55 protein-coding genes, 5 tRNA genes, 3 other RNA genes and 1 riboswitch (2 of these 64 only partly in view) are annotated in these 56,391 nt (G+C 56.9%); of the genes, 20 read left to right on the top strand and 43 right to left on the bottom strand.

The genetic code is table 11. The features are described from left to right. Together QZQ97_RS11330 and QZQ97_RS11335 are read left to right on the top strand one after the other, a co-directional pair. Window positions 1–844: the 3' portion of an ABC transporter permease gene (locus QZQ97_RS11330; RefSeq protein ID WP_442995190.1), read on the top strand. The gene continues 311 nt to the left of window position 1, outside the view; 844 of the gene's 1,155 nt are visible here — the last part of the coding sequence; its start codon lies beyond the left edge, outside the window; it ends in the stop codon at window positions 842–844. 11 nt (window positions 845–855) lie between these two features. Next, a complete protein-coding gene (locus tag QZQ97_RS11335) occupies window positions 856–1,962 on the top strand; it encodes an ABC transporter permease (RefSeq protein ID WP_311993922.1) in 1,107 nt (368 codons plus the stop codon). 167 nt (window positions 1,963–2,129) lie between these two features. Here QZQ97_RS11335 and QZQ97_RS11340 read toward each other — a convergent pair whose 3' ends face one another. The 6 genes from QZQ97_RS11340 to moaA form a co-directional block, all read right to left on the bottom strand. Then, window positions 2,130–2,840: a Bax inhibitor-1/YccA family protein gene (locus QZQ97_RS11340; protein ID WP_033637508.1), complete on the bottom strand. Its 711-nt coding sequence runs from the start codon at window positions 2,838–2,840 to the stop codon at window positions 2,130–2,132. 254 nt (window positions 2,841–3,094) lie between these two features. Further along, window positions 3,095–3,562 (bottom strand): molybdopterin synthase catalytic subunit MoaE, encoded by a 468-nt coding sequence (moaE, locus tag QZQ97_RS11345; protein ID WP_311993525.1) that lies wholly within the window; start codon window positions 3,560–3,562, stop codon window positions 3,095–3,097. A 2-nt stretch (window positions 3,563–3,564) separates the two neighbouring features. Beyond that, complete coding sequence (gene moaD, locus QZQ97_RS11350; RefSeq protein WP_311993526.1) at window positions 3,565–3,810, bottom strand: molybdopterin synthase sulfur carrier subunit; 246 nt, start codon at window positions 3,808–3,810, stop codon at window positions 3,565–3,567. Continuing rightward, window positions 3,807–4,286, bottom strand: coding sequence for a cyclic pyranopterin monophosphate synthase MoaC (gene moaC / locus QZQ97_RS11355; RefSeq protein WP_013811962.1), 480 nt, complete (start codon window positions 4,284–4,286; stop codon window positions 3,807–3,809). The genes moaD and moaC overlap by 4 nt, the downstream gene beginning before the upstream one ends. Before the next feature lie 5 nt (window positions 4,287–4,291). Next, complete coding sequence (gene moaB / locus QZQ97_RS11360; protein WP_311993527.1) at window positions 4,292–4,804, bottom strand: molybdenum cofactor biosynthesis protein B; 513 nt, start codon at window positions 4,802–4,804, stop codon at window positions 4,292–4,294. Window positions 4,805–4,919: 115 nt separating this feature from the next. Next, entirely contained in the window at window positions 4,920–5,906 is a 987-nt protein-coding gene (moaA, locus tag QZQ97_RS11365) for a GTP 3',8-cyclase MoaA (protein ID WP_311993528.1), read from the bottom strand. Further along, window positions 5,893–6,036: riboswitch (molybdenum cofactor riboswitch) on the bottom strand. (Overlaps the previous gene by 14 nt.) A 385-nt stretch (window positions 6,037–6,421) precedes the next feature. On the opposite strand from moaA, the gene yvcK reads away from it, so the two are divergent. Continuing rightward, entirely contained in the window at window positions 6,422–7,339 is a 918-nt protein-coding gene (gene yvcK, locus QZQ97_RS11370) for a uridine diphosphate-N-acetylglucosamine-binding protein YvcK (RefSeq protein ID WP_311993529.1), read from the top strand. A 1-nt stretch (window position 7,340) separates the two neighbouring features. Here the strand turns inward: yvcK and QZQ97_RS11375 are convergent, their stop codons facing one another. Next, on the bottom strand, window positions 7,341–7,598 hold the full coding sequence (locus QZQ97_RS11375) for a VF530 family DNA-binding protein (protein WP_126527654.1): 258 nt from the start codon (window positions 7,596–7,598) through the stop codon (window positions 7,341–7,343). A gap of 159 nt (window positions 7,599–7,757) precedes the next feature. Further along, window positions 7,758–9,770 (bottom strand): excinuclease ABC subunit UvrB, encoded by a 2,013-nt coding sequence (uvrB, locus tag QZQ97_RS11380; protein WP_311993530.1) that lies wholly within the window; start codon window positions 9,768–9,770, stop codon window positions 7,758–7,760. Between the two features lie 1,295 nt (window positions 9,771–11,065). Between uvrB and QZQ97_RS11385 the strand changes: the two genes are divergently transcribed. Beyond that, on the top strand, window positions 11,066–11,776 hold the full coding sequence (locus tag QZQ97_RS11385; RefSeq protein WP_119803970.1) for an ATP-binding cassette domain-containing protein: 711 nt from the start codon (window positions 11,066–11,068) through the stop codon (window positions 11,774–11,776). A gap of 38 nt (window positions 11,777–11,814) precedes the next feature. Here QZQ97_RS11385 and bioD read toward each other — a convergent pair whose 3' ends face one another. The 4 genes from bioD to bioB are packed head-to-tail and all read right to left on the bottom strand — an operon-like array spanning window position 11,815 to window position 15,421. Next, complete coding sequence (gene bioD, locus QZQ97_RS11390) at window positions 11,815–12,489, bottom strand: dethiobiotin synthase (RefSeq protein WP_311993531.1); 675 nt, start codon at window positions 12,487–12,489, stop codon at window positions 11,815–11,817. Next, the gene (gene bioC / locus QZQ97_RS11395) at window positions 12,482–13,249 is read right to left on the bottom strand and encodes a malonyl-ACP O-methyltransferase BioC (protein ID WP_311993532.1); all 768 of its coding nucleotides are present in this window, start codon (window positions 13,247–13,249) and stop codon (window positions 12,482–12,484) included. The genes bioD and bioC overlap by 8 nt, the downstream gene beginning before the upstream one ends. Continuing rightward, window positions 13,233–14,384, bottom strand: coding sequence for an 8-amino-7-oxononanoate synthase (gene bioF, locus QZQ97_RS11400; RefSeq protein WP_311993533.1), 1,152 nt, complete (start codon window positions 14,382–14,384; stop codon window positions 13,233–13,235). The genes bioC and bioF overlap by 17 nt, the downstream gene beginning before the upstream one ends. Next, entirely contained in the window at window positions 14,384–15,421 is a 1,038-nt protein-coding gene (gene bioB / locus QZQ97_RS11405; protein WP_062869967.1) for a biotin synthase BioB, read from the bottom strand. Before bioB ends, bioF begins: the two co-directional genes overlap by 1 nt. Before the next feature lie 90 nt (window positions 15,422–15,511). On the opposite strand from bioB, the gene bioA reads away from it, so the two are divergent. After that, window positions 15,512–16,786, top strand: a complete 1,275-nt coding sequence (gene bioA / locus QZQ97_RS11410) for an adenosylmethionine--8-amino-7-oxononanoate transaminase (protein ID WP_311993534.1) — start codon at window positions 15,512–15,514, stop codon at window positions 16,784–16,786. Window positions 16,787–16,790: 4 nt separating this feature from the next. Here bioA and QZQ97_RS11415 read toward each other — a convergent pair whose 3' ends face one another. Beyond that, window positions 16,791–17,192: a YkvA family protein gene (locus QZQ97_RS11415; protein ID WP_004941868.1), complete on the bottom strand. Its 402-nt coding sequence runs from the start codon at window positions 17,190–17,192 to the stop codon at window positions 16,791–16,793. Window positions 17,193–17,357: 165 nt separating this feature from the next. Here QZQ97_RS11415 and QZQ97_RS11420 point away from each other — a divergent pair, with 165 nt between their 5' ends. Continuing rightward, window positions 17,358–17,840 carry a kinase inhibitor gene (locus QZQ97_RS11420; RefSeq protein ID WP_311993535.1) on the top strand — a complete coding sequence of 161 codons (483 nt, stop codon included), beginning with the start codon at window positions 17,358–17,360 and terminating at the stop codon, window positions 17,838–17,840. Between the two features lie 231 nt (window positions 17,841–18,071). Here the strand turns inward: QZQ97_RS11420 and pgl are convergent, their stop codons facing one another. After that, the gene (gene pgl / locus QZQ97_RS11425) at window positions 18,072–19,067 is read right to left on the bottom strand and encodes a 6-phosphogluconolactonase (RefSeq protein WP_311993536.1); all 996 of its coding nucleotides are present in this window, start codon (window positions 19,065–19,067) and stop codon (window positions 18,072–18,074) included. Between the two features lie 180 nt (window positions 19,068–19,247). On the opposite strand from pgl, the gene QZQ97_RS11430 reads away from it, so the two are divergent. Then, entirely contained in the window at window positions 19,248–20,072 is an 825-nt protein-coding gene (locus QZQ97_RS11430) for a pyridoxal phosphatase (protein WP_311993537.1), read from the top strand. A 32-nt stretch (window positions 20,073–20,104) separates the two neighbouring features. Here QZQ97_RS11430 and modC read toward each other — a convergent pair whose 3' ends face one another. The 4 genes from modC to QZQ97_RS11450 form a co-directional block, all read right to left on the bottom strand. Further along, window positions 20,105–21,172: a molybdenum ABC transporter ATP-binding protein ModC gene (gene modC / locus QZQ97_RS11435; RefSeq protein WP_311993538.1), complete on the bottom strand. Its 1,068-nt coding sequence runs from the start codon at window positions 21,170–21,172 to the stop codon at window positions 20,105–20,107. Further along, complete coding sequence (gene modB, locus QZQ97_RS11440; protein WP_311993539.1) at window positions 21,173–21,862, bottom strand: molybdate ABC transporter permease subunit; 690 nt, start codon at window positions 21,860–21,862, stop codon at window positions 21,173–21,175. It abuts the gene before it with no gap. Beyond that, the gene (modA, locus tag QZQ97_RS11445; protein ID WP_311993540.1) at window positions 21,859–22,632 is read right to left on the bottom strand and encodes a molybdate ABC transporter substrate-binding protein; all 774 of its coding nucleotides are present in this window, start codon (window positions 22,630–22,632) and stop codon (window positions 21,859–21,861) included. Before modA ends, modB begins: the two co-directional genes overlap by 4 nt. A gap of 163 nt (window positions 22,633–22,795) precedes the next feature. Beyond that, complete coding sequence (locus QZQ97_RS11450; RefSeq protein ID WP_004941845.1) at window positions 22,796–22,945, bottom strand: AcrZ family multidrug efflux pump-associated protein; 150 nt, start codon at window positions 22,943–22,945, stop codon at window positions 22,796–22,798. 190 nt (window positions 22,946–23,135) lie between these two features. On the opposite strand from QZQ97_RS11450, the gene modE reads away from it, so the two are divergent. The 9 genes from modE (at window position 23,136) to gpmA (ending at window position 32,192) form a co-directional block, all read left to right on the top strand. Next, complete coding sequence (gene modE, locus QZQ97_RS11455) at window positions 23,136–23,927, top strand: molybdenum-dependent transcriptional regulator (RefSeq protein WP_311993541.1); 792 nt, start codon at window positions 23,136–23,138, stop codon at window positions 23,925–23,927. Between the two features lie 90 nt (window positions 23,928–24,017). Then, a complete protein-coding gene (modF, locus tag QZQ97_RS11460) occupies window positions 24,018–25,490 on the top strand; it encodes a molybdate ABC transporter ATP-binding protein ModF (protein ID WP_311993542.1) in 1,473 nt (490 codons plus the stop codon). 129 nt (window positions 25,491–25,619) lie between these two features. Beyond that, window positions 25,620–26,192 carry a cysteine hydrolase family protein gene (locus QZQ97_RS11465; RefSeq protein ID WP_311993543.1) on the top strand — a complete coding sequence of 191 codons (573 nt, stop codon included), beginning with the start codon at window positions 25,620–25,622 and terminating at the stop codon, window positions 26,190–26,192. Between the two features lie 154 nt (window positions 26,193–26,346). Next, the gene (locus QZQ97_RS11470) at window positions 26,347–27,165 is read left to right on the top strand and encodes a CPBP family intramembrane glutamic endopeptidase (protein ID WP_311993544.1); all 819 of its coding nucleotides are present in this window, start codon (window positions 26,347–26,349) and stop codon (window positions 27,163–27,165) included. 286 nt (window positions 27,166–27,451) lie between these two features. Then, window positions 27,452–28,501, top strand: a complete 1,050-nt coding sequence (galT, locus tag QZQ97_RS11475; protein ID WP_311993545.1) for a galactose-1-phosphate uridylyltransferase — start codon at window positions 27,452–27,454, stop codon at window positions 28,499–28,501. After that, complete coding sequence (gene galK, locus QZQ97_RS11480) at window positions 28,501–29,652, top strand: galactokinase (protein ID WP_311993923.1); 1,152 nt, start codon at window positions 28,501–28,503, stop codon at window positions 29,650–29,652. The genes galT and galK overlap by 1 nt, the downstream gene beginning before the upstream one ends. Next, entirely contained in the window at window positions 29,646–30,689 is a 1,044-nt protein-coding gene (galM, locus tag QZQ97_RS11485; protein WP_311993546.1) for a galactose-1-epimerase, read from the top strand. Before galK ends, galM begins: the two co-directional genes overlap by 7 nt. Before the next feature lie 197 nt (window positions 30,690–30,886). Then, a complete protein-coding gene (locus QZQ97_RS11490; protein WP_311993547.1) occupies window positions 30,887–31,225 on the top strand; it encodes a PsiF family protein in 339 nt (112 codons plus the stop codon). Window positions 31,226–31,439: 214 nt separating this feature from the next. Then, window positions 31,440–32,192, top strand: a complete 753-nt coding sequence (gpmA, locus tag QZQ97_RS11495) for a 2,3-diphosphoglycerate-dependent phosphoglycerate mutase (RefSeq protein WP_004941818.1) — start codon at window positions 31,440–31,442, stop codon at window positions 32,190–32,192. A gap of 198 nt (window positions 32,193–32,390) precedes the next feature. On the opposite strand, the gene aroG is transcribed toward gpmA, so the two are convergent. Next, window positions 32,391–33,443 (bottom strand): 3-deoxy-7-phosphoheptulonate synthase AroG, encoded by a 1,053-nt coding sequence (gene aroG, locus QZQ97_RS11500; protein WP_004941813.1) that lies wholly within the window; start codon window positions 33,441–33,443, stop codon window positions 32,391–32,393. Between the two features lie 206 nt (window positions 33,444–33,649). Here aroG and QZQ97_RS11505 point away from each other — a divergent pair, with 206 nt between their 5' ends. Genes QZQ97_RS11505 through zitB form a run of 3 tightly spaced genes read left to right on the top strand, consistent with a single transcriptional unit; the run spans window position 33,650 to window position 38,435 of the window. Further along, window positions 33,650–34,255, top strand: a complete 606-nt coding sequence (locus QZQ97_RS11505) for a response regulator transcription factor (RefSeq protein ID WP_311993548.1) — start codon at window positions 33,650–33,652, stop codon at window positions 34,253–34,255. Beyond that, window positions 34,252–37,473: an ATP-binding protein gene (locus tag QZQ97_RS11510; protein WP_311993549.1), complete on the top strand. Its 3,222-nt coding sequence runs from the start codon at window positions 34,252–34,254 to the stop codon at window positions 37,471–37,473. The genes QZQ97_RS11505 and QZQ97_RS11510 overlap by 4 nt, the downstream gene beginning before the upstream one ends. Continuing rightward, window positions 37,473–38,435 (top strand): CDF family zinc transporter ZitB, encoded by a 963-nt coding sequence (zitB, locus tag QZQ97_RS11515; RefSeq protein ID WP_311993550.1) that lies wholly within the window; start codon window positions 37,473–37,475, stop codon window positions 38,433–38,435. Before QZQ97_RS11510 ends, zitB begins: the two co-directional genes overlap by 1 nt. A 38-nt stretch (window positions 38,436–38,473) precedes the next feature. Here the strand turns inward: zitB and pnuC are convergent, their stop codons facing one another. The 21 genes from pnuC to cydA all read right to left on the bottom strand — a co-directional run bounded on the left by pnuC (window position 38,474) and on the right by cydA (window position 51,061). Continuing rightward, a complete protein-coding gene (gene pnuC, locus QZQ97_RS11520) occupies window positions 38,474–39,199 on the bottom strand; it encodes a nicotinamide riboside transporter PnuC (RefSeq protein ID WP_311993551.1) in 726 nt (241 codons plus the stop codon). A gap of 26 nt (window positions 39,200–39,225) precedes the next feature. Further along, window positions 39,226–40,287: a quinolinate synthase NadA gene (gene nadA / locus QZQ97_RS11525; protein ID WP_013811933.1), complete on the bottom strand. Its 1,062-nt coding sequence runs from the start codon at window positions 40,285–40,287 to the stop codon at window positions 39,226–39,228. Window positions 40,288–40,708: 421 nt separating this feature from the next. Beyond that, window positions 40,709–40,839, bottom strand: a non-coding RNA gene (locus tag QZQ97_RS11530) — RtT sRNA. A gap of 42 nt (window positions 40,840–40,881) precedes the next feature. Further along, a non-coding RNA gene (locus QZQ97_RS11535) (RtT sRNA) lies at window positions 40,882–41,012 on the bottom strand. A gap of 43 nt (window positions 41,013–41,055) precedes the next feature. Beyond that, a tRNA-Lys gene (locus QZQ97_RS11540) sits at window positions 41,056–41,131 on the bottom strand. 126 nt (window positions 41,132–41,257) lie between these two features. Continuing rightward, a tRNA-Lys gene (locus QZQ97_RS11545) sits at window positions 41,258–41,333 on the bottom strand. A 142-nt stretch (window positions 41,334–41,475) separates the two neighbouring features. Next, window positions 41,476–41,551: transfer RNA gene (locus tag QZQ97_RS11550), tRNA-Lys, on the bottom strand. Between the two features lie 7 nt (window positions 41,552–41,558). Then, window positions 41,559–41,634, bottom strand: a tRNA-Val gene (locus tag QZQ97_RS11555). A gap of 32 nt (window positions 41,635–41,666) precedes the next feature. Next, a non-coding RNA gene (locus QZQ97_RS11560) (RtT sRNA) lies at window positions 41,667–41,787 on the bottom strand. Window positions 41,788–41,802: 15 nt separating this feature from the next. After that, window positions 41,803–41,878 (bottom strand) — tRNA-Lys (locus tag QZQ97_RS11565). A 178-nt stretch (window positions 41,879–42,056) separates the two neighbouring features. Beyond that, complete coding sequence (gene cpoB, locus QZQ97_RS11570; protein ID WP_065505971.1) at window positions 42,057–42,857, bottom strand: cell division protein CpoB; 801 nt, start codon at window positions 42,855–42,857, stop codon at window positions 42,057–42,059. 9 nt (window positions 42,858–42,866) lie between these two features. Further along, window positions 42,867–43,382 (bottom strand): peptidoglycan-associated lipoprotein Pal, encoded by a 516-nt coding sequence (gene pal, locus QZQ97_RS11575; protein ID WP_006324120.1) that lies wholly within the window; start codon window positions 43,380–43,382, stop codon window positions 42,867–42,869. Window positions 43,383–43,426: 44 nt separating this feature from the next. Then, complete coding sequence (gene tolB / locus QZQ97_RS11580; RefSeq protein ID WP_004949773.1) at window positions 43,427–44,719, bottom strand: Tol-Pal system beta propeller repeat protein TolB; 1,293 nt, start codon at window positions 44,717–44,719, stop codon at window positions 43,427–43,429. A 135-nt stretch (window positions 44,720–44,854) separates the two neighbouring features. After that, window positions 44,855–46,174 (bottom strand): cell envelope integrity protein TolA, encoded by a 1,320-nt coding sequence (gene tolA, locus QZQ97_RS11585; protein WP_311993552.1) that lies wholly within the window; start codon window positions 46,172–46,174, stop codon window positions 44,855–44,857. Between the two features lie 81 nt (window positions 46,175–46,255). Continuing rightward, a complete protein-coding gene (gene tolR, locus QZQ97_RS11590) occupies window positions 46,256–46,684 on the bottom strand; it encodes a colicin uptake protein TolR (protein WP_004949769.1) in 429 nt (142 codons plus the stop codon). A gap of 12 nt (window positions 46,685–46,696) precedes the next feature. Next, window positions 46,697–47,380 (bottom strand): Tol-Pal system protein TolQ, encoded by a 684-nt coding sequence (gene tolQ / locus QZQ97_RS11595; protein ID WP_006324117.1) that lies wholly within the window; start codon window positions 47,378–47,380, stop codon window positions 46,697–46,699. Further along, on the bottom strand, window positions 47,377–47,781 hold the full coding sequence (ybgC, locus tag QZQ97_RS11600; protein ID WP_004949765.1) for a tol-pal system-associated acyl-CoA thioesterase: 405 nt from the start codon (window positions 47,779–47,781) through the stop codon (window positions 47,377–47,379). Before ybgC ends, tolQ begins: the two co-directional genes overlap by 4 nt. 130 nt (window positions 47,782–47,911) lie before the next feature. Next, window positions 47,912–48,208 carry a cyd operon protein YbgE gene (gene ybgE / locus QZQ97_RS11605; protein WP_311993553.1) on the bottom strand — a complete coding sequence of 99 codons (297 nt, stop codon included), beginning with the start codon at window positions 48,206–48,208 and terminating at the stop codon, window positions 47,912–47,914. Beyond that, entirely contained in the window at window positions 48,208–48,321 is a 114-nt protein-coding gene (gene cydX, locus QZQ97_RS11610; RefSeq protein ID WP_004949761.1) for a cytochrome bd-I oxidase subunit CydX, read from the bottom strand. The genes ybgE and cydX overlap by 1 nt, the downstream gene beginning before the upstream one ends. 17 nt (window positions 48,322–48,338) lie before the next feature. Continuing rightward, window positions 48,339–49,478 carry a cytochrome d ubiquinol oxidase subunit II gene (cydB, locus tag QZQ97_RS11615; RefSeq protein WP_013811926.1) on the bottom strand — a complete coding sequence of 380 codons (1,140 nt, stop codon included), beginning with the start codon at window positions 49,476–49,478 and terminating at the stop codon, window positions 48,339–48,341. A gap of 14 nt (window positions 49,479–49,492) precedes the next feature. After that, entirely contained in the window at window positions 49,493–51,061 is a 1,569-nt protein-coding gene (cydA, locus tag QZQ97_RS11620) for a cytochrome ubiquinol oxidase subunit I (RefSeq protein ID WP_311993555.1), read from the bottom strand. A gap of 807 nt (window positions 51,062–51,868) precedes the next feature. On the opposite strand from cydA, the gene QZQ97_RS11625 reads away from it, so the two are divergent. Beyond that, window positions 51,869–53,767 (top strand): bifunctional metallophosphatase/5'-nucleotidase, encoded by a 1,899-nt coding sequence (locus QZQ97_RS11625; protein WP_311993556.1) that lies wholly within the window; start codon window positions 51,869–51,871, stop codon window positions 53,765–53,767. A gap of 65 nt (window positions 53,768–53,832) precedes the next feature. Here QZQ97_RS11625 and sucD read toward each other — a convergent pair whose 3' ends face one another. The 3 genes from sucD to odhB form a co-directional block, all read right to left on the bottom strand. Then, window positions 53,833–54,705: a succinate--CoA ligase subunit alpha gene (gene sucD / locus QZQ97_RS11630; protein ID WP_004949757.1), complete on the bottom strand. Its 873-nt coding sequence runs from the start codon at window positions 54,703–54,705 to the stop codon at window positions 53,833–53,835. Beyond that, on the bottom strand, window positions 54,705–55,871 hold the full coding sequence (gene sucC / locus QZQ97_RS11635) for an ADP-forming succinate--CoA ligase subunit beta (RefSeq protein WP_004949756.1): 1,167 nt from the start codon (window positions 55,869–55,871) through the stop codon (window positions 54,705–54,707). The genes sucD and sucC overlap by 1 nt, the downstream gene beginning before the upstream one ends. A 117-nt stretch (window positions 55,872–55,988) precedes the next feature. Continuing rightward, window positions 55,989–56,391, bottom strand: partial view of a 2-oxoglutarate dehydrogenase complex dihydrolipoyllysine-residue succinyltransferase gene (odhB, locus tag QZQ97_RS11640; RefSeq protein WP_311993557.1) — the 3' end only. The gene runs 818 nt beyond the window's last position; the window shows 403 of its 1,221 coding nt (coding positions 819–1,221); its start codon lies off the right edge, out of view — the gene reads right to left on this strand; the stop codon is at window positions 55,989–55,991.

The following is a 56,391-nucleotide window of genomic DNA, read 5'->3' on the forward strand; positions in this document are numbered from 1 at the left end:
CGGGCAGATCCGCGGGTTGGTGGTGATCCCCAATGACTTTGCCCAACGTATGGCGCGGCCGCACGACAGCGCGCCAATCCAGATTATTACCGACGGCAGCGAGCCGAACACCGCCAACTTTGTCCAGGGCTATACCCAGGGCGTGTGGCAAATCTGGCAGCAGCAGCGCGCCACCGATCGCGGGCGCGAGGACAAGCCGCTGATTGACGTGCAGATGCGTTACTGGTTTAACCCGGCGGCCATCAGCCGGCACTACATCATTCCCGGCGCCATCACCATTATCATGACGGTGATTGGCGCGATCCTCACCTCGCTGGTGATCGCCCGCGAGTGGGAACGCGGCACCATGGAGGCCCTGCTCTCCACCCAGGTAACGCGCAGCGAACTGTTGCTTTCCAAACTGGTGCCCTACTACTTCCTCGGCATGATCGCCATGGTGCTGTGCATGGTGGTGTCGGTATTCGTGCTCGGCGTGCCCTACCGCGGTTCGCTGCTGATTTTGTTCGTGATCAGCAGCCTGTTCCTCGCCAGCACACTCGGCATGGGGCTGCTGATTTCCACCATCACCCGCAACCAATTCAACGCGGCGATGGTGGCGCTGAACGCCGCCTTTCTGCCTTCGATTATGCTGTCCGGCTTTATCTTCCAAATCGACAGCATGCCGGCGATCGTGCGCGCCGTAACCTATATCATCCCGGCGCGCTATTTCGTCAGCACGTTGCAGACGCTGTTTCTGGCAGGCAACGTCGGTACGGTGCTGATGATTAACCTGCTGTTCCTGATCGCCTCGGCGGTGGTGTTTATCGGCCTGACGGCCTGGAAGACCCAGCGGCGGCTGGATTAAGGAGCCAGATGATGTTTCACCGTCTTTGGACGTTAATCATTAAGGAAATGCAATCGCTGCTGCGCGATCCGCAGACCCGCGCCATCCTGATTTTACCGGTTATTCTGCAGGTGCTGCTGTTCCCGTTCGCCGCCACGCTGGAGGTGACCAACGCCACCATCGCGGTGTACAGCGAAGACAGCGGCCATGCTTCGGTAGAGCTGACCCAGCGCTTCGCCAAGGCGAAAGCCTTTTCGCACGTACTGTTGCTGCGCAGCCCGCAAGAGATACAAACCACCCTCGACAACCAGCGGGCACTGCTGCTGATCCGCTTCCCGGCGCAGTTCTCGCGCGATATCGCCAGCGGTACTACCGCCCCGCTGCAATTGTTGCTCGATGGGCGCAATTCCAACAGCGCTCAGATTGCCGCCAACTATGTGCAGCAGATTGTGCAGGATTATCAGAACGAGCTGATCGGTAACCGTGCCAAACCCAACAACAGCGAGCTGGTGGTGCGTAACTGGTATAACCCGAATCTGGATTACAAATGGTTCGTGGTGCCTTCGCTGATCGCCATGATCACCACCATCGGCGTGCTGATCGTGACCTCGCTGTCGGTGGCGCGCGAGCGCGAACAGGGCACGCTGGAGCAGTTGCTGGTGTCGCCGCTGACCACCTGGCAGATTTTTATCGGCAAGGCGGTGCCGGCGCTGATTGTCGCCACCTTCCAGGCCAGTATCGTGCTGCTGATTGGCATCTTTATGTACCAGATCCCGTTCGCCGGCTCGCTGCTGCTGTTCTACGGCACCATGCTGGTTTACGGGCTGTCGTTGGTGGGGTTCGGTCTGCTGATTTCGTCGCTGTGCGCCACGCAGCAGCAGGCGTTTATCGGCGTGTTCGTGTTTATGATGCCGGCGATCCTGCTTTCCGGTTATGTCTCGCCGGTGGAGAACATGCCGGTGTGGCTACAGGATCTCACCTGGGTTAACCCGATTCGCCACTTTACCGACATCACCAAACAGATCTATTTGAAGGACGCCAGCTTCGGCATTATCTGGCACAGCCTGTGGCCGCTGCTGGTGATCACCGCCACCACCGGCAGCGCCGCCTACGCCATGTTCCGCCGCAAAATGGCATAAAAAAGACTCTGCAATCGAGATCGCAGAGTCTTTTCATTCGCAGTAAATCCTATGGATTTCAAGCTGCGGCCAGGCGACCAGCTCGTGTATCCCCAGGAGCTTACTTAGGTAAGTGACTGGGGTATGCGAGCGCAGTCAACAACGCCGCGGCTTGAAAGACGACGGATTTAGCGACGGTTGCCGAAAATACGCAACAACATCAGGAACAGGTTGATGAAATCAAGATACAGCGTCAGCGCGCCGACGATGGCGTATTTGCGGAAGCTGTCTTTGTCATCGGCGTTCAGCTGCTCGCCCATGGCTTTCAGTTTCTGGGTGTCGTACGCCGTCAGGCCAACGAACACCACCACCCCGATATAGGTAATCGCCCACATCAACGCGGTGCTTTTCAGCCAGATGTTCACCAGCGAAGCCAGCACGATGCCGATCAGCGCCATAAACAACATGCTGCCGAAACCGCTCAAATCACGCTTGGTGGTGTAGCCGTACAGGCTCATCGCGCCAAACATGCCGGCGGTCACCACAAAGGTGCTGGCGATAGAGCTGTAGGTGTAAGCGATGAAAATGCTCGAAAGCGTCAGCCCGGTCAGCGCCGAATACAGCATGAACAGCGACGTGGCCACCGCGCCGCTCAGGCGGTTGACCATGCCGGAAATCACGAACACCAGCGCTAACTGAGCGATAATCAGGCCGAAGAAGGTGATCTGGCTGGAGAAGATAAAGTTGAGGATCGCGGGCGTGTTGGCCGCATACCAGGAAACGAATGCCGTCAACAGCAGGCCGCAGGTCATCCAGCCATAAACCTGCGCCATATAAGCCTGAATGCCGCTGTTGGCACGTTCAACGATTGAACCATTAGAGCGTGGATATCGGTCCATGACGGTTACCTTTTGCGTATGAAACAAGATTTCGAACCCCATGTACCCGTCGCCTTTCAAGCTACAGCGTTGTTACCTGCACTCGCTCACCCCAGTGACTTACTAAAGTAAGCGCCTGGGGATGAACGAGCTGGGTGCCTAGCTGTAACTTGAAATTCATAGGGTATCCAAGGGATTCGGCCTGCTATAAGCGTACCACAGAAAGCCTAAGCTGAAAGTTGCAAAGGTGTTGATTTGTTTCCGCTGTTGAAGCGTTATTTACTCGCATTATGCCAGCGTTCCGCCGCCTGACGATCGCTGTCGCGCGCGTCGACCCAGCGGTCGCCCTGCCCGGTCGCCTCGCGCTTCCAGAACGGCGCACGGGTTTTCAGGTAGTCCATGATGAATTCGGTGGCGGCAAACGCCATGCTGCGGTGCGCGCTGGTCACGCCGACGAACACAATCTCCTCGCCGGGAAACAGCTCGCCCACGCGGTGGATCACCGTCGCACGCTGCAACGGCCAGCGGCTGCGCGCTTCCTCCACGATCTCCGCCAGCGCTTTTTCGGTCATGCCGGGGTAGTGTTCCAGCGTCAACGCGCTGACGTCATCGCCCAGATTATGGTTGCGCACCTTGCCGGTGAAGGTCACGACGGCGCCGTCGTCATCGCACTGCGCCAGCCACTGATACTCATCGCCGACGCTGAAGGGCGCTGCGCCGACGCGGATACGGGTGTTTTCCACTGTTAACCTCCGGTTACCGGCGGAAAGAAAGCGACTTCATCGCCGGCGCGCAGCGGGTGCTCTGCCGCTACCAGCGACTGATTGACCGCCGTCAGCAATTTGCCGGATTCCAGCGCCAACGCCCAGCGTGCGCCGCGTTCGCACAGCGCCTTGCGCAGCGCCTCTACCGTGGGATAGTCCGCCGGCATCGACAAGTCGCCGGTGCCCACCAGTTCGCGCACTTGCGCAAAAAACAGAATGTTAATCATAGGTCCACCTTAAAATCACCGGATTTGCCGCCACTTTTCGCCAGCAGCCGCACCGGGCCGATCACCATGTCTTTCTGCACCGCTTTGCACATGTCGTAAATGGTCAACGCGGCGACCGAGGCAGCGGTCAGCGCCTCCATTTCGACGCCGGTCTTGCCGGTCAACCGGCAGCAGGTTTCAATGCGCACCCGGCTGTGTTCCGGTTGCGCCTCCAGTTGCACTTCAACCTTGCTCAGCATCAACGGGTGGCACAGCGGGATCAGCTCCCAGGTGCGTTTCGCCGCCTGAATGCCGGCGATGCGCGCCGTGGCGAAAACGTCGCCCTTGTGGTGGCTGCCGTCGATAATCATCGCCAGCGTGGCGGGCAGCATTTCGACAAAGGCCTCGGCGCGAGCTTCGCGCACCGTCTCCGCCTTGGCGGAAACGTCGACCATATGGGCTTCGCCCGCGGCGTTAATATGGGTTAACTGCGTCATGGCTCTTATTTCTTCAGATGTGGCTGGAAGTTGCACGGGCGGTGGCGCGCGTCCAACTGCTCTTCAATAATGCGTTCCCAGGCAGTGCGGCAGGCGCGGGTCGAACCCGGCATGGCAAAAATTACCGTCCGGTTGGCGATACCGGCCAGCGCGCGCGACTGGATAGTGGCGGTGCCGATTTCTTCGTAGGACACCATGCGGAACAGCTCGCCAAACCCTTCGACCTCACGGTCAAACAGCGGCAGCAGCGCTTCCGGGGTGTTGTCGCGGGCGGTAAAACCGGTGCCGCCGGTGATCAACACGGCCTGTACGCCTTCATCGGCAATCCATGCGGAAACCCGCGCGCGGATCAGGTATTTATCGTCTTTGACGATGGCGCGATCCACCACCCGATGGCCCGCCTCCTGCGCCGCTTCCTGCAGGTATTGGCCTGAGGTATCTTCCGCTTCGCCCCGGCTGTCCGAGACGGTCAAAATGGCGATGTGCGCCGGAATGAATTCACTGCTGGCATGGCTCATTGTTAACGATGCTCCTCTTCGTTGGATACCCGATAAATTACCTGCCGTTATCCTCAAGATAACGTCGGGGCACCGCATGCAGCCCACAACGCTGCGGCTTGAAATATGCCGGGGGTTATCCGCCGATAAACGACAGGTTCTGGGTAATGCCGCTGTTGTTCTGATGCAGGAAATGGGTCTGCTTTTTGCTCATCAGCCCGCCCTGAATACGTTGCTTCAATTCTTCGAGCTGAGCGTCATCCGCCAACAGATCGCGCAGCGTGATGCCTTGCTCGCCGAACAGGCACAGGTGCAGGTTGCCGATGGCGGAGACCCGCAGCCGGTTGCAGCTGGCGCAGAAATCTTTTTCATACGGCATGATCAACCCCACTTCCCCCTGATAATCGGGGTGGCTGAACACCTGCGCCGGACCATCGCTGCGGCCGCGCGGTTGCCGTTGCCAGCCCTGCTGCTCCAGCTGCAAACGAATCACTTCGCCGGACACGTGATGCCGGCGAAACAGCTCACCGCCCTCGCCGGTTTCCATCAGTTCGATAAAACGCAGTTGGATCGGGCGGTCCTTGATCCAGTGCAGAAAGGCGCCCAGTTGCTGATGATTGACGTCACGCATCAGCACCGCATTGACCTTGACCTTGCTGAACCCGGCGGCAAATGCGGCATCGATGCCGTCCATCACCTGGCGGAACTTGTCCTGGCCGGTAATGGCGTGAAACTGGCGGGCATCCAGGCTGTCGACGCTGACGTTAATCGCCGTCAGACCGGCGTCGCGCCACTGGGCAACGTCGCGCGCCAGGCGGTAACCGTTGGTGGTGACCGCCAGCGTTCGGATGGCCGGGTTTTCGCGCACGGCGGCAATGATCTCGGCAAAATCGCGGCGCAGCGAAGGTTCACCACCGGTAAGGCGGACCTTTTCAGTGCCCAGTTCGGCAAATGCGCGGCTGACGCGCCGGATCTCATCCAGCGACAGGAAGGTTTTCGGGCTGCCGCCAGGTTGGTAACCGTCAGGCAAGCAGTAGGTGCAACGAAAGTTGCACACGTCGGTGATCGAGAGGCGCAAGTAATAGAACTTACGCTCATAAGCATCAATGAGTTGCGGCACCATAACACCTTTCCAAAGTCGGGAGATGCGAGCGTTTCCACTCTGCACCCTGGTGGCTGACTTCGCCACGGCCCAAGCGCCATATTGTTCGCAGGAACAACGTAGGCCCAGAGGCTAGGAGTTTTGGTCTCAGTTCCCGCTGCTTGAATAGCCGGAACGAAACCGTGGTTTTCACCAGAATACTAGCGCTAAATAAACGCGATAGCCAACTCGCAATTTCGCTATATAACTGTGTATACAGCGATTTTACGTGGCTGCGAGCCTGGTTAACCATGATAAACGTCCCTTGCGCAGGCGAATTGACCAGAATCACGCAAATGACACTCTTTTGCCCTAAATAATTGGCGTTGCCTCCCGACGGCAAGAGCGGGAACCCCCAGGAGCTTACTCAAGTAAGTGACTGGGGTAAGCGCTTGCAGCCAACACAGAGGCAACTTCAAGTATGACGGGTATGTCGCGTTTTTACGCCAGATCCGCTATTTTATGCGGGTAGTTTCAGCCCCTTTGTAAGGAAATTTATGCGTAATCGTACCCTGGCCGATCTCGATCGGGTGGTGGCATTAGGTGGCGGCCACGGTCTTGGCCGCGTGATGTCTTCCCTGTCGTCTTTAGGCTCCCGTTTAACCGGCATTGTTACCACCACCGATAATGGCGGTTCTACCGGTCGCATCCGCCGCTCGGAAGGCGGCATTGCGTGGGGCGATACCCGCAACTGTCTCAATCAACTGATCACCGAACCGAGCGTCGCCTCCGCGATGTTCGAATACCGCTTCAGCGGCAACGGCGAGCTGTCGGGGCATAATCTCGGCAACCTGATGTTGAAAGCGCTGGATCACCTCAGCGTGCGCCCGCTGGAAGCGATCAATCTGGTACGCAGCCTGCTGAAAGTGGACGCGGCGCTGATCCCGATGTCCGAGCAGCCGGTAGATCTGATGGCGCACGACCACGAAGGCCACCAGGTTTACGGTGAGGTGAACATCGACCAGCTTACCCATATGCCGCAGGAACTGATGCTGTCGCCGCACGTCCACGCCACGCGTGAAGCGCTGGATGCCATCGCGCAGGCCGACGTGATCCTGATTGGGCCGGGCAGTTTTCTCACCAGCCTGATGCCGCTGTTATTGCTCGACGATCTCACCCAGGCTCTGCGTCGCAGCAGCGCCAATATGATCTACATCGGGAATTTGGGGCGCGAACTGAGTGTCGCGGCGGCGGCATTGTCGCTGAAAGACAAGCTGGAGCTGATGGAAGAGCGGATTGGCCGCAAGATGATTGATGCACTGATTGTCGGCCCGGCGGTGGATACCGGGGCGGTGCTGGATCGGGTGGTGATTCAGCAACCGCTGGAAGCCGCCGATATTCCTTACCGTCACGATCGTCAACTGCTACGCCAGGCGCTGGATCAGGCGCTGATAGAATTGGGTACTCGAGCCTGATTTAATCGCGCCCGCGCAGCCACGGGTTGTCGCTGGCGGCACTGTTGACCATATCGATATAGAGATCTTCCACCTGCTTGCGCGCCCACGGCGTGCGGCGCAAAAACTTCAGGCTGGACTTGATGCTGGGATCGCTGCTGAAACAGTTGATGCGAATGCGTTCGGCCAGCCCTGACCAGCCATAGCTCTCCACCAGCTTAGTTAAAAGTTGTTCCAGAGTGACGCCGTGCAACGGGTCTTTGGACGGGCGTTCGGTCATGGTCTTTGGCTCGCGTTAGTCAATTGGCCGCACACCATAATCAGCTTTGGCACAGGCGACAAGAAATTTATCCCCTTCGTCTTTCAAACTGCAACGTTGTTGGCTGCAGCTTGAAATCCATTGGGTATGAACCTGAACAACATCCGGTGTCCTAACGACTCACGAGATGGCGATAAACTGCTCGCGCAGCTGATGGATTTCGTCACGCAAACCGGCGGCCAGCTCGAACTCCAGGTTCTGCGCGTGAGTATACATCTGCGCTTCCAGCTCGCGGATTTTCTGATCCAGCGCTTTTGGCGTCAGGTGTTGATACTGGTCGGCGCTTTCTGCGGCCTTGCCCTTCCCTCGGCCCTTGCTGCGGTTGCCCGGTTGGCCCAGTTGCAGGATATCGGACACCTTCTTGTTCAGGCCTTTAGGCACGATGCCGTTTTCTTCGTTGAACGCCTGCTGCTTGGCGCGGCGGCGTTCGGTCTCGCCAATCGCCTTGGCCATCGAGTCGGTGATTCTGTCGCCGTAGAGGATCGCCTTGCCGTTGAGATTACGCGCCGCACGGCCGATGGTTTGGATCAGGGAGCGTTCGGAACGCAGGAAACCTTCCTTGTCAGCGTCCAGAATCGCCACCAGCGACACCTCAGGCATGTCCAACCCTTCGCGCAACAGGTTGATGCCCACCAGCACGTCAAACTCGCCCAGACGCAGGTCACGAATGATTTCGACGCGTTCCACGGTATCGATGTCCGAGTGCAGATAGCGCACGCGCTCGCCGTGCTCTTCCAGGTATTCGGTCAGATCTTCCGCCATGCGCTTGGTCAGGGTAGTGACCAACACGCGTTCCTTGACCGCCACCCGTTTGCGGATCTCGGAGAGCAGATCGTCCACCTGAGTGGTGACCGGCCGTACTTCCACTATCGGATCCAGCAGCCCGGTAGGCCGTACTACCTGATCAATAATATCGTCGCCGGATTTCTCCAGCTCATATTTGCCCGGCGTGGCGGACACGTAGATAGTCTGCGGTGCCAGCGCTTCGAACTCTTCAAAACGCATCGGGCGGTTATCCAGCGCCGACGGCAGGCGGAAGCCGTATTCCACCAGCGTTTCCTTGCGCGAACGGTCACCTTTGTACATACCGCCGATTTGCGGAATGGTCACGTGCGATTCATCGACCACCAGCAGGCCATCCGCCGGTAAATAGTCAAATAGCGTCGGTGGCGGCTCACCCTCGCGGCGGCCGGACAAATAGCGCGAATAGTTTTCAATGCCGGAGCAGTAGCCCAGTTCGTTCATCATCTCCAGATCGAACTGGGTGCGCTGCGTCAGACGCTGTTCTTCCAACAGCTTGTTGTTGGCCAGCAGCACCTTGCGCCGCTCGGCCAGATCCACCTTGATCTCTTCCATCGCCTGCAGGATCCGCTCGCGCGGCGTCACGTAGTGCGACTTCGGGTAAATGGTGAAGCGCTGTACCACCTGCTCGATCTGGCCGGTCAGCGGATCGAACAGCGAAAGCCGTTCGACTTCTTCATCGAACAGCTCGATGCGCAGCGCCAGCTCGTCCGACTCTGCCGGAAAGATGTCGATCACCTCGCCGCGCACGCGGAAGGTGGCGCGCTGGAAAGCCTGATCGTTGCGGGAATATTGCAGCTCCGTCAAACGCCGCAGGATCGAACGTTGATCGATGATCATGCCCTTGGTCAGGTGCAGCATCATCTTCAGATACAGCTCCGGATCGCCCAGGCCGTAGATTGCCGACACGGACGCCACCACCACCACGTCGCGGCGTTCCAGCAGCGCTTTGGTGGCTGAAAGGCGCATTTGTTCGATGTGCTCGTTCACCGCGGAGTCTTTTTCGATAAAGGTGTCGGAGCTGGGGACATAGGCTTCCGGCTGGTAGTAGTCGTAGTACGAGACAAAATACTCGACCGCATTCTCGGGGAAGAACTCTTTCATCTCGCCATACAGCTGCGCCGCCAGCGTCTTGTTTGGCGCCAGCACCATGGTCGGCCGGTTTAGATCGGCGATGACGTTGGCGACGGTAAATGTCTTGCCCGAACCGGTAACGCCCAGCAGCGTTTGATGCGCCAGGCCGTCTTCCAGGCCCTCTTCCAGCTTGCGGATGGCTTCCGGCTGATCGCCGGCCGGTTTGAAATCGGAATGCAGTTTGAAAATTTTACTCATTGACTCGGCTACCCTGTGGAGATGCGCGCGCTCAGGCGGCCATGGAGCGGATGCTCGACGAATGGCCCCTAATTATGGAAAGCCCCGGCGATTTTCGCCAGTGCCTATGATACTGGATATAAAACCAGCTTCAAGCGATTCGTTGCTCAAGAGAACGCATCCCGCTATTGACCCCGGCGCCGACGCGCACGTCAGCGGGGCGTGGATGCACCGGCAGGGTTACAGCCGCGTGACATTTTTATTGTCAATAACTGATTTATCCCCAAAATCCGTCAAAAATTAACTTATTGATAGCACTGCGGTGAAAAATCATACATAGCCACTGCGTCAATACAAAGGCGTATTGATTTTAGTTAATTTATTGATATAAAACACAATTAATAAAAAGATGAGAATGCGGCCAACGGGAACAGAACCCGCGCCCGCTCTCGCTTTAAACCGCTTTTCTAAATCTAATGCACAAGGTTATCCACAGGAATAGTGGATAACTCCCACCGCCCCGCCCGTGACGGGAGTTGCAGAAAGAACGCTTTTTGGCGTTTCGACTCTCCGAAACGGCTTTTTTAGTTATTTTTTCACAAAAATATCGCTTTGTTTATGCCGATTAATGCTAAACAGCCCCATTGCCAAAAACACATTTATCCCATTATTGCACTCATGTGCTGCATCTTGCCGCAACCGGTAAAATAGTTTGCACCATCACTTTTCCTCACGGCACTGCAACAGTGCAAAAATCGTCCGCGTTAACTTTCCGCCTCATTTTCATCCCGGCCGCCGAGCCAGCCCACGCCTGCCAAATGGTTAACATAGCAATAACATTCCTCTTTTTTTCCGGATTGAAAAAGTTGGCCTGAGAGTTGCAATATCGTTTAACGGCAAAAGTGCGACCGGGTGGAATATCCGTGCCGATATGGCACGAATACCTGCTCTTCGCTCTGCGCCGGCATGGGGTTAAATAACTGGCAATGCCGCGATAAAGGCGAGAGAGCACTGATAAACTGCCATTAACGGTCATTTTTACCTGTAATTACTTTGTTTTTCCTGAACCTGAACTACCTCGTTAAAGGTAGGCATGCAGCATTTTGTTCTGGACATTAAGACACTCGGGAAAGAAACCGCCAAGGCGGCTCAAGCAGTAAGGAGTGGATAACGCAGGGAAGCAGACGTTTGATTGCCGTTCCTGCGCAGATACCGCCCGGTGAAATCGGTGCGGTCTTTAACAGGAACGCGTTACGCCTGCGCCCATAAGGGCGCACATCCACGAGTGGAATACGGGTCTTTGAGGAGAGTGCCGGATGTTGAGTTTAAGGTCAGTGAACCAGTTCTACGGGCAAAATCATACCCTGTGGGACATTAACCTGGAGTTGCCGCGCGGCCAGTGCACGGTGCTTATCGGTCGTAACGGCGTGGGCAAAACGACGTTGGTCAACTGTATTATGGGGCATTTGCCGGTAGTCAGCGGCAGTATGACCTGGCAGTTGGCGGACGAACCGCCGCAAAACCTGCTGCAACAGCCGATGGAAAACCGGGCCGCGCTGGGCATAAGTTACGTGCCGCAAGGGCGGCAAATCTTCTCTCAGCTCAGCGTGGAAGAGAACCTGCAGGTGGCGCTGATGGCCGGCCGGGACAAAACCCGGCGCATTCCGCCGCTCATTTACAGCCTGTTCCCCAACCTGCGGGAAATGCGCAGCCGCCGGGCCGGTGATTTGTGCGATGGCGAGCAGCAGCAACTGGCGATTGGTCGTGCTCTGGTGCTGGAGCCGGAACTGCTGATCCTCGACGAGCCGACCAGCGGAGTACAACCTTCGATCGCCGCCGATATCGGCAATGCGATCCGCAAGCTGAACCGCGAGCTGGGCATGACGATCCTGCTGGTGGAACACAAGTTGCCGTTCGTACGCCGCGTGGCGGATCGTTTTTGCCTGATGGATCAGGGCCGCAGTGTGGCGAACGGCACGCTGGAGCAGTTGGACGAGGAGTTGATCAATGCCTATCTGGCAGTGTAGAAAGTGGAGGTGGGGGAATGTCATTTCCCCCGCCCCATTTACAGCAGACTCAAATCCAGATATGCCCCCAGCGCCTGCCGCTCAGGTTGCGGCAGATGCGGGATCTCCCCCAGCAATGGCGCAGGCAGCATACGGCGCAGCGTAGCCAAATATTCCTGATGACGGCGGCCCGGTGCGGTGACGTCGTTGGCAATCCACCCGACAAGCTGCAACCCCGCCTGCTGGATCGCCTGCGCGGTCAGCACGGCATGGTTAATGCAACCCAGTTTGATGCCCACCACCAGGATCACCGGCAGTTGCTCCCGCTGTACCCAGTCGGCGAAGGTATGCTGCTCGGAAAGCGGCGTAAACCAACCGCCGGCACCCTCGATTAACAACCAGTCGGCCCTTTGTTCCAGGTGACGCAGACCGGCGGAAAGCTGGGCCAGCTCGATTGGCCGCCCCTCGTCGGCACTGACAATGTGCGGCGAAGTCGGTTCGGCAAACACATAAGGATTCACTTCCTCGTAGCTCAGCGCCACGCCGCTGTTGGCCTGCAATGCCATCGCGTCGCCGTTGCGCAGCCCCTCGGCCGTCATGTCGCTGCCGGAAGCGACCGGTTTGTAACCGGCCGTGCGATAACCCGCCGAATTGGCCGCCTGCAACAAGGCGCTGCTGGCCACGGTTTTACCCACTTCGGTATCGGTGCCGGTGACGAACCAACGCTTAATCACGATAAATCACTCCATAAACCAGATGATAACTGAGCGGGAATTGCCCCCCACGCCGCGGATAGGTAGCCTGCAAGGCGGCAAGCCGCCGACGGGACAGCAAACCGGCTTCGCGCCCCTGATGCAAATGGGTGGCGCCAATCCCCTTGAGCGATCGCATCAGCGCCATCACATCAGGATAATGCAGAGTTTGCCGCTCCGTCTCCAGACGGTAGCGATAGCCGGCGCAGGCCGCGTCGATCTGCGCCAGCGGCAGAAAGTCGTTCACGTGACGCTCGCCGTCGACCTGCTGCCAGGCGTCGCCCAATTCCGCCAGCGAGCCTTCCGCCAGCGTAGAAAACAGAATCACCCCACCCGGCCGGGTGACGCGGTACAGCTCCGCCAAAGCGCGCGGTAAATCGCTGCACCATTGCACCACCAGGCTGCTGAAACAGATATCCACCGCGGCCGCAGGCAGCGGCACATTTTCGATATCCCCCAGCAAATAATGGTCCGCAGCCTGCTGCTGGCGGGCGAATGCCAGCATGCCCGGCGCCAGATCGAGCGCGGTAACCTGCTTCCCCAATTCGCGCCAGCGGCGGCTGAAGTGCCCGGTGCCGCAGCCTGCGTCGAGCAACTGTTCGCCCCGATGCTCCGCCCCCATCCCCAGCAAGCGCTCACCGACGTCACGTTGCAGTACCGCCGCCGAATCATAACTGCCTGCCGCACGGCTGAAGGCCGAGGCTACCGCCTGTTTGTTGACCGGCTCAAAGGCTGACGTCATGCAATACCTCCAGCAGGCGATCGATATCCTGCGGCTGATGCGCCGCCGTCAGGGTAATGCGCAGGCGCGCGCCGCCCGGCGGCACCGTTGGCGGCCGAATGGCGCTCACCCACAATCCCTGGCCACGCAGCTGCTGCGCCAGATCGAGCGCACGCTGGTTGTCGCCCACCAGCAGCGGCTGAATGGCGGTCACCGACGCCGTCAGGGCTAACGGTAACTGGGCCGCACCTTGGCGGAAGCGCTGAATATTGTCCTGCAGCCGGGCGCGCAATTCGTCCCCCTGCTGGATGCGCTGCAACGCCGTCTGCAAGGCGCAAGCCTGCGCCGGCGGCATGGCGGTGCTGTAAATCAAATGGCGGGCAAACTGCAGCAGATATTCCGCCGTGGCCTCGTCGCACAGCACCGCCGCGCCGCTGACGCCAAAGGCTTTGCCAAAGGTGACCACCAGCAGTTCGGGCCGCACGCCCTGCTGCCAGCAACTGCCGCGCCCCTGTTCGCCGTGAACGCCGATGCCGTGCGCGTCATCGACCATCAGCCAGGCCCCCGCCGCTTGGGTCAGGCGATGCAGCTCCGCCAGCGGCGCGCTGTCGCCGTCCATGCTGAACACCCCTTCGGTCACCGCCAGCATCTGGCCACCGCAGGATTTTGCCAGCAAGCCGGCCAGCGCCTGCGGCTGATTGTGGCGAAAGCGACGCAGCTGGGCCGGTGAATGGGCGGCCGCCTCCAGCAGCGACGCGTGGCTGAGCCGGTCCGCCAAAATGCGATCGTCCGCCTGCATCAGCGCCGCCAGCAATGCCTGATTGGCGGCATAGCCGGAGATAAACAGCAGCGCGCGCGGGTAGCCGAGCCACTCCGCCAGTTGCTGTTCCAGCGCCTGATGCGCCGCACAGAACCCGGTGACGTGCCCGGAGCCGCCGCTGCCGACGCCATACTGCCGGGCGCCCTGCTGCCAGGCGGCGATCACCTGCGGATCCTGGCTCAAACCCAGATAGTCGTTGCCGGAAAAGTTCAGGTAGCGCTCGCCGTTGAGCTGAATATGGCGGCCATTGCCGCCCTGGTTCACCTGGCGACGACGGTAAGCGGCATTCTGCTGCCTCTCCTCCAGCGCCTGTTCAATACGTTGTTGCCAGCTCATTACAGCGCCGCGTTGTAAAACTCAGCGGTATCGGCATGCAGCAGTTGCTCCGCCAGTACCTGTTGCTGCTGGTTGTCGCCATGCTCGGTTTCAGTCTGCTGCGGGTTGAGGCCCAGCTTGCGGAACAGTTGCAGGTCTTTGTCTTCTTCCGGGTTTGGCGTGGTCAGCAGTTTGCAGCCGTAGAAGATGGAGTTGGCGCCGGCCATAAAGCACATTGCCTGAGTCTGCTCGTTCATTTGTTCGCGACCGGCGGAAAGGCGGACGTAAGAGGCCGGCATCATGATGCGCGCCACCGCGATGGTGCGGATGAAATCGAACGGATCGACATCATCGTTATCCGCCAGCGGCGTGCCTTTTACCTTCACCAGCATGTTGATCGGCACGCTCTCCGGCGGCGTCGGCAGGTTAGCCAACTGTACCAGCAGCCCGGCGCGGTCACGCACCGTCTCGCCCAGCCCGACGATGCCGCCGGAGCAGACTTTAATGCCCGCCCCGCGCACCTTGTCCAGCGTGTCCAGACGTTCCTGATAGCTGCGGGTGGTGATGATGTTGCCGTAAAACTCCGGCGAGGTGTCCAGGTTGTGGTTGTAATAATCCAGCCCGGCGTCCGCCAGCCGTTCTGCCTGGGTGTGGTCAAGCGTGCCCAGCGTCATGCAGGTTTCCATGCCCATCGCCTTCACCCCTTGCACCATCTGTTGCAAATAAGGCATATCGCGCTCGTGCGGATTCTTCCATGCCGCCCCCATGCAGAAGCGGGTCGAGCCATTCGCTTTGGCCTTGCGCGCCGATTCCAGCACCTGTTCCACCTGCATCAACCGCTCCGACTCAAGACCGGTTTTGTAGCGAGAACTCTGCGGACAGTATTTGCAATCTTCCGGACAGGCACCGGTTTTGATTGATAACAGCGTGCTCACCTGCACCTGGCGCGGGTCAAAATGCCGGCGGTGAACGGTCTGGGCTTCAAACAACAGCTCAAGTAACGGTTTATCAAACAAGGTCTGGGCGAGACCCACTGTCCAGTGAATGCGATCGGCCATCACGGCGTCTCCAAAAATGAAAAAAGTGTCGTCAGTGTAGATATTGTGGATATACTGTCAACCATTACGAACATGATTTGGTTTACAAGTATGTCTATCAGCGCCTCCGACCTTGAATTCGACCAGCGCCACATCTGGCACCCTTACACGTCCATGAGCCATCCGTTGCCCTGTTACCCGGTAGAAGCCGCCAGCGGCGTCGAGCTGCAATTGGCCGACGGCAGGCGCCTGGTAGACGGCATGTCATCCTGGTGGGCCGCGATCCACGGCTATAACCACCCTCAGTTGAATCTGGCCGCCACCCGGCAACTGGAAAAAATGTCGCACGTGATGTTCGGCGGCATTACCCATCCCGCCGCTATCGCGCTGTGCCGCAGGCTGGTGGAGATGACGCCGGAGGCGTTGCAATGCGTGTTTCTGGCGGACTCCGGCTCGGTGGCCGTCGAAGTGGCGCTGAAGATGGCGCTGCAATACTGGCAGGCGCGCGGAGAGCGGCGGCAACGTATTCTGACGCTGCGTCACGGCTATCACGGCGATACCTTCGGCGCGATGTCGGTGTGCGATCCTGACAACTCGATGCACAGCCTGTATCAGGGGTATCTCGCGCCGCACCTGTTCGCCACCGCACCGCAGTGCCGTTTTGACGAACCCTGGAATGAAAGCGACATTGCGCCGTTCGCCGCGCTGCTGGAACAGCACGCCGGGGAGCTCGCTGCGGTGATCCTGGAACCTGTGGTGCAAGGCGCGGGAGGGATGCGCATCTATCACCCAACCTATCTCAAGCGGGTGCGCGAACTTTGCGACCAGCACCAGGTGCTGCTGATTGCCGATGAAATCGCCACCGGTTTTGGCCGGACCGGCAAGCTGTTCGCCTGTGAACATGCGGAGGTGGTACCGGATATTCTCTGCCTGGGCAAGGCGCTGACCGGCGGTTATATGACGCTGTCGGCCACTCTGACCACCCGCCACGTTGCGGAAACCATCAGCAATGGCGCGGCGGGCTGCTTTATGCACGGGCCGACCTTTATGGGCAACCCGCTGGCCTGCGCGGTGGCCGAAGCCAGCCTGTCGTTGCTGGCGGAAAACCATTGGCAGCAGCAGGTCGCCGCCATCGAAACGCAGCTAAAACAGCAGCTATTGCCGCTCCTGTCGCTGCCAAAAGTGGCGGATGTGCGAGTGCTGGGGGCGATTGGCGTGGTGGAAATGCGCGAGCCGGTGGACGTGGCGCAGTTGCAGCGCGGGTTTGTCGAGCGCGGGGTGTGGATCCGGCCATTCGGCAAGCTGATTTATCTGATGCCGCCTTACATCATTCAGCCCGATCAGCTCAGCCGATTGACGGCCGCAGTAGCGGCAGCGGCGAACTAGGCGCTTACCAGTGCTGGTCCAGATAGCGGGCCAGCAACACCAGACACAGCACCCACAATAAAATGATCATCACCGCCGCCATGCGGCCGGTGGGATTATCGATACGCCGTTGCGCCTTTTCCCGCAATTCCGCCATCAGCGGCTGGGGGATCAGACGCACCGCCAGCATGATGCCCAAAGGCACGATGATCACATCATCCAGATAGCCCAGCACCGGGATAAAATCCGGGATCAAATCGATAGGCGACACCGCATAACCCGCCACCAGCAGGGCGATCAATTTGGCGTACCAGGGCGTGCGCCGATCGCGAGCCGCCAGCCACAGCGCATAGATGTCGCGCTTGATACCCTTGGCCCAACGACGCAGCCAACCAAACCACGGCGTGCGTTTTTTGAATGAAATCATGATTGCTTTTATCGATCTGTGAATTATTGATGTCGCATATGTAGCTTCTGCGTTAACGAGGATAACTCATAGGTGAGGCCGCTGGCGAGATACAATGACGCTTGTGTTATCGCGCCAAAAAGGTCTAGCTTAGGCATTCAGCTTTTACCGACCCATGGAGTCATCATGAGCTTTCGTTTGTACAGCAACGATCTGCAAGACGGCGCGAAAATGCCGGAGCGCCAGGTATTTAACGGCATGGGCTATCAGGGCGAGAACCTGTCGCCGCATCTGGCCTGGGATGGCGTGCCTGAAGGCACCAAGAGCTTCGTGATGTCGGTGTACGATCCCGATGCCCCAACCGGCTCCGGCTGGTGGCACTGGGTGGTGGCCAATATCCCGGCAGAAACGCACGAACTGCCGCAGGGCGCAGGCTCCGGCAAAGGCGGCCTGCCGGCCGGCGCTATCCAGACCCGCACCGATTTTGGTTCAGCCGGCTACGGCGGCGCAGCACCACCGCAGGGTGAAAGCCATCGCTATCACTTCACGATTCATGCATTGGACGTGGAGAGTATTGAGGTAGATGAAGGTTCCAGCGGTGCGCTGGTCGGCTTTAACGTGCACTTCCACAGCCTTGGCAGCGCCACGCTGACGGTGAAGTACAGCTGACTTTTGCGCAAAAAAACGGCACCCGCTTTCCAATAATTCATACCCTATGAATTTCAAGTTGCAGCTAGGCGCCAAGCTCGCTCATCCCCGGAGCTTACTCAAGTAAGTGACTGGTGCCGGGAGCAGATTTGAACGCTGCTTGCAGCGGCCCTGAAGGGGTTCGGCCCACGGATGGGCCGAATAATCGAGTGCAGGTAACAACGCTGCAGCTTGAAAGGCGACGGGTATTAATTACTTGGCTAACACGCTCACCCACATCGGGCCCTTGCCCACCGGATAACGCGCCAGCGTGGTCAGTTTGCCGTTGGTCTGATCGATTTCATAAACGCCGATATGGTCGGATTTCTGACCTGCTGCAATCACGAAGCGGCCGCTGTGGTCGATGTTGAAACCGCGAGGCTGCTCTTCGGTCGGATGATGGCCGACCGGCGACAGGGTGCTGCCGTCTTCGGACACTCTGAAAATCGTCAGGATGCTGGCAGTGCGGTCACTGGTGTACAGGAAGCGGCCATTCGGCGTGATGTGGATATCCGCCGCCCAGCGGGTGCCGTCGAAATCGTCCGGCATGATATTCACCGTCTGCGTCAGGGTGTATTTGCTGCCGTTTTCAGTGATGACGAACACGTCCACCGTACCGTCCAGCTCGTTCACGCAGTAGGCATAGTTGTCATTGTGGTGGAACGCCATATGACGCGGGCCGGCACCGGTTGCGGTAGCCACCGCGTCCTGCGCGTGCGGCGTCAGTTTGCCTTCCTGACTCAGGTTGAACAGGCGAATACGATCTTCTTTCAGGCAAGGCACCAACAGCAACTGATTGGTCGGGTCGATATTGGCCGAGTGCGGCGCGGTTAAACCCTCGATCTGCTGTAGGGGTGCCACAACCACGCCGTCATGGCCGATCGGGCTGACGCTGGCACAGTTGCCGCTGTAGGAAGCGGAGAACAGATAGCGGCCCTGCAAATCGGTGGAAATATGGGTCGGGCTGCCCGGCAGCGGCGCCATGCCGGCCTGTTGCAGTTTGCCGTCCGCCTCAATGCGGTAGCTGACGATACCGAAGGCCGGACGCACGCCAACATACAGGTGAGTTTTATCCGGGTGGATCGTCATCGGTTGTACCTGGCCCGGTACGTCGACGGTCTGCAGCAGATCCAGTGCGCCGGTGTCATTTAACTGCCACACGTGGATTTGCTGGCTTTCCGGGCTGGCGACATAAACGATTTGCTTCATGTGTTCTCCTTGAAGAGAGTAAAAGAGAAACCGGTTTCAGGTTTTTTCGGTTTCCCCCTAGCTTACCTCACATCGGTGACATAACAACCCCGTGTTGCAGATGAAATCTGTGCAGTTTTATCCCTCGCTTATCCGGTGTACCATCGGGTTAGTTTTCTTGCTAACGATAATGAGATCCCTATGAGCTACCGCGTCATTGCCCTCGATCTGGACGGCACCCTGCTGGACAACCAAAAACGCATTTTGCCGCAGTCGCTGGCGGCCCTGGCTGAAGCACGCGCCGCCGGTATCAAAGTGGTGGTGGCCACCGGTCGCCATCACGTGGCGATCCACCCGTTCTATCAGGCGCTGGAAATAGACACACCGGCGATCTGCTGCAACGGCACCTATCTGTATGATTTTCAGCAAAAAAAGGTGTTATCTGCCGATCCGCTGCCAAAAGAACAGGCCAGGCTGGTGCTGCAAATGCTGAAACAAAGCGGCATTCACGGCCTGATGTATGTGGACGACGCCATGCTGTATCAGGACACCAGCGGCCACATCACCCGTTCGCTGGCCTGGGCGGAAACCCTGCCCCCGGCGCAACGCCCGACGCTGCTTCACGTCAACAGCCTGGTTCAGGCGGTGGACGAGGTGCAGTCGATCTGGAAGTTCGCAACGTCGCACAACGATATTCCCGCGCTGCGCAGCTTCGCCGAAACGGTGGAGAAAGAGCTGGGGCTGGCGTGCGAATGGTCGTGGCACGATCAGGTAGATATCGCCAAAGGCGGCAACAGCAAGGGCAAACGTCTGCAACAGTGGGTCGAGTCTCAGGGGCTGAGCATGGATCAGGTGGTGGCCTTCGGGGATAACTACAACGATCTCAGCATGCTGGAAGCGGCCGGTTTGGGCGTAGCCATGGGCAACGCCGATGACGCAATCAAACAGCGCGCCGATTTGGTGATCGCCGATCACCTGCAACCAGGCATCGCCGACGTGATCCGCACGCGGGTGCTGGGCCAATAATACCCTCGCCCTCCCCTGCGGGAGGGCCTTATTCAACGCGCCTCGCGACTGATCGACACGCTTTTCACCTGCGCATACAACCACTGCCCCGGCCGGATAGCCAGCTCGTCACGCGCCCACGGCGTAATGCGCGCCCACAGCACGCTTTCCCCTACCGCCAGCTTCACCTCCACCTGCCCGTCAACCTCCAGACACTCGGTCACCCTGGCCGGCAAAACGTTGCGAATGCTGCTGTTAACCGGCGGCTGCAAGATCAACGAAACGTCGGCGGCGTTGATGCGGATACGCAGCTGTGCCCCCAGTGGAGCATCGACGCCGCTGACCCACAGACGTTGATCGCCCAGCGCCAGCGCGGTCATGGCATAGCGCGAGTGATGTTCGATCACGCTGACGCGCAACACGCTGCTTTGATCTTCCCGCTGCAACCAAGGGCGCAGCGCGCTGCTGGCCCAAACCTCTTCCAGCCCGCCGAATGCCCGCACCTGACCGTTATCCAGCACCATCACCTGTTCCGCCAGGCGCAGGATTTCGTCCATGCTGTGGCTGACGTAGAGGATCGGGATATTGACGTCTTGCGCCAACCGCTCCAGATACGGCAGCAGTTCGCGTTTGCGCGGCAGATCCAGCGACGCCAGCGGTTCGTCCATCAACAGCAGTTCCGGGGCGGTCAGCAAGGCGCGACCAATCGCCACCCGTTGTTTTTCACCGCCGGACAGGGTCAACGGCAGGCGGTTGAGCAAGGGGCCGATGCCCAACAGCTCGACGATGCCGTCGAATTGCGAGCGCATACCGGCCGCCATGCCGTATTGCAGGTTGCCGCGCACCCGGTAATGCGGGAACAGGCGCGCATCCTGAAATACGTAGCCGATGCGGCGTTTTTCCGGCGGCAGGCACAGACCGCTGGCAGTATCCACCAGCGTGCGACCATTGAGCGCTATGCGCCCTTGCTGTATGCGCGTCAGGCCGCCGATGGCGTTGATTAGTGAGGTTTTACCGGCGCCGGACAGGCCAAAAATGGCGGTAATGCCTTGGGCGGACAGATCCGCGCGCACGTTGAGGTTGAGTTCGCCAAGGCGTTGGGAAAAATCCAGCTCCAGCATTTAGATACCCATCCGTTTGCGGCCCCAGCGGGCCAGCCACTCGGAAACCATCAGCGAAACCAGCGACAACACTATGGCAATCACGCACAGGCGCGCGGCGGCAGCTTCCGCCCCCGGCGTTTCAATCAGGGTATACATCGCCAGCGGAATGGTGCGCGTTTCGCCGGGAATATTGGACACAAAGGTAATGGTGGCGCCGAACTCCCCCAGCGAGCGGGCAAAACCCAGCACCACGCCGACGATGACCCCAGGCAGCGACAGCGGCAGCGTAATGGTGAAAAACACCCGCCACGGGTTGGCACCCAGCGTACGGGCAGCCTGTTCGAGGCGGGTATCCACCGCCTCCAGCGCCAGTCGGATGGCGCGGACCATCAGCGGAAACGCCACCACGGCAGAAGCCAACGCCGCACCGCGCCAACTAAAGCTGAAACTGAAACCGAACCAGTCATGCAGCCATTCGCCAATCACACCGCGCCGTCCCATGGCGATCAGCAATATATAGCCAACCACCACCGGCGGCAGCACCAGCGGCAGGTGGATAATACTGTCCAACAGCGACTTGCCGGGGAAACGGCAACGCACCAGGATCCAGGCCATCAGAATGCCGACAGGCAAGCTGCAAGCCACCGCCACGGCGGACACTTTCAGACTCAGTTCGACGGCCTGCCACTCGTACTCACTCAGAATCATTTACGCGGGGAAAATCCATAATGTTGAAAAATAGCCGCCGCTTGCGGGCTTTTCAGATAGTTGTAAAAAGCGCTGACGGCCGGAGTTTGATGGTCTTTAACCACCGCCATCGGGTATTCAACCGGTTTGTGGCTGTCTTCCGGGAAGACGCCCACGACGCTGACTTTATCACTGGCCACCGCATCTGAGCCATACACAATGCCCAACGGCGCCTCGCCGCGTTCCACCAGCGCCATTGCGCTGCGTACGTTGTTGGCCCGCGCCAGTTTAGGCTCCAGTACGGCCCAAACACCGAGGTTCTGCAACGCTTCTTTGGCGTAGATCCCCGCCGGTACGTGGTCCGGATCGCCTACCGCCAGGCGGCCGCCGTTCAACAGCCTCGCCCAGTCGGTCTGTTTGTTAAGCGTGATTTTACCCTGCTTACCGTCTTTGGCGGCGATCAGCACCAGTTCGTTGCCCAACAGCGTATACCGCGTCTCTTTGACCATCTGCTGTTTGTCGATGGCGTAGTCCATCCACTGCTGATCGGCGGAGATAAACAGATCGGCCGGCGCGCCCTGCTCAATCTGGCGTGCCAGCGTAGAAGACGAGGCGAATGAAGAAACCACCTGCACATCCTTGCCTTTCTGATACTGGGTCGCGATATCCTGCAGCGCGTTAGTCAGCGATGCCGCGGCAAAAACGGTAATTTTCTCTGCCGCCGAGGCCTGCATGACCATACCGGATGCCAATACAATACCGCCGACCCATTTGGTCCATTGCTGTTTCATGGTGTTCTCCGCAAGTTAATGTGCAATATCGCCCTTCGTTATATAAAAAATAATATAACGTCACGCAGAAGCTTGTCATGCGGTTTATCGGCAGGGGAAGACATATCTTGAGAAACACCCGCCGAACGGCGCCGGCGGGCATTGAGATGGGGATGGGTGACGATCAGTGCTGAGTGCGGTTTTCTTTCGAACGGCCGACTTTGGAGAAAATGTTGAACACTTCCGCCAAACCGTAGATCAGGCCGAGAATGATCGCCATGACCACCGGCACCATTACCACAGCGAACAGCAAACTTTTCAATAATTCTAACATGGTAGCCTCACTTAACTGCCCATTGAGCGGTAATGAACACCGCTACGTAGCGCCATTTTAAACCAAAATAGCCACTAAAACGGAGTTATTTTAAACATCAGGTGAAATTTGTAACCGGCCAAACGTGCCATTTTGGCGCTTTGCCGGCAAATCGGCGACAATAAGGCTTTTGCAGCCGACAGGACACGTTATGCAGGCCGAAATCCTCCTTACCCTAAAACTCCAGCAAAAACTGTTCGCCGATCCACGCCGCATCGCGCTGCTCAAGCAGGTCCGGCATACCGGCTCTATCAGCCAGGGCGCCAAACTGGCAGGCATCAGTTATAAAAGCGCCTGGGACGCCATTAACGAAATGAACCAACTGGCGGAGCAAACGGTGGTGGAACGCGCCACCGGCGGCAAGGGCGGCGGCGGCGCTCAGGTCACCCACTACGGTGAACGGCTGATCCAGCTTTACGATCTGCTGGGCCAAATCCAGCAAAAAGCCTTCGACGTGTTGCAGCAAGACAACCTGCCGCTCGACAGCCTGCTGGCGGCGATTTCCCGCTTTTCGCTGCAAACCAGCGCGCGTAACCAGTTCTTCGGCACCGTCATCGAGCGCGACCATCGGCAGGTGCAGCAGCATCTGGATATTTTACTGAGCGATGGAAAAACCCGTCTCAGCGCGGCTCTTACCCAGCAGAGCGCCGACCGGCTGCAACTCGTTCCCGGCAAGGAAGTGTTGGCGCTGATTAAAGCGCCGTGGGTGAAACTGAATAGCGATCCGGCCCTCGCCGGGGCGGCGGACAATGCGCTGGCGGGCGTGGTGGCCAGCATCCAGCCAGGTGCCGATCACAGCGAAGTGCTGGTGACGCTGGCGGGCGGTGAAACCCTGTGCGCCACAATAGCCAATCAGGAGCTGCAACAGCTTAAACTGCAGCCCGGCAGCGCGGTGCACGCCCTGTTTAACGCCGACCGGGTGATTGTCGCCACGTTGTGTTAAACGCAACGTAACGTTGCGTTTTTGCCGATTGACTTCACACGCCAATACGCCTATTTCTAAATCAAATAATTGCACAATAAGGAATAGGTAATGTCATCGTTGCACATTTCGCAAGGTTCATTTCGCTTAAACGACACCCGAACCCTGACGCTGGATGCGCTGGAGATTCAGTCTGGCGACAGTTGGGCCTTTGTCGGCGCCAACGGCAGCGGAAAATCCGCCCTGGCGCGTGCGCTGGCCGATGAGCTGGTGCTGCTGAGCGGCGAGCGCCGCAGCGATTTCAGCCGCCAGGTGCGCATCTCCTTCGAACAGTTGCAAAAACTGGTCAGCGACGAATGGCAACGCAACAATACCGATCTGCTCAGTCCCGGCGAAGAAGACACCGGCCGCACCGCGGCGGAAATCATTCAAGAAGAAGTGAAAGACCCGGAACGCTGCGCGCAACTGGCCGCACAGTTTGGCATCACTGCGCTGCTGACGCGCCGTTTTAAGTACCTTTCCACGGGCGAAACGCGCAAAACCCTGCTGTGCCGGGCGTTAATGCCGCAGCCCGACTTGCTGATCCTGGATGAACCCTTCGACGGGCTCGACGTGAATTCCCGCGCCCAATTGGCCGCGCTGCTGAACGATCTCTCCGGGCACGGCTATACCCTGGTACTGGTGCTCAACCGTTTTGACGAGGTGCCGGACTTTATCCGGCAGGTGGGAGTGCTGGCAGATTGCACTCTGGCAAGCCAGGGCACGCGCCAACAGGTGATGGCGGACGCGCTGGTGGCCCAATTGGCGCACAGCGAGAATCTGGATGGCCTGGCGCTGCCGGAAACCGAGGATCCGGCCCAGAAAACCACCTTGCCGACGGATCAACCGTTAATCGTGCTGCATGACGGGGTAGTCAGTTACAACGATCGCCCCATCCTTAATCATCTCGACTGGCAGGTTAACTCCGGTGAGCACTGGCAGATCGTCGGTCCTAACGGTGCCGGTAAATCCACCCTGCTCAGCCTGATCACCGGCGATCATCCACAAGGTTATAGCAACGATCTTACCCTGTTCGGCCGCCGCCGCGGCAGCGGAGAAACCATCTGGGATATCAAACGCCACATCGGCTACGTCAGCAGCAGCCTGCATCTGGACTACCGCGTCAGCTCAAGCGTACGCAACGTGATCCTGTCCGGATTTTTCGACTCCATCGGCATCTATCAGGCCGTGTCTGACCGGCAGCGGCAATTGGCCGACCAATGGCTGGCGCTGTTGGGGTTGGGCGGTTCCCGCGGCGATACGCCGTTTCACAGTTTGTCCTGGGGTCAGCAGCGGCTGGCGTTGATCGCCCGTGCGCTGGTCAAGCATCCGGCGTTGCTGATCCTCGACGAACCGCTGCAGGGCCTGGATCCGCTCAATCGCCAACTGGTGCGCCGCTTTGTCGACGTGCTGATCGGCCAGGGATCCACCCAGTTGCTGTTTGTTTCCCACCATGCGGAAGACGCGCCACAATGCATTACCCACCGCCTGAGCTTTTTGCCCGACGGTGACGGTTACCGCTATCAACACGATCAATTGGCCTGATATCCCGGATGATCCTGTGGAGGGGGGCCTGACACGCCCCCGACGACATATCCGGCAACACTTCCTCCGCAACACATCGCAGTAGGCCTTTTATCATAAAGGGATGAAGGATTCATTTTTGGAGAGGCTATGTCCGCAGCACTGATTATTATCGATCTGATTGAGGATCTGATTGGCCCCAAGGGGCGCGCGAATCATTGCCGTGAACAGGTAGTGGCGCATAACCTGATTGCCAACACCAATGCTGCCGCGGCCTACGCGCGCGTGCGCAAAATCCCGGTGATTTGGGTCCGCGTGGGTTTTGCCGACGATTATCACGATATCCCCCCCCACTCGCCACTGTTCAATCAACTTAAGCAAATAGGCGCCCTGCGTTTGAGCAGCCCCGGTTGCCAATGGGACAAGGCTTTACAAGTGTTGCCGGTGGATTTTCAATTCGAAAAGAATGCCGTTTCCGCCTTTGCCGGTAACAATTTGTTAGCCTGGTTGCAGCAGCATCGTTGCCATCACCTGTTGCTGGGGGGCGTCAGCACCCCACTGGCAATTGAAAGCACCGCGCGACAGGCGCACGATGCAGGTTTTCAGGTCACCGTATTGCAGGATTTGTGCGCGGCGCCAAGCGAGGAGATACACCAGCAAAGCCTGGATATTTTGCAAAACCTGGCCGAAATCACCCGTTCGCAAGCCTGGATGAAAGGGTAAATCAGACAGCTGCCGAATAAACTCACTTCAGATCACTGTCCGGACCTTTGCCGTAACCTCTCTATGTTACTATTCGTCATAGCGCTCAACTTCGCCATACTCACACGCCGCACAGGCACTGAGCGCTGTGTGCATATTTTAAAGGGATAGAGTTATGTGGGGCGTACTTTCGATTTCGTTATTCTTTTTGCCATTTAACCGGCTGATTGCCTGGTTGTTTCTGGCCGCATCGGCGGGCATGGGGATGTACCATGGGGTACTGACCCCGCTCAGCCTGGGCTGTGTGTTGGTCATTGCTGCGCTGGCCGGCCTGCGACACCATTACCGCGCCCAACGTAATCTGGCAGTGCTGCTTGAAGTGCTGGTGGTTGCAAGCTGCGTGGCGCTATTCCTGCATCTGGTGCCGGGGTTCCATAACCAGTTGATGATCGACGGTGAAAAACCCGGCCCGCTCAGCGCACCTTTCACCATGTATTACAATTTCGACAAAGCGCTGGTGCCATTCTTGTTGTTTGCCTGCGTGCCGACATTGTTTGCCGCCGAAACCGGTAAAAGCGTCGGTAAAACCGGTTGGATCGCGCTGATAGTGGCAGTGCCTGCCTTACTGCTGGTGGCGGTGGCGCTCGGCGGCTTGAAGATTGAACTGCATGCACCGGGCTGGATCCTGGCGTTTGTGATGGCCAACCTGTTCTTTGTCTGTATGGCAGAAGAAGCGCTGTTCCGCGGTTATTTGCAACAGCGCCTTAGCCAGTGGCTGGGTGCCTGGCCAGCCTTGATTATCGCCGCGCTGGTGTTTGGCGCCGCGCACCTGGCCGGCGGCATGCTGATGGTGGTATTTGCCACGCTTGCCGGTTTGATTTACGGCCTCGCGTGGATGTGGAGCGGCCGCCTGTGGGTGCCGATCCTGTTCCATTTCGGGCTTAATCTCACACATCTGCTGTTATTCACTTACCCACTGTATCAGCATCCCTGATGTTCTCAGCCGGCAGGGATCCCCCTGCCGGCGATATGGATGAAAACGCTATCATCCTGTTTCTCACCCTACCCGCTCAGCCCTGTAACCCTTGTTGCATTTCCTGTATCCCTTCTTGCGGCGTCCGAGTGTAAACGATTCCATTTTTCGCTCTGGATCACCTTTTTACTCTGTCGGGCATGCTATCTTTTTGCGCATCGTTATCCATTTTAATCTGTAAAGGGTGCGCCTGGTACTGATGAAAGCGATTACACTCAGCCGCGCCGGCCAAGAAAAAGGAACCGCAATGACGGATTTTAATCCCATCGATCATCCCCATCGCCGCTATAACCCACTGACCGGTCAATGGGTATTAGTGTCGCCGCACCGCGCCAAGCGCCCATGGCAGGGTCAACAGGAATCCGCGCAGCAGGAAACGCTGCCGCAACACGATCCGGACTGCTTCCTCTGCCCAGGCAATACCCGCGTTACCGGCGATAAAAACCCGGATTATCAGGACACCTATGTGTTCACCAATGACTTCGCCGCGCTGATGACGGATACGCCGCAGGCACCGGAAAGCCAGGATCCGCTCATGCGCTGCCAGAGCGCGCGCGGTACCAGCCGGGTCATCTGTTTCTCCCCCGATCACAGTAAAACCCTGCCGGAACTGACGCTTGCGGCACTGGAGCGGGTGGTTGCCACCTGGCAGGAGCAAACGGCCGATCTCGGGCGCAGCTATCCGTGGGTACAGGTATTTGAAAACAAAGGGGCGGCGATGGGATGCTCCAACCCGCACCCGCATGGGCAAGTGTGGGCCAACAGCTTTCTGCCGAACGAAGTCGAACATGAAGATCGCCTGCAGCGAGAATATTTCCAACAGCACCATTCCCCCCTGCTGGTGGACTACGTACAGCGTGAACTCGCTGACGGCAGCCGGACGGTAGTAGAAACCGAGCACTGGCTGGCCGTAGTGCCTTACTGGGCCGCCTGGCCGTTTGAAACGCTGCTGCTGCCGAAGGCCGCCGTGCAGCGTATTACCGATCTGAGCGCCGCGCAGAGCAGTGACCTGGCCGTCGCGCTGAAAAAACTGACCAGCCGCTACGACAATCTGTTCCAGTGTTCTTTTCCTTATTCCATGGGGTGGCACGGTGCGCCATTCAACGATGCGGATAACCGCCACTGGCAGTTGCATGCGCATTTCTATCCCCCGCTGCTGCGCTCCGCCACGGTGCGTAAATTTATGGTGGGTTACGAGATGCTGGCGGAAACCCAGCGAGATCTGACTGCAGAACAGGCCGCGGAACGTCTGCGCGCCGTTAACGACATTCATTACCGTGAAGCCGGAGCCAAATGATGAGTTTGAAAAATATTACCCACACCATTTTTACCGAACGCTTTGGCTACGCGCCCGCACTGACCATTCAAGCGCCTGGACGAGTGAATTTGATCGGTGAACATACCGACTATAACGACGGTTTCGTGTTGCCGTGCGCCATTGATTACCAAACGGTGATCGCCGGTGCCAGACGTGACGATCGCCAGATCCGAGTGATCGCGGCCGATTACGACGGCCAGCTGGATCAATTCTCGCTCGACGAGCCGATCGTCAGCCACCCGGAGCAGCTTTGGTCCGATTACGTACGCGGCGTGATCAAACACCTGCAACTGCGCAACGCCAATTTTGGCGGCGCGGATCTGGTGATCACCGGCAACGTGCCGCAAGGTGCCGGCCTCAGCTCTTCCGCCTCACTGGAAGTGGCCGTTGGCCAGGTAATGCAGGCATTGTATGAACTGCCGCTGGATGGCGTAGCACTGGCTTTGAACGGCCAGGAGGCGGAAAACCAGTTTGTCGGCTGCAATTGCGGGATCATGGATCAGCTGATTTCAGCGCTCGGAGAACAGGACCATGCATTACTGATCGATTGTCGTTCACTGGAGACCCGCTCGGTGTCGGTCCCGGAAAATATTGCCGTGGTGATCATCAACTCCAACGTGAAGCGCGGACTGGTGGACAGCGAATACAACACCCGTCGCGAACAATGCGAAGCCGCCGCGCGCTTCTTCGGCGTCAAGGCACTGCGCGATGTCAGCCCGGAGCTGTTCTTCCCGATCCAGCATGAATTGGATCCGATCGTCGCGAAGCGAGCGCGCCACGTGATCACTGAAAACGATCGTACTCTGGCCGCCGCAGATGCACTGGCGGCGGGCGATATGAAACTGATGGGCAGGCTAATGGCGGAATCCCACGCTTCCATGCGGGACGATTTTGCCATTACCGTACCGCCGATCGACCAATTGGTGGAGATCGTCAAAAACGTTATCGGCGATCGCGGCGGCGTACGCATGACCGGCGGCGGCTTTGGCGGCTGCATCGTGGCGCTGATGCCGCAAGAACTGGTGGAGCCGGTGCGCGAAACGGTAGCGCGCGAATATCCTTTGCAAACCAACGGACTGAAAGAAACCTTTTACGTTTGCAAGGCCTCAGCGGGGGCAGGAATATGCTGACAGACAGCCTGCAACTGGCCCCTGATGGCCAGCCTTACCAGCTAACCCGGTTGCAAAACGCCGGCGGGATGACGATCACGCTGATGGATTGGGGCGCCACCTGGCTTTCCGCCGTGCTGCCGCTGAAATCGGGCGAAACACGCGAACTGCTGTTGGGTTGCCGGACACCGGCGGACTATCAGCGACAGGCGGCCTATCTTGGCGCCACCGTCGGGCGCTATGCCAATCGCATCGCCTACGCCAGTCTGCTGGTCGGCAACAGACCGCATCCGCTGCTCGCCAATCAAGGGGAACACCAACTGCATGGCGGGCCGGAGGGCTTCAACGCCCGCCGCTGGCGGATTGTTCAGCAAGATGCGCAACAGGTGAGCTACGCGTTGCATTCACCCGACGGCGATCAGGGATTTCCCGGCAACCTCGAGGTTCAGGTCAATTACCGGCTCACTGCCGATAACCGGCTGGAAATCAGTTATCAGGCCCGGACCGATCGCGCCTGCCCGGTCAATTTGACCAACCACGCTTATTTCAACCTGGACGGCGCCGGCACCGACGCCCGCCGGCAACGGCTGCAACTGTTTGCCGATCGTTATCTGCCGGTCGACAGCGAGGGCATACCCAATGCCGAACTCACGCCGGTGGACGGCAGCGGCATGGATTTTCGCCAGCCGAAAACGCTGTTGCAGGATTTCCTGCGTGACCGCGATCAGCAACGGGTAAAAGGCTACGATCATGCCTATCTGCTGCACCGTACCTGCGGCGCGCTGGACTGCCCGGCGGCGCACCTGTGGTCGGCGGATGGTCAGGTGCAGATGAGCGTATTCACCAGCGCTCCGGCGCTGCAACTGTACAGCGGCAATTACCTGGACGGCACACCGGCACGTGATGGCGGCAGCTACGCCAGTTACGCCGGCATAGCGCTGGAAAGCGAGTTTTTGCCGGACAGCCCGCACCACCCGGAATGGCCGCAGCCGGACTGTTGGCTCAAGCCGGGGCAGCAATATCAAAGCGCCACCCATTATCAGTTTTATCCTATCTGACCCGCCATGCCCCTTGCCATGCGGCCAGGGGCCGTTTGTTATAAATGCTTACCTTTTTACACGCCGGCCCCACCGGCACCTGCCTTTCCTTATTCCAAAGCGCACACTAGAATCAGGCTACGGTGATAAGCACAACGCCTTGTGCTGCGTCACAATTTTCGGCCATCTCTGGCCGGTCAATAGCTGAAGGAACACCTATGCGTCTGATTACTGCACTCCCATTACTGGCGGGTTTACTGCTGAGCACCAACCTGATGGCTGCCGATACCGCAGCAAAAACGCCTTCGCCGGCGCAGGCTGCTCAGCAGAAGCGCATGACTGATTGTAATCAACAAGCCTCCACCAAAACGCTGAAAGGCGCGGACCGCACCACCTTCATGAGCACCTGCCTGAAGGCGGAAGGTTCCACTGCAGCGAAAACCCTGACGCCGCAACAGCAAAAAATGAAAACCTGCAACGCCGACGCCAAAGCTAAAAGCCTGAAAGGCGACGAGCGTAAAACCTTTATGAGCAGTTGCCTGAAAAAAGCAGCCTGATTCCCCGTCTCCCACGGCGCGGCCGGATCTCATTCCGCCGTGCCGGTTTCCCTCGTGACGCCCGCCTGATCGATTCAGCTTTTCCTCGGAACAGCACTTACTTTGCGGCAAGAAATTGGCTATGGTTAGACACTATCGATTGCCGAGCCACCGGCCACGGCAATATAATGATTTTCGTTATCATTGAAATGTCAGATTATTAAGGAGTTAAGCTATGGCTGTAACTAAGCTGGTTCTGGTGCGTCACGGCGAAAGCCAGTGGAACAACGAAAACCGCTTTACCGGTTGGTATGATGTTGATTTGTCCGACAAAGGTCGCACCGAAGCGAAAGCAGCAGGCAAACTGTTGAAAGATGAAGGTTTCTCTTTTGACTTTGCTTATACCTCCGTACTGAAGCGCGCGATCCATACCCTGTGGAACATCCTGGACGAACTGGATCAGGCTTGGCTGCCGACTGAAAAATCCTGGAAGCTGAACGAGCGCCACTACGGTGCGCTGCAGGGTCTGAACAAGGCTGAAACCGCTGAAAAATACGGTGACGAGCAGGTTAAGCAGTGGCGTCGCGGCTTCGCCGTTACCCCACCAGAGCTGACCAAAGATGATGAGCGTTACCCAGGCCACGACCCGCGTTACTCGGCGCTGACCGAAAAAGAGCTGCCGCTGACCGAAAGCCTGGCGCTGACCATCGATCGCGTGATCCCTTACTGGGACGAAGAAATTCTGCCACGCATCAAAAGCGGTGAGCGCGTTATCGTTGCCGCTCACGGCAACTCGCTGCGTGCGCTGGTGAAATACCTGGATAACCTGAGCGAAGATGAGATCCTCGAACTGAACATCCCAACCGGCGTGCCGTTGGTGTATGAATTCGACGAAAACTTCAAGCCAATCAAACGTTACTATCTGGGCAATGCCGACGAGATCGCTGCTAAAGCGGCCGCCGTGGCAAACCAGGGTAAAGCGAAGTAATTTTCGCCCGTTGATCTAAAAAGCCCCCGGTTTTGGCCGGGGGCTTTTTTTATTAAGAAACTACCCATTCTATCCCCTATGGCTTTCAAGTTGCAGCTAGGCGACCAACTCGCTCATCCCCAGGCGCTTACATGAGTAAGTAACTGGGGTGAGCGGAGTGCAGGTAACAACGCTGCGGCTTGAAAGACGACGGGGATATCAGGCGCGACGCGCCTTAACCGCCGCCGCCAACTCGCGCAGCACGGTTTCCGTGTCTTCCCAGCCGATGCAAGCGTCTGTCACGCTCTTGCCATAGACCAGCGGCTCGCCGCTTTCCAGATTCTGGTTGCCTTCCACCAGATGGCTTTCGATCATCACGCCGATAATCGCTTTTTCACCGCCGGCTACCTGTTTGCACACGTCCGCATTCACTTCCAGCTGCTTTTTGAACTGCTTGCTGCTGTTGGCGTGGCTGAAGTCGATCATCACCTGCGCCGGCAGACCCGCCTTGACCAGGCCGTCTTTGACTTCCTTGACGTGCGCCGCGCTGTAGTTCGGCTCTTTGCCGCCGCGCAGGATAATGTGGCAATCGCCGTTACCGCTGGTGTTAACGATCGCCGAGTGGCCCCACTTGGTCACCGACAGGAAACAGTGCGGCGCGCTGGCAGCGTTGATGGCGTCAATCGCCACTTTGATGGTGCCGTCGGTGCCGTTCTTGAAGCCAACCGGGCAAGACAGGCCGGAAGACAGCTCGCGGTGTACCTGGGATTCCGTGGTACGTGCGCCGATCGCGCCCCAGCTCATCAGATCAGCCAGGTACTGCGGGGTGATCATGTCGAGGAATTCCCCCGCAGCCGGCAAGCCGCTATCGTTGATATCCAACAGCAACTTACGGGCCAGGCGCAAACCGTCGTTGATCTGGAAGCTGTTATCCATCTGCGGATCGTTGATCAGCCCTTTCCAGCCCACGGTGGTACGCGGTTTTTCAAAGTAAACGCGCATCACCACTTCCAGCTCGCCACTCAGTTCCTGACGCAGCGTCAGCAGGCGCTCGGCATACTCTTTTGCCGCTTTGGTGTCGTGGATCGAGCATGGGCCGATGACCACCAGCAGGCGATCGTCGTTACCGCGAAGGATCTTGTGAATTGCACTGCGCGCCAGGGACACCGTCTCAGCTGCACGTTCCGTGGCCGGAAACTTTTCTAACAGGGCCACCGGTGGCAGGAGTTCCTTAATTTCTTTAATGCGTAAATCATCATTTTGGTAATTCATAACTTTTCCATTCGGTATCGAGGGGCGGTATTTCACAAAACGTAGATCCCACCAATTTAGCCTGTGAGGGTAGCGCTGTAAATCACCTTAGCCGCCTCGCGGCTGAACGGCCAAATTATCAGTAGATTGTGCTGTTTCATCGGGAGAGCGCAGAGGCTCCTTTTTCGCTATGCTAGCGATCAGGATACCGCTACTTGGGCCAAACCATGCCTTCTCTATTATTAGTTGATGACCACCCGGTGGTTCATGTCGCACTGGAAGCGGCGCTAATGAAGTCTTCCCGCCCTTATAGCCTGCAGGCGGTACAGGACGACGTTCAGGCCTTGGCCCAATTGGCCTCAGCCGATTTTTCTCTGGTCATTCTGGATATCGGCCTGCCGCAGGTAGACGGCCTGCAACTGCTGAAAAAAATCCGCCGCCACTACCCGCAGCAACCGATTCTGATCTACACCGCACAGGAGGAAGAGATCTACGCACACATGGCCTGGGCGGCCGGCGCTAACGGGTTTGTGCATAAAGGCAGCCGGCTTGAACAGTTGGTGCAGGCAATCGAAACCGTGCTGGCCGGGGAGCCGAGTTTTCCTGCCGGCGCGATGGCGGAAGAAACGCAGTCGGCAGAGGGAACGCTACTGACGCCCAAAGAACTGCAAATCCTCGGCCTGCTCAGCAAGGGGCTGTCCAATCTGCAAATTGCCGAGATGCTGAGCATCAGCAACAAAACCGTCAGCACCCACAAGAAGAATATTCTGCGCAAAACCGGCGCCGGCAACCTGTTGGAACTGGTGGCGGTATTTAGAGAACTGGCACCATGATGCGTGGCGTTTTGCTGCTGTTGGCGATGGCGATGTTGTTCAACTTCGGCAACGTCGCGTACGCGGTGCAACCGGTGCCCTACCAGCTGATCAGCAGCCTGAATATTCCGGCGGATATGCTGATTGCCAGCGAGAGAAATCCCTGGCGTGACGCTACGCTGCGCGTGGGCATCATCAGCGAGAATACCAGCCCCTATAACATTATTGTGGATGACGATCTGTACGGGTTGAACGCCGACTACCTCGGTTATATTCAGCAGGTCACCGGCATCCGCTTTCAGATTTACGGTTTCGCCGATCTGGCGCAGCTCGAGCAAGCGCTGCACAGCGGCGCTATCGATCTGCTGTACGGCATTCCGCAAAATGAGGCGCTGGAGGATCTGAAAATCTCCCAGCCTTATTACGTCAGCAACCTGCGCGTGCTGCGCGACCGGAGCAATGACCGCCGGGTAATGCTCAACTCCGCCAATGCGCGGGTGGCGATCAGTACCCTGACCGATATGCAGGCCGGTAACGCACTGAAAACGGTGTCTTCCCACGTGCAACGCTATGACAACAACCTGCAGGCGGTGTATGCCTTGCTGAACGGCAGCAGCGATTACTTTATTGCCGACGAAGCCAGCGCCAGCTTTATTATTGACCAGTTGCAGCTCGGCCAGCTTTATCAGATCGAAAGCACGGTCAATCTCGGTAACCTGTCTTTCGTCTTCGCCGCCGCCAATCCGGCGCTGATCGACACCCTCAACGTCGCTATCGCCGATGCGCCCATGGAGTTGATGAACGCCATTCAAAGCCGCTGGAGCAAAAAGATCCCCAGCTATCTCGATACCGGCAACGCCGATCTGACGCAGATGGAAAAAGGCTGGGTAGAAAAGCACCGCACCGTTTATTACGCCGCCATAGAGAATAACTTCCCGTTCGCCTATCGCGGCTCCGACGGGCAGCCGCGCGGCTACGCGATCGACATACTCAAGATCATCGCGCAAAACACCGGGCTGCGTTTTGCTCCGTTATGGGCGCGCAATGCCGAACAGGCAGACCAGTTGGTGCTGTCCGGCCAGGCCAGTTTCCGCACCGCTTTGCCGCTGGCGCGCGGCGTTAAGGCACGTTACAGCACCAGTATGCCGATTCACCGTTCGCTGTGGGGGGTTTACGTGGGCCAGTACGCCAACGGGATTTCTACCTGGAACGATCTGGCCGGCAAGCGCATCGGCGTACTGCAGGGCGATCTGGCGCAGGGGCTGATACCACCGAACGAAGAGCCGGTGCGCTTTGCCGACAGCAAGGCCATGTATGACGCCCTGGCCAACGGCCAGTTGGATGCATTGGTGGATAACGTGATCTCGGCAAACTTTATCGCCCTGTCGCGTTATTCCGGAGCAATAAAACTGGCGTTCGCCGCCAATAACATCGCCTACCCGGTGGCGTTCGGCGTACGTCAGGATCAGCCGCTGCTACTGGCTATACTCGATAAAAACCTGATGCAGATCCCCTCGGAAACCCTGCAATCGCTGCGCGATGAGTGGATTGTCGACCGCAGCAACCTGATCGATGCGGTGAACGATAATCGCATGCAACCGCAAACGACCTGGCTGCTGGCGCTACTCGCAGCGGCGATCCTGCTGCTGCTGGTACTGACGTTGCGCCGGTTTATTTTGCAACGAAGGGAAAAGCGCGAGCGTGAAATGATCGAACAGGCGCGCCGCCACGCCGAAGCCGAGAACCGGATGAAAAGCAAGTTTTTGGCTACCGTCAGCCATGAGCTGCGCACGCCCATGCACGCCATCCTCGGCCTGCTGGAACTGGAGCTGAAACGCCAGCCGATGCCGGAGGGGCTGCCCGTCATTTACAGTTCAGCGTCATCCTTGCTCAATCTGCTCAATGATTTACAAGATTACGCCCGGCTGGAAACCGGAACCTTGACGCTGGTGCCAAAGACCCTGGCGCTGCACCCCTGGGTTACCCACATCAGCGCGCTGTATCGGCCGCTGATCGGCGAACGCCCGGTAACCTTGAGCGTTACCGCCAGTAACCTTTTGCCTGCCGCCGTCGTCATTGATGGTGAGCGTTTACTTCAGGTCGCTAACAATCTGATAAATAATGCCATTAAATTCACTCCTCGCGGCAGTATTCTGGTCAATATCGGCTGGCGCGAACAGGGTAAACAACAAGGCGAGTTGTTGCTGACGGTGACCGATAGTGGCTGTGGCATCGCCGCCGATGAGATAGGCAAACTGTTCCAACCCTTCTACCGCGCCCGCGGTGCACAGCGCGTATCGGTACAGGGTACCGGGCTGGGGTTGTCTATCTGTAAGGAAATTATCGAGCAAATGGGCGGCCAAATTGAGCTGCAATCACAGCCCGGCATAGGTACGCAGGTCAAGGTTTCAGTGCCGGTCACCCAGGCTGCCCCAGATGCCGCCCCCCCACACCAGAACGACCCACCGCTCAGCCTGCCACCTCCCACGCTGCGCGTGGCGCTGATTGACGATCACCCCACCAACCTGCTGCTGATGGAGCGGCAACTGCGCCACTTCGGCCTGCAACCCGCGCTGTTCGAGCACGGTTACGCGTTGCTGAAAGCGCACCGCAGGCAGCCATTCGACCTGTTGTTTATCGATTACAACATGCCGCGCCCGGACGGCCTGACATTGGCGCGACTGATACGACGCGATGAACAACGATATCAGCGGCCGGCCTGCCAGATTATTCTCTGTTCGGCAGACGTGCAGGAATTTACCCGCATTCCGCAAGGACAGGCGGCCATCGATCGCTTTTTGACCAAGCCGATTTCACTGGCCGCCATTGCTCAGGCGTTACCGCAGCAACCGCAGGCGCTGGAACGGCAGTTAGCCCTTACTGACCTAAAACGGGTGCTGGGCGATATGGCCGGCAATGATCAACTGATGGCGCAACGCTTGGCCACCACGCTGCTCTCCACGCTGCGACAAGACCGGCAACGGCTTGACAATGCGGCGAAGGGTGAAGACTGGCCGAGCCTTGGGCAGGCCGCACACCGCATCAAGGGCAGCCTGCTGATGTTGCAGCAACCTGAGGCCGCAAACCTGTGCCAATTGTTGGTGGAAAGCGGCCGTGATGGGATGTTGGCTCAGGCCGCCTATACTGAATTGAGTGCGTTAGTAGAACAGATACTGATAGAACTGGACGGTCTGATCAGCACTGACGCGCCGTATTTCGCTCTACATAAGGATAAATAATGACGGACTCTCCACAAACACACCTGCCAAAAAACAGTAATAGTAAACGCCTACTGACCGCTTTTTTAGTCACTGCGGTATTTATGATCGCCGAGGTGATCGGCGGGCTGATTTCCGGCTCGCTGGCGTTGCTGGCCGATGCCGGCCATATGCTCACCGACGCTGCGGCGCTGCTGGTGGCGCTGATGGCGGTACACTTTTCACAGCGTAAACCCAACGCACGCCATACCTTCGGCTATTTGCGCCTGACCACGCTGGCGGCGTTTCTCAATGCCGCCGCCTTGTTGGTGATCGTGGTATTCATCCTGTGGGAGGCGATACGGCGTTTCTTCGAGCCACAGCCGGTGATGGGTGCGCCGATGCTGATCATCGCCATAGCGGGACTTCTGGCTAACCTGTTCGCCTTCTGGCTACTGCACCGCGGTACGGAAGAGAAAAACATCAACGTGCGGGCCGCTGCGTTGCACGTATTGGGAGATTTGCTGGGCTCGGTGGGGGCCATCGTTGCCGCCATTGTGATCCTGAGCACCGGCTGGACGCCGATTGACCCGATATTGTCGGTGCTGGTGTCCTGTCTGGTGCTGCGCAGCGCCTGGCGGCTGCTGAAAGAAAGCTTTCACGAGTTGCTGGAAGGCACACCGCAGGAAGTGGATATCAATAAACTGCAAAAAGACCTGTGCCTGAATATTCCTGAGGTACGCAATATTCATCACGTTCACGTCTGGCAGATTGGCGAACAGAAACTGATGACGCTGCATGCGCAAGTGATACCGCCAAACGATCACGATGGCCTGCTGCGCCGCATTCAGGCTTATCTGCTGGAACACTACCGTATCGGCCATGTCACCATTCAAATGGAATATCAGCACTGCGATACACCGGACTGCGGGATTAACCGGGCACCCGAGCCAAGTGACCACTCACATTCCGGCTCACATTCGCATCTGGGCCATCACCACTAAAAGCAAGAGGGCGCCAGGTTGGCGCCCTCTGCCATGTGTTATGGCGAGGAAGATAATGGCTGCGAACGATTGCGACTGGCGCTTTTGATCCACAACCAGGAACCGTTCAGCGCAATCAGCGTCAGGATCACGTATTCCAGCGCCATGGCATACACACCCTGGTAGGCGAAAATCGCCACGCTGATTACGTCAATCACCACCCACAACAGCCAGTTTTCCACGTATTTGCGCGTCATCAAAATCATCGCCACAATCGACAACACCATCATCGCCGAGTCCCAGAACGGGAAAGCATCCGGTTGCAGCTGCGGCATCTGCACGCTGAGGCCCACTCCCTGCATTACCGTCACCGCAAGCTGCGTCAGCCAGGCAAAGACGCTGTCGATATTGAAGGTCATCAGGGCAATGCCGATAACGCATACCGCCGCCCAGGCCAGCGCTTTCGGTAACGGCAACCAGCGAATTTTCAGTTCGGCCTGATTGTCCTGGGTTTGGCGGCTCCAGGCATACCAGCCATAAATATTGGCGACAAAAAAGAACAACTGCAGCAACAGGCTGGCGTAAAGCTGGATCTGAAAGAAAATCACCGCAAACAGCGTGACGTTAATCAGGCCAAACAGATAGTTGATAATTTTCTCTTTGCTGGCATACCAGATGCACAGCAAGCCGAACAAGGTACCGATGGCTTCAATCCATGACAGATCGTAACCGCCCGCCCCCAGCGGGATGTGCACCAATATATTGCTGGTACTGAAAAAGCTCATCTGTTCTTCCTTATCAAAGGGTTAACTCAGGCATTTCCTTTAACCTGCATTTTCAGCTGCGCGGCAAAGTCCAGCATCCGGTTAAGCGGGATCAGCGCCTTTTCGCGCAGCGCAGCATCCACGTGTATTTCATGCAGGGCACCGCCCTGCTCCAACCCATCGGCAATCGCCTTAAGGCCGTTCATCGCCATCCACGGGCAGTGCGCGCAACTGCGGCAGGTGGCACCCTCACCGGCGGTTGGCGCCTCGAACAGTTCTTTGTCCGGGCAGGCCTGCTGCATCTTATAAAAAATGCCGCGATCGGTGGCAACGATCAGCTGCGGGTTGGGCAGCGTTTTGGCCGCCTGAATCAGCTGGCTGGTTGAACCGACCGCATCGGCCAAATCGACCACCGCCTGTGGGGACTCAGGATGCACCAGTATCGCCGCTTCCGGGTACAGGGCCTTCATGCGCATCAACGCCTGGGTTTTAAACTCGTCATGGACGATACAGGCCCCTTGCCAGCACAGTACGTCGGCACCCGTCTGCTTTTGCACATAGTTGCCCAGATGGCGGTCCGGTGCCCAGATGATTTTTTCGCCCAGGCTGTCTAGGTGCTCTATCAACTCTACGGCGATGCTGGATGTTACCACCCAATCCGCACGCGCCTTTACCGCGGCTGAGGTATTAGCGTAGACCACCACGGTGCGATCCGGGTGGCTGTCGCAAAATGCATGAAACTCTTCTTCCGGGCAACCGAGATCCAGCGAACATTCGGCGTTCAGCGTCGGCATCAACACCTGTTTTTCCGGGCTGAGGATCTTGGCGGTTTCCCCCATAAAGCGCACGCCGGCGACCAGCAAGGTCGAAGCCGGGTGATTGCTGCCAAATCGCGCCATCTCCAGCGAGTCCGCCACGCAGCCACCGGTCTCTTCCGCCAGTGCCTGAATTTCCGGATCGGTATAGTAGTGGGCCACCATCACCGCATTGCGCTGCTTGAGCAGGGTTTTAATCTTCTCGCGATAAAACGCCTTTTCCGCTACGTCCAGCGGCACCGGTTTGGGCGGGAACGGGTACACCGCCGCATTGACATCAAACATTTCACTCATCGCTGCAATCGTCTCTGTGCTAGGCTGGGTGTCTGCTGCCCGGGTCTCCCCTCTCGCAACCGCCACTCGTTTTATATACTAAACAAAATACCTAAAAACACGCCAAAAGTCCGCTGATATTTTCATTATTACGTTAATGACGTTTAATGGATTGAATTTTTGATGAAAGAAGAAAGTCTGCAGGAAGCAAAATGCATTTTTGAGGAGAGAGGGAACGGATCAAGGGTGCAGGATTGATTCAGCTTTTGAATGGCCGGGTACAATGCTCGAACCTGAACGCAGGATACTCATCTCTTTCAGAGAATCGCCCTTCGGGCCAACGCAAGTGTTGTTCAAAAGCGCTTGGCTTTTGTCTCATCCACAGGATTCGTGCGCTATGCAATGTTATGGTTTGGGGAAAGTACTGAGGTATCGGAAAGAATGGTGGGTCGTGCGGGATTGATTCGGCCTTTGGCCTCGCCCTTCGGGCCAGCGCAAGCGCTGTCCAAAATTGACGGAGCAATTTTGTCGAACCTGAACGCAGGTTACTCACCCACACGATTCGTGCGCTATGCAATGTTATGGTTTGGGGAAGTACTGAGGTATCGGAAAGAATGGTGGGTCGTGCGGGATTGATTCGGCCTTTGGCCTCGCCCTTCGGGCCAGCGCAAGCGCTGCCCAAAATTGACGGAGCAATTTTGTCGAACCTGAACGCAGGTTACTCACCCACACGATTCGTGCGCTATGCAATGTTATGGTTTGGGGAAAGTACTGAGGTATCGGAAAGAATGGTGGGTCGTGCGGGATTCGAACCTGCGACCAATTGATTAAAAGTCAACTGCTCTACCAACTGAGCTAACGACCCACTGATGTGGTTTACTGCTGAACCGCGTAAGCACGGGAGAAACTCGCTGCAATCATGGTGGTTCGTTCGGGATGATTCGGCGTTTAGCCTCACCCTTACGATTCCACATCGCAATCACGTCTAAAATGGTGGGTCGTGCGGGATTCGAACCTGCGACCAATTGATTAAAAGTCAACTGCTCTACCAACTGAGCTAACGACCCACTGACGTGGTTTACTGCTGAACCACGAATACAAAACCGTGGATTTGTATTGCGGAAAACAACTCTGGAACAGTGGGTCGTGCGGGATGATTCGGCATTTAGCCTCACCCTTACGATTCCACATCGTAATCACATCTAAAAATGGTGGGTCGTGCGGGATTCGAACCTGCGACCAATTGATTAAAAGTCAACTGCTCTACCAACTGAGCTAACGACCCACAGTAGTGGTGGGTGATGACGGGCTCGAACCGCCGACCCCCTCCGTGTAAAGGAGATGCTCTACCAACTGAGCTAATCACCCACTGATGTGGTTACTGCTACTACTTCAGAAATTGGCGGGTCATGCGGGATTATTCGGCTTGCGCCTCACCCTTCGGGCCATCACTTCGTGATGTTGTCTCGCTCTGCGAGACTCGAACCTTTACGGTTCTCACCCTTACGATTTCACTTCATTTCTGATTTTAGGAATTGGTGGGTCGTGCGGGATTCGAACCTGCGACCAATTGATTAAAAGTCAACTGCTCTACCAACTGAGCTAACGACCCAATTTCCTAGCTGCTTTAACATCTTGCAAGTTGTCTTGGCAACGGCGGCATATATTACTAATTTATCTTGGCAGCGCAACTTAAATTTTAAAACAAGTGGTTCAACTGCTTGTTCTTCACACGAATGAGCCCAGAAAGCGGTCAGATAGACTAATTTCTGGGCTCATTTTTTTGCTGACTAACCGGCAACGCGACTTTTTGCCTGTTTGGCCGCAGCACTGGTTGGGTATTGTTTAATCACCTGCTGGAACACGGCTTTGGCTTTATCGGCCTGCCCTTTTTCCTGCATGATGATACCCACCTTGTACATTGCGTCCGGCGCCTTAGGTGATTTTGCATAATTCTTCACCACGACGGCAAAATAGTAGGCCGCATCGTCTTTCTTGCCCTTGTTGTAGAACAGCTGCCCCAGCCAATAGTTGGCGTTGGGCTGGTAAGTAGACTTTGGGTACTGTTTTACGAAGGTCTGAAAAGCGGAGATCGCCTGATCATACTGTTTTTTTTCCAGCGCCAATGAAACAGCGGCGTTGTAGTCGCTGTTTTCATCACCCGTACTGGCCGGTGCTGCCGCTGAGGCGCCCGCAGACGCACTGTCAGCGCCGTCGGAGGAAGCAGCCGCTGCTGCTCCACCTGCGGCACCCGCAGCGGCTGCGGAGCTCTGAGCGCCGCCCTGGCTGATGCTATCCATCTGTTGATAGATCTGCTTTTGGCGTTCAACAACCTGATTCAGTTGATATTGGCTTTCCTGGATTTGCCCGCGGAGAGAGTCAATATCGCGCTGATTATCAGAGAGTTGCTGCTGGAGTTGGTTTAAAAGCTGGCCCTGAGCATTGGAGATACGCTCAAGTGAAGTGACACGGTCTTCGACCGAGCCGGAGCCGACATTACTGATTGGCGCTTGGGCAGTAGCGGCCCATGGGACCGCTACGCCAACCAGTAACGACAGACTCAACAAGTGACGTCTGAAGTTACTGTTCATGCGATTCTCTTAGTAAACCAGAACGGCACGACGGTTTTTAGCATAAGCCGCTTCGTCGTGGCCCAGTACTGCTGGTTTTTCTTTACCGTAAGAAACGATAGAGATCTGGTCAGCTGAAACGCCTTTGCCTTGCAGGTACATTTTAACTGCGTTAGCACGACGTTCGCCCAGAGCGATGTTGTATTCCGGCGTGCCGCGTTCGTCCGCGTGGCCTTCAACGGTCACTTTGTAAGACGGGTTGTTACGCAGGAATGCAGAGTGTGCGTCCAGCATCTCGGCGAACTCGGAGCTCACGTCATACTTGTCCAGGCCGAAGTAAACAATGTTGTTCTTCTGCAGTTCTTGCATCTGCAGACGAGCTTGTTCTTCAGAAGACAGGTTGCTGCTGCCGTTTTCTGTACCAGTGCCAGCGCCAGCGCCCAGACCAGATTGGTCGTTGTTTGCGCTTTTGTTAGAACTACAAGCCGCTACAGCCAGAACTGGCAGTGCCAGCAGAAGCCCTTTCAGCACTTTGTTCAGTTGCATTTCTTTGATCCTTTTATAGTTTGCCATACATATTTACACATGCATCACAGATACGGCGACCAGGCAGGGAATTTGACCTGTCCATCGGTTGCCGGAAGACGCGCTTTAAAACGCCCATCAGTCGATACCAGTTGCAGCACGGAGCCCATACCTTGCGTGGAGCTATAGATCACCATGGTGCCATTTGGCGCAATACTAGGCGTTTCGTCCAGGAACGTGCCGGTTAAAACTTGAACGGCTCCCGATCCAAGATCTTGTTTGGCGATATGCTGAGCGCCGCTATTGGAGCTCACCATCACCAGGAATTTACCATCAGAGCTGACTTCAGAATCCTGATTCTGAGAGCCTTCCCATGTCAGACGCTGTGACGCACCGCCACTGGCACTGACTTTATAAATCTGCGGTCGGCCGCCCTGATCGGAGGTATATGCCAGAGACTGGCCATCCGGGAACCAGGTCGGTTCGGTATTGTTGCTGCGCCCGTCGGTGATTTGCGTGATCTGTCCAGAGCCGAGATTCATCACATACAGGTTCAGGCTGCCGCTTTTAGACAGCGCAAAGGCCAGACGGCTGCCGTCCGGTGAGAACGCCGGTGCACCGTTGTGACGCGGGAACGAAGCGATCTGACGGATAGCGCCATTAGCCAGGGTCTGTACGACCAACGCAGAACGGCCGCTTTCAAAGGTCACGTACGCCAGTTTGCTGCCATCCGGCGACCAGGCCGGGGACATCAGCGGCTCCGGTGAACGGTGTACCACAAACTGGTTGTAACCGTCGTAATCCGCTACGCGCAGCTCGTACGGGAATTTCCCGCCGTTGGTCTGCACTACGTAGGCGATACGGGTACGGAAAGCGCCCTTGATACCGGTCAGCTTCTCGAACACTTCGTCACTGGCGGTATGAGCAGAATAACGCAACCATTGCTTGGTCACTTTATACTGGTTTTGCGCCAATACGGTGCCCGGTGAACCTGAAGTGTCCACCAGCTGATAGGAGATCAGGTAGCCGCCGTCTGCACCAGGTTGCACCTGGCCGACCACGACCGCGTCAATGCCCAATGCAGTCCAGGCCGCCGGCGTCACTTCAGACGCGGAGGTCGGTTGCTGCGGCATGCGCGCCACGTCAATAGGGTTGAATTTGCCGCTGTTGCGCAAATCTGCGCCGACAATCTTGCCAATGTCTTCCGGAGGCGTGCCTGGGCCAGCCCATTTAAACGGTACCACACCAATCGGACGAGCGGAGTCGACCCCTTGGGTGATTTCGATGCGAACTTCCGCATGAAGAACGGACGCCCACAGTATTAAAAAACCTAACGCTACTCGAAATGCCTGCTTCATCTCATCTCCCTTATCCAGGCGGGATGCCTGCGATAAATTAGCAGAATTTTAACAAACCAACGCAAACAAAACTACATAATCCCTGTTGGTTACCTTAGTACATCCCTGCGATATGACTTAGTCAATCAACCGTTATTATGGCTTGAATACAAGGGGAGCATTCTTAAACACCTCATACACAGCCTGGCTAGGTGGTTTCGGGATCTTCGCCTGCTTCGCTGCGGCTATCGCCGCCTGACACAGCGCCGGATCACCCCCTTCAGCTTTAACATCAATCAACAGGCCGTCCGGTGCCAGCTTAATACGCAGGTTACAGGTTTTACCGGCGAACGAGCTAGCATCATAAAACTTGCTCTCGATCGCGCCCTTAATCTGCCCCAAATAACCGTTAATATCAGCCCCACTGGCCCCCGCAGTCTTGGCATTGCCCTGACCGGCAGGTTTACCGTCGCCTTTCGACTTGGCGCCGCCGCCTTTCGGTGCATTCTTACCGTCCGCCAGATCGCCAAACAGACTATTCACGTCGGACGACTGCTCAGCCGCTGCGGCAGCCGCCTTCTTCTTGGCATCCGCTGCGGCTTTCTTGGCTGCGGCCTTCTCGGCAGCAGCGGCTTTTTTCTCTGCCTCTGCAGCCGCTTTCTTCTCGGCGTCAGCAGCCGCCTTTTTCTCGGCTTTCTCGGCTTCTGCTGCAGCTTTCTTCTCTGCTTCCGCTGCGGCTTTCTTCTCTGCGTCGGCAGCCGCTTTTTTCTCTGCGGCTTCAGTCGCTTTTTGCTCAGCGGCAGCTGCTTTCTTCGCTTCTTCCGCCTGTTTCTTGGCGGTAGCGGCGGCGGCAGCTTCTTTCTTGGCTTCAGCTTCCGCTTTCTTCTGCGCGTCCGCTTGTGCCTTGGCGACTTTATCCGCTTCGGCCTTGGCCTTGGCGGCGGCTGCTTCCGCTACTTTCTGTTGTTCCTTGGCTTTCGCCGCGGCGTTCTCGGCCACTTTTTGCTGTTCAGCTGCCTGCTTTTGTTGCTCTGCGGCCTGTTTCTGTTGCTCAGCCGCTTGCTTTTGCTGCTCTGCGGCCTGCTTTTGCTGTTCAGCCCGTTCTTTCGCGTCCTGCGCCGCTTTTTCCTGCGCAGTCAAACGCTCTTTCTCCAGCTCTTTCAGGCGCTGTTGTTCCGCCGCCTGCTTCTGCTGAAGTTCTTCGGCCTGTTGCTCCGCTTTTTTCTGGCGCTGCTTTTCAGCACGCTGCGCGTCGTTACTCTGCTGTTGCTGGCGGTTGTACTGCTCCACCACTGCCCCGGGATCGACCATCACTGCACCGACGACCGAACCCTCGCCACCACCGCCGGCGCTGTCCATGTTGACGTTTTCTTGCAGCGATCCCCAAATCAGCAGGGCAATCAATATGAAGTGCAGAACGACCGAAACAATAACGGCGCGGTTCAGCTTATCGTTTTGCTCAGTTGCCTTTACCAAAATAGATTCCCAAAAACTGGTGTTGCTTATACGGGGTTCCTGCGCCTGAGCACAGGAACCGGGTTGCCTCTAACCTTGTGGTCAGATTGGCTGGGTCATCAGCCCCACGGAAGCGACGCCCGCCTGATGGAGAATATTCAATGCCTTGATAATCTCATCGTAGGGTACTTCCTTCGCCCCGCCGATCAAAAAGACCGTCTTCGGGTTAGCCGCTAAACGCGACTTGGCTTCGGCTGCAACCTGCTCCGGCGGCAACAACTCCATGCGGTTGTGATCCACCACCAGGGTATATTGACCGACACCGGAAACCTCGAGGATCACCGGTGGGTTATCGTCACTGGACACCGCCTTGGAATCGGTGGCGTCCGGCAGATCAACCTCAACGCTCTGGGTGATGATCGGCGCAGTTGCCATAAAGATCAGCAACAGCACCAGCAACACGTCGAGCAACGGAACTATGTTAATTTCGGACTTCAGCTCGCGCCGATTACGTCCACGAACTCTCGCCATGCTACCTCCTACTTATTTGCTGTCGCTGGAGAAGGCCTGACGATGCAGAATAGCGGTGAACTCTTCCATAAAGTTGTCGTAATTCTGCTCAAGCTTGTTGACGCGCTGGTTGAGGCGGTTATAGGCCATAACGGCCGGGATAGCGGCGAACAGACCGATGGCGGTTGCGATCAGTGCTTCGGCGATACCCGGTGCTACCATTTGCAGCGTGGCCTGTTTCACCGCACCCAGTGCGATAAAGGCGTGCATAATCCCCCACACGGTGCCGAACAAACCGATATACGGACTGATCGACCCCACGGTGCCGAGGAAAGGAATGTGGTTTTCCAGCGTTTCCAGCTCGCGGTTCATCGAGATGCGCATGGCACGTGACGCGCCTTCGATCACCGATTCCGGCGCATGGTTGTTTGCGCGGTGCAAACGAGCGAATTCTTTGAAACCAGAATGGAAAATTTGCTCGGAGCCGGTCAGGCTATCGCGACGTGCCTGGCTTTCCTGATACAGACGGGAAAGTTCAATACCGGACCAGAATTTGTCTTCAAAGGCCTCGGCGTCACGCGTGGCCGCATTAAGGATGCGGGTGCGCTGAATGATGATCGCCCAGGAGGCTACTGAGAAGCATATCAAAATCAACATGATAAGCTTAACCAGCAGGCTTGCCTTCAAGAATAAATCTAGGATGTTCATCTCATTCACTGCTTAAACTCCGCGACAATAGACTTAGGAAGCGCTATCGGCTTCATTTGGTGTGGATCAATGCATGCAATCAACACATCGGCCTGACTCAAAAGAGTTCCGTCAGAATTGACAATACGTTGAGCAAACGTGAGAGAAGCCCCGCGCATTGAGGTGATTTCACTCTGCACTTCCAGCTGTTCGTCGAGACGAGCCGGAGCCAGATAATCCACCGTCATGCGCCGGACTACGAAAGCGATATGTTCACTGAGCAGCTGCTGTTGATGAAAGTTGTGGTGACGCAGCATCTCGGTGCGCGCTCTTTCAAAAAAGGCGACATAGCGGGCGTGATAGACCACACCACTGGCATCGGTATCCTCGTAGTAAACGCGAACCGGCCATCGAAACAACGTATTACTCACTCTACTTCCCAGCAATGCAATTTAACGGTGCTACTATACGCAAGACGGATCGGGTTGGGAATGGGTTACAAGAAGGGAACGAAAATAATTATGGGCCGGAATGGCCCATAACACGGGGATATAACGGAGATTATAAAGAAACGTAAAATAATCCTGCGGCCAGGATCACAATTGCCGGAAGTGGCGCAAAAAAAGCACGCCATAACGAACGTTGCGGTCGGAACCCGACGCCGTGAATCACACCGGTGCACACCGCCCAAATAAGCAGCAGGCCTTCCCAAATCTCCAGCGAGCTGGTCTTCGCCGCAAAGCGGGTCGGATCCCAGAAAATACAGCCCGCCAAAATCAACGCCAGCACCAATGAAAGGGCCCTAACCGGGCCCTTGTCAGTCACGGCGTACAGCTTGTCAGCCAATGACGAACTCATCACTTGCCGTCTTGCTGCGCTTTTGAATCTTCGTGGTGCTCAAGCGCCAGCGCCGTAATGATACCGAAGGCACAGGCAAGAAGCGTTCCGAGGATCCAGGCAAAATACCACATGGTTTAGCTCCTTATCCTTAATACAGCGAATGCTTGTTGTTCTCGATGAAATTCTTGTCGAGACGGCCAAACATTTTGTAGTACGACCAGCTGGTGTACGCCAGCACGATAGGCACGAAGATCGCCGCAACGACGGTCATCACTTCTAGCGTAAACAGGCTGGACGTCGCGTCCCACATGGTCAGGCTAACGTTAGGCACGGTGCTTGACGGCATCACGAACGGGAACATGGTTACCCCGGCAGTCAGGATCACACAGGCAATGGTTAGTGACGAAGACACGAAGGCCAGTGCGTCTTTCTGCAAGCGCGAGAACAGAGCGGTGAACAATGGCAGCACTACGCCCAACGCAGGCAGCGCCCACAGAGCCGGATACTTGTTGAAGTTAATCAACCAGGCACCCGCCTGATGCGCCACTTCTTTACGCATCGGATTAGACTCCGCCATAGTATTCAGCGCCGAGGTAATCACATACCCATCGATGCCTTTCACCAGCCATACGCCACCCAACAGGAAGAATACCGCCATCACCAGCGTGGAAATCTGCGCCGCAGCGCGTGCGCGCAGGTGGATCTCGCCGGAGGTACGCATCTGCAGATACGTTGCCCCTTGCGTCACCAGCATGGTCAGACTGACCACACCCGCCAACAAGCCAAACGGGTTCAGCAGCTGGAAGAAGTTGCCGGTGTAGAACAGACGCATGTATTCGTCCATGTGGAACGGCACGCCCTGCAACAGGTTGCCGAACGCTACGCCGAACACCACGGCCGGCACGAAGCTGCCGATGAAAATGCCCCAGTCCCACATGTTGCGCCAGCGGCTGTTTTCCAGCTTCGAACGGTAGTCAAAACCGACCGGGCGGAAGAACAAGGCCGACAGCACCAGGATCATCGCGACATAGAAACCGGAAAACGCCGCCGCGTAGACCATCGGCCAGGCGGCGAACAGCGCGCCACCTGCGGTGATCAACCACACCTGGTTACCGTCCCAGTGCGGAGCGATAGAGTTGATCATCACCCGGCGCTCAGTATCGGTTTTGCCGATAATGCGCAGCAGGATGCCGACGCCCATGTCGAAACCGTCGGTGACGGCGAAACCGATCAGCAGAACGCCAATCAGAGCCCACCAGATAAATCGCAGTACTTCATAGTCAAACATACGTGGACTCCTGTTTAGCGCGCTTCCTGCACGGCGGCAGTCGGTTGTTCAAAGTGGTAGCGGCCAGTTTTCAGGCTGCTTGGACCCAGACGCGCAAATTTGAACATCAGGTACATCTCAGCCACCAGGAACAGGGTGTACAAGCCGCAAATCAGCCCCATCGAGAACAGAATGTCGCCTGCAGTCAGTGAAGAGTTGGCGACAGCCGTCGGCAGTACCTCACCGATCGCCCAGGGTTGACGACCGTATTCAGCCACGAACCAGCCGGCTTCAATCGCGATCCAGGGCAGCGGCAAGCCATACAGCGCCGCGCGGTGCAGCCATTTTCTCTGACCGATGCGCCCGCGAATAACGCTCCAGAACGACAGACCGATGATAAGCAGCATCAGCACGCCACAGGCCACCATGATGCGGAAGGCGAAGTACAACGGAGCCACGCGTGGGATGGAGTCTTTGGTCGCTTGCTGGATTTGCGCTTCCGTCGCGTCGGTGACGTTCGGGGTATAACGCTTCAGCAACAGACCGTAGCCCAGATCCTGCTTGGCTTTATTGAACTCGGCGCGAACCGCCGGATCGGTATTGCCGCCACGCAGCTCTTCCAGCAGTTGGTAAGCTTTCATCCCGTTGCGGATACGCACCTCATGCTGCGCCATCAGATCTTTCAGGCCGGTGACCTGGGTATCCGTGGAGCGAGTCGCAATCAGCCCGAGCGCGTAAGGGATTTGAATCGCGTAGGAGTTTTCCATTTTATCCTGATTCGGGATACCGAACAGGGTAAAGGCGGCCGGAGCCGGTTGGGTTTCCCACTCGGCTTCGATAGCGGCCAGCTTGGTCTTCTGCACGTCGCCCATTTCGTAACCGGATTCATCACCCAGCACGATAACGGACAATACGGCAGCCATACCGAAACTGGCGGCGATGGCGAAGGAGCGCTTGGCGAAGGCGACATCGCGACCTTTCAACAGGTAGTAAGAGCTGATACCCAGAACGAACATCGCGCCACAGGTGTAGCCGGCAGCCACGGTATGCACAAACTTCACCTGCGCAACCGGGTTGAGTACCAGTTCGGAGAAGCTGAGCATCTCCATGCGCATGGTTTCGAAGTTGAAGTCGGATGCGATCGGGTTCTGCATCCAGCCGTTGGCAACCAGGATCCACAGTGCGGAGAAGTTCGAGCCCAGCGCCACAAGCCAGGTTACCGCCATGTGCTGCACTTTGCTCAGACGATCCCAGCCGAAGAAGAACAGGCCGACCAGCGTCGATTCCAGGAAGAACGCCATCAGACCTTCGATGGCCAGCGGGGCCCCGAAAATATCACCGACGTAGTGGGAGAAATATGACCAGTTGGTCCCGAACTGGAACTCCATGGTCAAACCGGTAGCCACACCCAGAGCAAAGTTAATTGCAAATAACTTGCCCCAGAATTTGGTCATATCTTTATAGATTTGTTTGCCAGACAGCACATATACCGTTTCCATAATTGCCAGCAAAAACGCCATGCCTAGCGTTAATGGGACAAATAAGAAATGGTACATCGCCGTTAAAGCAAACTGTAAGCGCGACAGTTCGACAATATCAAACATCTTGACTCCTTGCTCCTCGCAGGAAGACTCCGACATGCGGTTATCGGCATATACCCGTCATACTTGAAGCTGTATCTGTGTTGGCCGCGAACGCTCACCCGATTACTTACTTAAGTAAGCTCCCGGGGACTCACGCTCTTGCCGTCGTGATACAACATCAATTATTTAGGGTATGGCTTTTTTCAAAGCTGCCGGTAACGCCCCGCAGTGAATGCCCTTAAACACAACAAATTTGATCCAGCTTCTCCGCTTTCAACCGCACACTCACCGCAAGGCCGCGCGGGCCATCGCCAAGCACACCACTGAAAACCGACAACGGGTAACAAATGCAACAAGATCAACCATCCATAATCACAACATGGATGATACTCGCCCAATCCCACACAATAAATAGGTTTTTGCGTGATGCGGGTTAGACTTTTGGTTACAGGTCAAATCTTGGCCGAAAGAGGAACTTCGGGCTAATTTGATCTGAAACAATTTAAGCCTATCTCAGTATTATTTCCATATTCATCAGCACATTTCTCATAATTTTCTTAGGGTCATGTTGCGCAATGGTTTAATTGTTTTTTAATGATATTTTTGTGTTAAATAAATGTAATTCAAAAGCGGCCTCATTGTATTATTACGCGCTTATTATGCGACATAATTAACTTTTTATTTCCAATAATCGAACACAGTGATTTCAGTCACAAAAACAAAAAACTCTCTCCAATATTAGTCTATTTTTGGCGATTCGATCGTAAAGGTTGCATTTTTGTAGCAAAATAGAGTCTTGTATAAAAAATCTTTGGCCTACAATAACTTATGAAAAAAATTCTTTTTGCCTCTGTTCTTGGACTCTCAGGAAGCGCCATTGCTGCGGAAACGGTGAATATCACGCTGCTGGGCACCTCCGACCTGCACGGCACCTTCGTGCCCTGGGACTACGCCAGCGATACCGAAAATCTGGCAGGCAGCCTGAGCCAGATCGCCACTCAGATTAAAAAGCTGCGCGCCGAGCAGCCCAACCTGATCCTGGTTGACGCCGGCGACACCATTCAGGGCAACTTTGTCGAAACCTTCAAACATGAGGCCATCAGCCCAATGATGCTGGGCTTCAACGCGCTCAAGTACGATGTATGGGTGATGGGTAACCACGAATTTGATTTCGGTCTGCCGGTATTGGCAACGCCACTCAAACAGTTTGAAGGCACTGCGCTGGCGGGCAATATTTTCTGGGATAACGGTAAGCCGTTCCTGCCGGCGTACAAAATTATCGAACGCCAGGGCGTTAAAATCGGCATTATCGGCATGGATACGCCAATGACCGCCGAGTTTGCCAAAGGCACCGATCGCACCAAAGGGCTGAACTTTACCGATCCCGTGCAGGCGGTGAAGAACGTAATCAGCGAGATTGACAGCCAGGTCGACGCCATCGTTCTGGTGGCGCATATGGGTATCGATAACGAAAACCAGCGGCCAGGCACCGGCGTGGCCGACATTGCCAACGCTAACCCGCAGCTGGCAGCGATCGTCGCCGGGCATATGCATGTAAAAATCGACAAGGCAGTGGTCAACGGCGTCATTATTACCGAGCCGGATAAATATGGCCGCGCGCTGTCGCGCATCGATCTGCAGTTTGAACGGCGCGACGGCAAATTCGCCCTGATCAATAAAGACAGTTTTACCTACCCGATTAAGGGCATCACGCCCGACAGCGGCATGCTGGCCCTCTACCAACCGTATCACGATATCCTGCGCGCCAATGCCAACCGGGTGGTAGCGACGCTGACCGGCAGCGATCTGGTGCCTGCCGACGAGATCAAGGGCATTCCGCAGGTGCATATCCAGGATACCGGTATCAGCGCCCTGTTCCAGCAAGCAGCCCGTTATTACGCGCCGCAGGCGCAGGTGATCGCCCTGCAAATCGATAATGACTTCGCCAAACTCGATGTCGGTGAAATCAAGGCCAAGGATATCGCGTTCAACTATCAATACGCCGGCGGTGAAATCACCGTTTATCAGCTCAACGGCAAAGCGTTAAAACAGTATATGGAGTGGTCCGCCGGTTACTTTAACCAACTTAAGCCCGGTGACGTCACCTACAGCTTTAACCCGGCGCGTCGCGCCTCCAAATACTCCACCAACGACTTTTTCGACGGCGTCACCTACAGCATCGATCTGCGCCAACCCGCCGGGTCGCGCATTACCGATTTACGCCTGGCCGATGGCACCCCGGTTACCGACGATATGCCGATTCGCCTGGGCATGAACAGCTATCGCATGGGGCATCTGACGCAAAAAGGCGGTGCGCTGGAGGGGCAATCCTTCCCGGTGCTGTCCGACAGCAAGGCGCAATACGGCGAGGAGGAAGGCACCATCCGCAATCTCACCCTGCGTTATCTGACGGAAGTGAAAAAAGGACAATATCAAGGGCTGCCGCAGCAACGCTGGAAACTGGTGGGCATGGAAGGCTATGAACCCCAGCGGGCGATCGTCAAAAATCTGTTAAATCAAGGCATCATCCGCGTTCCCACCACCGATGACGGCCGTTACACCAACGTGGCATCAATCAACGTCAAAGACGCATTATTCAGTGACGCCGCAGACTATAACGCCGCCCTCTCCTCACTCGAAAAACAACAGGGAACCAGCAACGACGCAATGCAAAAACAACGTCTGCAGGATCGCATAACGCTGATCAAGGCACTCAACAGCTTCTGACCCCTTTCCATAAAAAAGGCCACCCAAAAGGGTGGCCACAATCATGTCGAGACAGTCTTGCCGTATCAGCGATTCAATACCGCTTTTACCGCTTCACCGATGTCAGCCAGGCTGCGTACGGTTTTAACCCCGGCAGCTTCCAGCGCTGCGAATTTTTCGTCCGCAGTGCCTTTACCGCCGGCGATGATGGCGCCTGCGTGGCCCATACGTTTGCCTTTCGGCGCGGTAACGCCGGCAATGTAGCCCACAACCGGCTTGGTGACGTGTTCTTTGATGTAAGCCGCCGCTTCTTCTTCCGCGCTACCGCCGATCTCGCCGATCATCACTATCGCTTCAGTTTGCGGATCTTCCTGGAACATTTTCAGGATATCGATGAAGTTGGAGCCCGGGATTGGGTCGCCGCCGATGCCCACACAGGTAGACTGGCCCAGACCGGTATCGGTAGTTTGCTTAACCGCTTCATAGGTCAGGGTACCGGAGCGGGAAACGATGCCCACTTTACCCGGCAGGTGGATGTGGCCTGGCATGATGCCGATTTTGCACTCGCCCGGAGTGATAACGCCTGGGCAGTTCGGGCCAATCATGCGCACGCCGGCTTCATCCAGCTTCACTTTCACGGTCAGCATATCCAGCGTCGGGATGCCTTCTGTGATGGTGATGATCAGTTTGATGCCTGCATCGATAGCTTCCAGAATGGAATCTTTGCAGAACGGTGCCGGAACGTAGATCACGGACGCGGTGGCGCCAGTGGCTTCTACCGCTTCGCGCACGGTATTGAACACCGGCAGACCCAGGTGTTGAGTGCCGCCTTTGCCTGGCGTAACGCCACCGACCATTTTGGTGCCGTAAGCGATAGCCTGCTCGGAGTGGAAGGTCCCCTGGCTACCGGTGAAGCCCTGGCAAATTACTTTGGTGTTCTTATCGATTAAAATGGACATTATTTACCCTCCACTGCCGCAACAACTTGCTGAGCCGCATCAGTCAGGCTGGTCGCAGCAATGATATTCAGACCGCTGTCCGCCAGTTTCTTGGCGCCCAGTTCGGCATTGTTCCCTTCCAGACGCACGACCACAGGGACGTTAACGCCCACTTCGGCGACTGCGCCAATGATGCCGTCGGCGATCAGATCGCAACGCACGATACCACCGAAAATGTTGACCAGAACCGCTTTCACCTTGTCGTCAGACAGGATGATTTTGAACGCTTCCGTTACGCGCTCTTTAGTGGCGCCGCCGCCTACGTCGAGGAAGTTAGCCGGTTCGCCGCCGTGCAGTTTAACGATGTCCATGGTGCCCATCGCCAGACCGGCGCCGTTAACCATGCAGCCGATGTTGCCGTCGAGAGCAACGTAGTTCAGCTCCCACTGTGCAGCGCGGGATTCACGCTCATCTTCCTGAGAAGGGTCACGCATTTCACGCAGTTCAGACTGGCGGAACAGTGCGTTGCCGTCAGCGCCCAGTTTGCCGTCCAGGCAGATCAGATCGCCCTGCTTGGTCACTACCAGCGGGTTGATCTCAACCATCGCCAGATCGCGCTCCAGGAACAAGGTCGCCAGGCCCATGAAGATTTTGGCGAACTGGCCGACTTGTTTGCCGGTCAGGCCCAGTTTGAAGGCCAGTTCACGGCCCTGGTAAGGCTGTGGACCTGCCAGTGGGTCGATGGTCATTTTGTGGATCAGTTCCGGGGTTTCTTCCGCAACTTTTTCAATCTCGACGCCACCTTCGGTGGATGCCATAAACACCACGCGACGGCTTGCACGGTCAACTACCGCGCCCAGGTACAGTTCTTTATCGATGTCGGTCGCCGCTTCTACCAGGATCTGGTGAACCGGTTGGCCCAGCGCGTCAGTCTGGTAAGTCACCAGACGCTTGCCCAGCCAGGCTTCAGCGAAAGCACGGATGTCTTCTTTGCTGTTAACCACTTTAACGCCGCCAGCTTTACCGCGACCGCCAGCATGAACCTGACATTTAACCACCCACGGGCCGGAGCCGATTTTGGATGCGGCTTCTTCTGCTTCACGCGGTGTGGTACAGGCGTAACCGGTCGGTGCCGGCATGCCATACCGAGCAAACAGCTGTTTTGCCTGATATTCGTGTAAATTCATGATGTTCTATCCATTCAGTTCTGAAGGTTTTAGCCGAGTCATTTTGGCGGAAAACCGCATGACTTCAGTCGGCCACATAGCACAGAGTGTGGGCGCGGCGTACCGCGCCCATCAGGGTTATACGTCCAGCAGCAGACGAGCCGGATCTTCCAGCATCTCTTTCACCGTCACCAGGTAACCAACGGACTCTTTGCCGTCGATCAGGCGGTGATCGTAAGAAAGCGCCAGATACATCATTGGCTGGATCACAACCTGGCCATTCACTGCCATTGGGCGATCTTTAATGGCGTGCATGCCCAGGATCGCGCTCTGCGGTGGGTTGATGATCGGGGTAGACATCAATGAACCGAATACGCCGCCGTTGGTAATGGTGAAGTTACCGCCGGTCAGTTCTTCCACGGTCAATTTGCCGTCACGGCCTTTGACCGCCAGCTCTTTGATTTTCTTCTCGATATCCGCCATGCTCATGCTGTCTACATCGCGCAGAACCGGGGTCACCAGGCCGCGTGGGGTAGATACC

This window comes from Serratia sp. root2 (assembly GCF_031931805.1).
Classification (GTDB): domain Bacteria; phylum Pseudomonadota; class Gammaproteobacteria; order Enterobacterales; family Enterobacteriaceae; genus Serratia; species Serratia inhibens.

Excerpts from the sequence above, each read along its gene's own strand:
- QZQ97_RS11490 (WP_311993547.1), top strand. The coding sequence starts at position 30,887 with ATGCGTCTGATTACTGCACTCCCATTACTGGCGGGTTTACTGCTGAGC.
- galK (WP_311993923.1), top strand. The coding sequence starts at position 28,501 with ATGAGTTTGAAAAATATTACCCACACCATTTTTACCGAACGCTTTGGC.
- QZQ97_RS11430 (WP_311993537.1), top strand. The coding sequence starts at position 19,248 with ATGAGCTACCGCGTCATTGCCCTCGATCTGGACGGCACCCTGCTGGAC.
- QZQ97_RS11450 (WP_004941845.1), bottom strand. The coding sequence starts at position 22,945 with ATGTTAGAATTATTGAAAAGTTTGCTGTTCGCTGTGGTAATGGTGCCG.
- modE (WP_311993541.1), top strand. The coding sequence starts at position 23,136 with ATGCAGGCCGAAATCCTCCTTACCCTAAAACTCCAGCAAAAACTGTTC.
- nadA (WP_013811933.1), bottom strand. The coding sequence starts at position 40,287 with ATGAGTGAAATGTTTGATGTCAATGCGGCGGTGTACCCGTTCCCGCCC.
- QZQ97_RS11415 (WP_004941868.1), bottom strand. The coding sequence starts at position 17,192 with ATGATTTCATTCAAAAAACGCACGCCGTGGTTTGGTTGGCTGCGTCGT.
- modF (WP_311993542.1), top strand. The coding sequence starts at position 24,018 with ATGTCATCGTTGCACATTTCGCAAGGTTCATTTCGCTTAAACGACACC.
- QZQ97_RS11470 (WP_311993544.1), top strand. The coding sequence starts at position 26,347 with ATGTGGGGCGTACTTTCGATTTCGTTATTCTTTTTGCCATTTAACCGG.
- bioC (WP_311993532.1), bottom strand. The coding sequence starts at position 13,249 with ATGACGTCAGCCTTTGAGCCGGTCAACAAACAGGCGGTAGCCTCGGCC.
- QZQ97_RS11510 (WP_311993549.1), top strand. The coding sequence starts at position 34,252 with ATGATGCGTGGCGTTTTGCTGCTGTTGGCGATGGCGATGTTGTTCAAC.
- bioB (WP_062869967.1), bottom strand. The coding sequence starts at position 15,421 with ATGGCCGATCGCATTCACTGGACAGTGGGTCTCGCCCAGACCTTGTTT.
- cydX (WP_004949761.1), bottom strand. The coding sequence starts at position 48,321 with ATGTGGTATTTTGCCTGGATCCTCGGAACGCTTCTTGCCTGTGCCTTC.
- modB (WP_311993539.1), bottom strand. The coding sequence starts at position 21,862 with ATGATTCTGAGTGAGTACGAGTGGCAGGCCGTCGAACTGAGTCTGAAA.
- bioF (WP_311993533.1), bottom strand. The coding sequence starts at position 14,384 with ATGAGCTGGCAACAACGTATTGAACAGGCGCTGGAGGAGAGGCAGCAG.
- pal (WP_006324120.1), bottom strand. The coding sequence starts at position 43,382 with ATGCAACTGAACAAAGTGCTGAAAGGGCTTCTGCTGGCACTGCCAGTT.
- moaA (WP_311993528.1), bottom strand. The coding sequence starts at position 5,906 with ATGGTGCCGCAACTCATTGATGCTTATGAGCGTAAGTTCTATTACTTG.
- moaB (WP_311993527.1), bottom strand. The coding sequence starts at position 4,804 with ATGAGCCATGCCAGCAGTGAATTCATTCCGGCGCACATCGCCATTTTG.
- pgl (WP_311993536.1), bottom strand. The coding sequence starts at position 19,067 with ATGAAGCAAATCGTTTATGTCGCCAGCCCGGAAAGCCAGCAAATCCAC.
- bioA (WP_311993534.1), top strand. The coding sequence starts at position 15,512 with ATGTCTATCAGCGCCTCCGACCTTGAATTCGACCAGCGCCACATCTGG.
- QZQ97_RS11505 (WP_311993548.1), top strand. The coding sequence starts at position 33,650 with ATGCCTTCTCTATTATTAGTTGATGACCACCCGGTGGTTCATGTCGCA.
- cydB (WP_013811926.1), bottom strand. The coding sequence starts at position 49,478 with ATGTTTGACTATGAAGTACTGCGATTTATCTGGTGGGCTCTGATTGGC.
- cydA (WP_311993555.1), bottom strand. The coding sequence starts at position 51,061 with ATGTTTGATATTGTCGAACTGTCGCGCTTACAGTTTGCTTTAACGGCG.
- sucC (WP_004949756.1), bottom strand. The coding sequence starts at position 55,871 with ATGAATTTACACGAATATCAGGCAAAACAGCTGTTTGCTCGGTATGGC.
- tolB (WP_004949773.1), bottom strand. The coding sequence starts at position 44,719 with ATGAAGCAGGCATTTCGAGTAGCGTTAGGTTTTTTAATACTGTGGGCG.
- moaD (WP_311993526.1), bottom strand. The coding sequence starts at position 3,810 with ATGATTAACATTCTGTTTTTTGCGCAAGTGCGCGAACTGGTGGGCACC.
- galT (WP_311993545.1), top strand. The coding sequence starts at position 27,452 with ATGACGGATTTTAATCCCATCGATCATCCCCATCGCCGCTATAACCCA.
- QZQ97_RS11335 (WP_311993922.1), top strand. The coding sequence starts at position 856 with ATGTTTCACCGTCTTTGGACGTTAATCATTAAGGAAATGCAATCGCTG.
- zitB (WP_311993550.1), top strand. The coding sequence starts at position 37,473 with ATGACGGACTCTCCACAAACACACCTGCCAAAAAACAGTAATAGTAAA.
- uvrB (WP_311993530.1), bottom strand. The coding sequence starts at position 9,770 with ATGAGTAAAATTTTCAAACTGCATTCCGATTTCAAACCGGCCGGCGAT.
- moaC (WP_013811962.1), bottom strand. The coding sequence starts at position 4,286 with ATGACGCAGTTAACCCATATTAACGCCGCGGGCGAAGCCCATATGGTC.
- sucD (WP_004949757.1), bottom strand. The coding sequence starts at position 54,705 with ATGTCCATTTTAATCGATAAGAACACCAAAGTAATTTGCCAGGGCTTC.
- QZQ97_RS11375 (WP_126527654.1), bottom strand. The coding sequence starts at position 7,598 with ATGACCGAACGCCCGTCCAAAGACCCGTTGCACGGCGTCACTCTGGAA.
- gpmA (WP_004941818.1), top strand. The coding sequence starts at position 31,440 with ATGGCTGTAACTAAGCTGGTTCTGGTGCGTCACGGCGAAAGCCAGTGG.
- modC (WP_311993538.1), bottom strand. The coding sequence starts at position 21,172 with ATGCTGGAGCTGGATTTTTCCCAACGCCTTGGCGAACTCAACCTCAAC.
- QZQ97_RS11465 (WP_311993543.1), top strand. The coding sequence starts at position 25,620 with ATGTCCGCAGCACTGATTATTATCGATCTGATTGAGGATCTGATTGGC.
- pnuC (WP_311993551.1), bottom strand. The coding sequence starts at position 39,199 with ATGAGCTTTTTCAGTACCAGCAATATATTGGTGCACATCCCGCTGGGG.
- QZQ97_RS11420 (WP_311993535.1), top strand. The coding sequence starts at position 17,358 with ATGAGCTTTCGTTTGTACAGCAACGATCTGCAAGACGGCGCGAAAATG.
- QZQ97_RS11340 (WP_033637508.1), bottom strand. The coding sequence starts at position 2,840 with ATGGACCGATATCCACGCTCTAATGGTTCAATCGTTGAACGTGCCAAC.
- QZQ97_RS11385 (WP_119803970.1), top strand. The coding sequence starts at position 11,066 with ATGTTGAGTTTAAGGTCAGTGAACCAGTTCTACGGGCAAAATCATACC.
- galM (WP_311993546.1), top strand. The coding sequence starts at position 29,646 with ATGCTGACAGACAGCCTGCAACTGGCCCCTGATGGCCAGCCTTACCAG.
- aroG (WP_004941813.1), bottom strand. The coding sequence starts at position 33,443 with ATGAATTACCAAAATGATGATTTACGCATTAAAGAAATTAAGGAACTC.
- yvcK (WP_311993529.1), top strand. The coding sequence starts at position 6,422 with ATGCGTAATCGTACCCTGGCCGATCTCGATCGGGTGGTGGCATTAGGT.
- cpoB (WP_065505971.1), bottom strand. The coding sequence starts at position 42,857 with ATGAACAGTAACTTCAGACGTCACTTGTTGAGTCTGTCGTTACTGGTT.
- QZQ97_RS11625 (WP_311993556.1), top strand. The coding sequence starts at position 51,869 with ATGAAAAAAATTCTTTTTGCCTCTGTTCTTGGACTCTCAGGAAGCGCC.
- tolR (WP_004949769.1), bottom strand. The coding sequence starts at position 46,684 with ATGGCGAGAGTTCGTGGACGTAATCGGCGCGAGCTGAAGTCCGAAATT.
- modA (WP_311993540.1), bottom strand. The coding sequence starts at position 22,632 with ATGAAACAGCAATGGACCAAATGGGTCGGCGGTATTGTATTGGCATCC.
- ybgE (WP_311993553.1), bottom strand. The coding sequence starts at position 48,208 with ATGAGTTCGTCATTGGCTGACAAGCTGTACGCCGTGACTGACAAGGGC.